At 72.6% G+C, this 54812-nt stretch carries 59 protein-coding genes (2 of these 59 cut by a window edge); 25 read left to right on the plus strand and 34 right to left on the minus strand.

Translation table 11 applies throughout. The features are described from left to right. The 3 genes from Q1B24_RS07905 to Q1B24_RS07915 all read right to left on the minus strand — a co-directional run. Positions 1 to 188 carry the 5' portion of an ATP-binding protein gene (locus tag Q1B24_RS07905; RefSeq protein ID WP_299925921.1) on the minus strand. The gene continues 3148 nt to the left of window position 1, outside the view, so the window shows 188 of its 3336 coding nt (coding positions 1-188); it begins with the start codon at positions 186 to 188; its stop codon lies beyond the left edge, outside the window. Positions 189 to 410: 222 nt separating this feature from the next. Continuing rightward, entirely contained in the window at positions 411 to 623 is a 213-nt protein-coding gene (locus tag Q1B24_RS07910) for a DUF2945 domain-containing protein (protein ID WP_211730544.1), read from the minus strand. A gap of 40 nt (positions 624 to 663) precedes the next feature. After that, a complete protein-coding gene (locus Q1B24_RS07915; RefSeq protein WP_299925928.1) occupies positions 664 to 1224 on the minus strand; it encodes a helix-turn-helix domain-containing protein in 561 nt (186 codons plus the stop codon). A gap of 66 nt (positions 1225 to 1290) precedes the next feature. On the opposite strand from Q1B24_RS07915, the gene Q1B24_RS07920 reads away from it, so the two are divergent. After that, a complete protein-coding gene (locus Q1B24_RS07920) occupies positions 1291 to 2865 on the plus strand; it encodes a methyltransferase domain-containing protein (protein WP_299925931.1) in 1575 nt (524 codons plus the stop codon). A 10-nt stretch (positions 2866 to 2875) separates the two neighbouring features. Here Q1B24_RS07920 and Q1B24_RS07925 read toward each other — a convergent pair whose 3' ends face one another. Both Q1B24_RS07925 and Q1B24_RS07930 read right to left on the minus strand, forming a co-directional pair. Then, positions 2876 to 3409, minus strand: coding sequence for a gluconokinase (locus Q1B24_RS07925; protein WP_299925934.1), 534 nt, complete (start codon positions 3407 to 3409; stop codon positions 2876 to 2878). After that, positions 3410 to 4777, minus strand: coding sequence for a GntP family permease (locus Q1B24_RS07930; protein ID WP_299926424.1), 1368 nt, complete (start codon positions 4775 to 4777; stop codon positions 3410 to 3412). Between the two features lie 166 nt (positions 4778 to 4943). Here Q1B24_RS07930 and Q1B24_RS07935 point away from each other — a divergent pair, with 166 nt between their 5' ends. From Q1B24_RS07935 to Q1B24_RS07945, 3 genes are all read left to right on the plus strand, one after another. Continuing rightward, entirely contained in the window at positions 4944 to 5264 is a 321-nt protein-coding gene (locus Q1B24_RS07935; protein ID WP_299925937.1) for a hypothetical protein, read from the plus strand. Between the two features lie 85 nt (positions 5265 to 5349). Further along, positions 5350 to 5679 (plus strand): WXG100 family type VII secretion target, encoded by a 330-nt coding sequence (locus Q1B24_RS07940; RefSeq protein WP_299925940.1) that lies wholly within the window; start codon positions 5350 to 5352, stop codon positions 5677 to 5679. Continuing rightward, a complete protein-coding gene (locus Q1B24_RS07945; protein ID WP_299925943.1) occupies positions 5676 to 5975 on the plus strand; it encodes a WXG100 family type VII secretion target in 300 nt (99 codons plus the stop codon). The genes Q1B24_RS07940 and Q1B24_RS07945 overlap by 4 nt, the downstream gene beginning before the upstream one ends. Here Q1B24_RS07945 and Q1B24_RS07950 read toward each other — a convergent pair. Continuing rightward, positions 5965 to 6723, minus strand: a complete 759-nt coding sequence (locus Q1B24_RS07950; RefSeq protein ID WP_299925946.1) for an MOSC domain-containing protein — start codon at positions 6721 to 6723, stop codon at positions 5965 to 5967. The genes Q1B24_RS07945 and Q1B24_RS07950 overlap by 11 nt on opposite strands. Positions 6724 to 6759: 36 nt before the next feature. Beyond that, on the minus strand, positions 6760 to 7269 hold the full coding sequence (locus Q1B24_RS07955) for a hypothetical protein (protein WP_299925949.1): 510 nt from the start codon (positions 7267 to 7269) through the stop codon (positions 6760 to 6762). A 162-nt stretch (positions 7270 to 7431) separates the two neighbouring features. Between Q1B24_RS07955 and Q1B24_RS07960 the strand changes: the two genes are divergently transcribed. From Q1B24_RS07960 to Q1B24_RS07975, 4 genes are all read left to right on the plus strand, one after another. Then, complete coding sequence (locus Q1B24_RS07960; protein ID WP_299925952.1) at positions 7432 to 8730, plus strand: hypothetical protein; 1299 nt, start codon at positions 7432 to 7434, stop codon at positions 8728 to 8730. Next, entirely contained in the window at positions 8727 to 9098 is a 372-nt protein-coding gene (locus tag Q1B24_RS07965) for a hypothetical protein (RefSeq protein ID WP_299925955.1), read from the plus strand. Before Q1B24_RS07960 ends, Q1B24_RS07965 begins: the two co-directional genes overlap by 4 nt. 76 nt (positions 9099 to 9174) lie before the next feature. Beyond that, complete coding sequence (locus Q1B24_RS07970; RefSeq protein ID WP_299925958.1) at positions 9175 to 9465, plus strand: contact-dependent growth inhibition system immunity protein; 291 nt, start codon at positions 9175 to 9177, stop codon at positions 9463 to 9465. 173 nt (positions 9466 to 9638) lie between these two features. Further along, on the plus strand, positions 9639 to 10370 hold the full coding sequence (locus Q1B24_RS07975; protein WP_299925961.1) for a matrixin family metalloprotease: 732 nt from the start codon (positions 9639 to 9641) through the stop codon (positions 10368 to 10370). A 59-nt stretch (positions 10371 to 10429) separates the two neighbouring features. On the opposite strand, the gene Q1B24_RS07980 is transcribed toward Q1B24_RS07975, so the two are convergent. From Q1B24_RS07980 to Q1B24_RS08010, 7 genes are all read right to left on the minus strand, one after another. Beyond that, positions 10430 to 11914 carry a cryptochrome/photolyase family protein gene (locus Q1B24_RS07980; RefSeq protein WP_299925963.1) on the minus strand — a complete coding sequence of 495 codons (1485 nt, stop codon included), beginning with the start codon at positions 11912 to 11914 and terminating at the stop codon, positions 10430 to 10432. A gap of 40 nt (positions 11915 to 11954) precedes the next feature. Further along, positions 11955 to 12176, minus strand: coding sequence for a hypothetical protein (locus tag Q1B24_RS07985; protein WP_299925965.1), 222 nt, complete (start codon positions 12174 to 12176; stop codon positions 11955 to 11957). 84 nt (positions 12177 to 12260) lie between these two features. Further along, entirely contained in the window at positions 12261 to 12770 is a 510-nt protein-coding gene (locus Q1B24_RS07990; RefSeq protein WP_299925968.1) for a DUF664 domain-containing protein, read from the minus strand. A gap of 4 nt (positions 12771 to 12774) precedes the next feature. Continuing rightward, positions 12775 to 13014: a hypothetical protein gene (locus tag Q1B24_RS07995; protein WP_299925971.1), complete on the minus strand. Its 240-nt coding sequence runs from the start codon at positions 13012 to 13014 to the stop codon at positions 12775 to 12777. A 66-nt stretch (positions 13015 to 13080) separates the two neighbouring features. Beyond that, a complete protein-coding gene (locus Q1B24_RS08000; RefSeq protein ID WP_299925974.1) occupies positions 13081 to 14244 on the minus strand; it encodes an ABC transporter permease in 1164 nt (387 codons plus the stop codon). Beyond that, positions 14241 to 15416 carry an ABC transporter permease gene (locus Q1B24_RS08005; RefSeq protein WP_299925977.1) on the minus strand — a complete coding sequence of 392 codons (1176 nt, stop codon included), beginning with the start codon at positions 15414 to 15416 and terminating at the stop codon, positions 14241 to 14243. Before Q1B24_RS08005 ends, Q1B24_RS08000 begins: the two co-directional genes overlap by 4 nt. A 7-nt stretch (positions 15417 to 15423) precedes the next feature. Then, positions 15424 to 16365 carry an ABC transporter ATP-binding protein gene (locus Q1B24_RS08010; RefSeq protein ID WP_299925980.1) on the minus strand — a complete coding sequence of 314 codons (942 nt, stop codon included), beginning with the start codon at positions 16363 to 16365 and terminating at the stop codon, positions 15424 to 15426. A 140-nt stretch (positions 16366 to 16505) separates the two neighbouring features. Here Q1B24_RS08010 and Q1B24_RS08015 point away from each other — a divergent pair, with 140 nt between their 5' ends. Then, on the plus strand, positions 16506 to 17333 hold the full coding sequence (locus Q1B24_RS08015; RefSeq protein WP_299925983.1) for an oxidoreductase: 828 nt from the start codon (positions 16506 to 16508) through the stop codon (positions 17331 to 17333). 90 nt (positions 17334 to 17423) lie between these two features. Here the strand turns inward: Q1B24_RS08015 and Q1B24_RS08020 are convergent, their stop codons facing one another. Continuing rightward, on the minus strand, positions 17424 to 18593 hold the full coding sequence (locus Q1B24_RS08020) for a hypothetical protein (protein WP_299925986.1): 1170 nt from the start codon (positions 18591 to 18593) through the stop codon (positions 17424 to 17426). Between the two features lie 120 nt (positions 18594 to 18713). Between Q1B24_RS08020 and Q1B24_RS08025 the strand changes: the two genes are divergently transcribed. Both Q1B24_RS08025 and Q1B24_RS08030 read left to right on the plus strand, forming a co-directional pair. Next, positions 18714 to 19121 carry a hypothetical protein gene (locus tag Q1B24_RS08025; protein WP_299925988.1) on the plus strand — a complete coding sequence of 136 codons (408 nt, stop codon included), beginning with the start codon at positions 18714 to 18716 and terminating at the stop codon, positions 19119 to 19121. Positions 19122 to 19180: 59 nt separating this feature from the next. After that, complete coding sequence (locus Q1B24_RS08030) at positions 19181 to 19828, plus strand: nucleoside/nucleotide kinase family protein (protein ID WP_299925991.1); 648 nt, start codon at positions 19181 to 19183, stop codon at positions 19826 to 19828. Between the two features lie 26 nt (positions 19829 to 19854). Here the strand turns inward: Q1B24_RS08030 and Q1B24_RS08035 are convergent, their stop codons facing one another. Next, positions 19855 to 20823 (minus strand): histone-like nucleoid-structuring protein Lsr2, encoded by a 969-nt coding sequence (locus Q1B24_RS08035; protein WP_299925994.1) that lies wholly within the window; start codon positions 20821 to 20823, stop codon positions 19855 to 19857. Positions 20824 to 20984: 161 nt separating this feature from the next. Here Q1B24_RS08035 and Q1B24_RS08040 point away from each other — a divergent pair, with 161 nt between their 5' ends. Continuing rightward, entirely contained in the window at positions 20985 to 21578 is a 594-nt protein-coding gene (locus Q1B24_RS08040; RefSeq protein ID WP_299925997.1) for a hypothetical protein, read from the plus strand. Between the two features lie 48 nt (positions 21579 to 21626). On the opposite strand, the gene Q1B24_RS08045 is transcribed toward Q1B24_RS08040, so the two are convergent. Continuing rightward, positions 21627 to 21872 carry a hypothetical protein gene (locus Q1B24_RS08045; RefSeq protein WP_299926000.1) on the minus strand — a complete coding sequence of 82 codons (246 nt, stop codon included), beginning with the start codon at positions 21870 to 21872 and terminating at the stop codon, positions 21627 to 21629. Between the two features lie 11 nt (positions 21873 to 21883). Continuing rightward, positions 21884 to 22876, minus strand: coding sequence for an SPFH domain-containing protein (locus Q1B24_RS08050; protein WP_299926003.1), 993 nt, complete (start codon positions 22874 to 22876; stop codon positions 21884 to 21886). A gap of 133 nt (positions 22877 to 23009) precedes the next feature. Between Q1B24_RS08050 and Q1B24_RS08055 the strand changes: the two genes are divergently transcribed. The 4 genes from Q1B24_RS08055 (at position 23010) to Q1B24_RS08070 (ending at position 26071) form a co-directional block, all read left to right on the plus strand. Continuing rightward, positions 23010 to 23948 (plus strand): acyl-ACP desaturase, encoded by a 939-nt coding sequence (locus tag Q1B24_RS08055; protein ID WP_299926006.1) that lies wholly within the window; start codon positions 23010 to 23012, stop codon positions 23946 to 23948. 47 nt (positions 23949 to 23995) lie between these two features. After that, positions 23996 to 24385, plus strand: a complete 390-nt coding sequence (locus tag Q1B24_RS08060; protein ID WP_299926009.1) for a DUF2237 domain-containing protein — start codon at positions 23996 to 23998, stop codon at positions 24383 to 24385. Positions 24386 to 24459: 74 nt separating this feature from the next. Beyond that, entirely contained in the window at positions 24460 to 24642 is a 183-nt protein-coding gene (locus Q1B24_RS08065; protein WP_299926012.1) for a hypothetical protein, read from the plus strand. A 115-nt stretch (positions 24643 to 24757) separates the two neighbouring features. Next, on the plus strand, positions 24758 to 26071 hold the full coding sequence (locus Q1B24_RS08070; protein ID WP_299926015.1) for a plasmid pRiA4b ORF-3 family protein: 1314 nt from the start codon (positions 24758 to 24760) through the stop codon (positions 26069 to 26071). 17 nt (positions 26072 to 26088) lie between these two features. Here Q1B24_RS08070 and Q1B24_RS08075 read toward each other — a convergent pair whose 3' ends face one another. From Q1B24_RS08075 to Q1B24_RS08105, 7 genes are all read right to left on the minus strand, one after another. After that, positions 26089 to 27387: an HNH endonuclease signature motif containing protein gene (locus tag Q1B24_RS08075; protein WP_299926018.1), complete on the minus strand. Its 1299-nt coding sequence runs from the start codon at positions 27385 to 27387 to the stop codon at positions 26089 to 26091. A gap of 286 nt (positions 27388 to 27673) precedes the next feature. Beyond that, positions 27674 to 28051, minus strand: coding sequence for a hypothetical protein (locus tag Q1B24_RS08080; RefSeq protein ID WP_299926021.1), 378 nt, complete (start codon positions 28049 to 28051; stop codon positions 27674 to 27676). Further along, a complete protein-coding gene (locus Q1B24_RS08085; protein WP_299926024.1) occupies positions 28048 to 28284 on the minus strand; it encodes a hypothetical protein in 237 nt (78 codons plus the stop codon). Before Q1B24_RS08085 ends, Q1B24_RS08080 begins: the two co-directional genes overlap by 4 nt. Positions 28285 to 28310: 26 nt before the next feature. Next, on the minus strand, positions 28311 to 29429 hold the full coding sequence (locus Q1B24_RS08090; RefSeq protein ID WP_299926027.1) for a hypothetical protein: 1119 nt from the start codon (positions 29427 to 29429) through the stop codon (positions 28311 to 28313). Between the two features lie 245 nt (positions 29430 to 29674). Beyond that, entirely contained in the window at positions 29675 to 31042 is a 1368-nt protein-coding gene (locus Q1B24_RS08095) for an FAD-binding oxidoreductase (protein ID WP_299926030.1), read from the minus strand. Between the two features lie 90 nt (positions 31043 to 31132). After that, entirely contained in the window at positions 31133 to 32491 is a 1359-nt protein-coding gene (locus tag Q1B24_RS08100; RefSeq protein ID WP_299926033.1) for an FAD-binding protein, read from the minus strand. A 10-nt stretch (positions 32492 to 32501) separates the two neighbouring features. Next, positions 32502 to 34373: a BTAD domain-containing putative transcriptional regulator gene (locus Q1B24_RS08105; RefSeq protein ID WP_299926036.1), complete on the minus strand. Its 1872-nt coding sequence runs from the start codon at positions 34371 to 34373 to the stop codon at positions 32502 to 32504. A gap of 173 nt (positions 34374 to 34546) precedes the next feature. Here Q1B24_RS08105 and Q1B24_RS08110 point away from each other — a divergent pair, with 173 nt between their 5' ends. Further along, positions 34547 to 35659 (plus strand): NAD(P)/FAD-dependent oxidoreductase, encoded by a 1113-nt coding sequence (locus tag Q1B24_RS08110; RefSeq protein ID WP_299926041.1) that lies wholly within the window; start codon positions 34547 to 34549, stop codon positions 35657 to 35659. Further along, positions 35656 to 37311 (plus strand): LuxR family transcriptional regulator, encoded by a 1656-nt coding sequence (locus tag Q1B24_RS08115; protein ID WP_299926044.1) that lies wholly within the window; start codon positions 35656 to 35658, stop codon positions 37309 to 37311. The genes Q1B24_RS08110 and Q1B24_RS08115 overlap by 4 nt, the downstream gene beginning before the upstream one ends. Before the next feature lie 22 nt (positions 37312 to 37333). On the opposite strand, the gene Q1B24_RS08120 is transcribed toward Q1B24_RS08115, so the two are convergent. From Q1B24_RS08120 to Q1B24_RS08130, 3 genes are read right to left on the minus strand one after another with little or no spacing between them, the layout of a single operon-like run. Continuing rightward, the gene (locus Q1B24_RS08120) at positions 37334 to 39982 is read right to left on the minus strand and encodes a multicopper oxidase domain-containing protein (RefSeq protein WP_299926047.1); all 2649 of its coding nucleotides are present in this window, start codon (positions 39980 to 39982) and stop codon (positions 37334 to 37336) included. Then, on the minus strand, positions 39979 to 41103 hold the full coding sequence (locus Q1B24_RS08125; RefSeq protein ID WP_299926050.1) for a hypothetical protein: 1125 nt from the start codon (positions 41101 to 41103) through the stop codon (positions 39979 to 39981). The genes Q1B24_RS08120 and Q1B24_RS08125 overlap by 4 nt, the downstream gene beginning before the upstream one ends. Beyond that, on the minus strand, positions 41100 to 41738 hold the full coding sequence (locus Q1B24_RS08130; protein ID WP_299926053.1) for a helix-turn-helix domain-containing protein: 639 nt from the start codon (positions 41736 to 41738) through the stop codon (positions 41100 to 41102). Before Q1B24_RS08130 ends, Q1B24_RS08125 begins: the two co-directional genes overlap by 4 nt. 51 nt (positions 41739 to 41789) lie before the next feature. Here Q1B24_RS08130 and Q1B24_RS08135 point away from each other — a divergent pair, with 51 nt between their 5' ends. Both Q1B24_RS08135 and Q1B24_RS08140 read left to right on the plus strand, forming a co-directional pair. Continuing rightward, positions 41790 to 42578, plus strand: a complete 789-nt coding sequence (locus tag Q1B24_RS08135; protein ID WP_299926055.1) for a DUF2249 domain-containing protein — start codon at positions 41790 to 41792, stop codon at positions 42576 to 42578. 50 nt (positions 42579 to 42628) lie between these two features. Then, positions 42629 to 42997, plus strand: a complete 369-nt coding sequence (locus Q1B24_RS08140; protein WP_299926058.1) for a hypothetical protein — start codon at positions 42629 to 42631, stop codon at positions 42995 to 42997. Between the two features lie 160 nt (positions 42998 to 43157). On the opposite strand, the gene Q1B24_RS08145 is transcribed toward Q1B24_RS08140, so the two are convergent. From Q1B24_RS08145 to Q1B24_RS08155, 3 genes are read right to left on the minus strand one after another with little or no spacing between them, the layout of a single operon-like run. Further along, positions 43158 to 43538 (minus strand): hypothetical protein, encoded by a 381-nt coding sequence (locus Q1B24_RS08145; protein ID WP_299926061.1) that lies wholly within the window; start codon positions 43536 to 43538, stop codon positions 43158 to 43160. Beyond that, positions 43535 to 43774 (minus strand): hypothetical protein, encoded by a 240-nt coding sequence (locus Q1B24_RS08150; RefSeq protein ID WP_299926066.1) that lies wholly within the window; start codon positions 43772 to 43774, stop codon positions 43535 to 43537. The genes Q1B24_RS08145 and Q1B24_RS08150 overlap by 4 nt, the downstream gene beginning before the upstream one ends. Before the next feature lie 7 nt (positions 43775 to 43781). After that, entirely contained in the window at positions 43782 to 44393 is a 612-nt protein-coding gene (locus Q1B24_RS08155) for a hypothetical protein (RefSeq protein ID WP_299926069.1), read from the minus strand. Positions 44394 to 44517: 124 nt separating this feature from the next. Here Q1B24_RS08155 and Q1B24_RS08160 point away from each other — a divergent pair, with 124 nt between their 5' ends. The 4 genes from Q1B24_RS08160 to Q1B24_RS08175 are packed head-to-tail and all read left to right on the plus strand — an operon-like array spanning position 44518 to position 49063. Further along, on the plus strand, positions 44518 to 44967 hold the full coding sequence (locus Q1B24_RS08160; RefSeq protein WP_299926072.1) for a hypothetical protein: 450 nt from the start codon (positions 44518 to 44520) through the stop codon (positions 44965 to 44967). 33 nt (positions 44968 to 45000) lie between these two features. Then, entirely contained in the window at positions 45001 to 45555 is a 555-nt protein-coding gene (locus Q1B24_RS08165; protein ID WP_299926075.1) for a hypothetical protein, read from the plus strand. Between the two features lie 43 nt (positions 45556 to 45598). Then, a complete protein-coding gene (locus Q1B24_RS08170; protein WP_299926078.1) occupies positions 45599 to 46252 on the plus strand; it encodes an endonuclease/exonuclease/phosphatase family protein in 654 nt (217 codons plus the stop codon). A gap of 3 nt (positions 46253 to 46255) precedes the next feature. Then, positions 46256 to 49063: a DEAD/DEAH box helicase family protein gene (locus tag Q1B24_RS08175; protein WP_299926081.1), complete on the plus strand. Its 2808-nt coding sequence runs from the start codon at positions 46256 to 46258 to the stop codon at positions 49061 to 49063. Between the two features lie 23 nt (positions 49064 to 49086). On the opposite strand, the gene Q1B24_RS08180 is transcribed toward Q1B24_RS08175, so the two are convergent. After that, positions 49087 to 50334, minus strand: a complete 1248-nt coding sequence (locus tag Q1B24_RS08180) for a DUF2786 domain-containing protein (protein ID WP_299926084.1) — start codon at positions 50332 to 50334, stop codon at positions 49087 to 49089. 371 nt (positions 50335 to 50705) lie between these two features. Here Q1B24_RS08180 and Q1B24_RS08185 point away from each other — a divergent pair, with 371 nt between their 5' ends. Next, positions 50706 to 52112, plus strand: a complete 1407-nt coding sequence (locus tag Q1B24_RS08185) for a serine hydrolase domain-containing protein (RefSeq protein ID WP_299926087.1) — start codon at positions 50706 to 50708, stop codon at positions 52110 to 52112. A gap of 7 nt (positions 52113 to 52119) precedes the next feature. On the opposite strand, the gene Q1B24_RS08190 is transcribed toward Q1B24_RS08185, so the two are convergent. After that, positions 52120 to 53766 (minus strand): NERD domain-containing protein, encoded by a 1647-nt coding sequence (locus tag Q1B24_RS08190; protein ID WP_299926090.1) that lies wholly within the window; start codon positions 53764 to 53766, stop codon positions 52120 to 52122. A 46-nt stretch (positions 53767 to 53812) separates the two neighbouring features. Beyond that, on the minus strand, positions 53813 to 54812 hold the 3' portion of the coding sequence (locus tag Q1B24_RS08195) for a YbjN domain-containing protein (protein ID WP_299926093.1). The gene runs 275 nt beyond the window's last position; 1000 of the gene's 1275 nt are visible here — the last part of the coding sequence; its start codon lies beyond the right edge, outside the window; the stop codon is at positions 53813 to 53815.

Below are 54812 nucleotides of genomic sequence, written 5' to 3' on the forward strand. Positions count from 1 at the left end.
ATCGTGACCTGCTGGGCGCTCCGGGCAGCCTGCCGGGAGTCGCCGTAGTCGCCGGCCACGCGCAGTCCACCGAGGACGGCCGCGAGCAGCAGCGGGATCGCCAGGGCCAGTGCCATCTTCCGGCCCAGTGGCCAGCCGGCGACCGAGAGACCAGTGCCCTTGCTGGCCCGGGCTGCATCCTGAGTCATGTGTGCCTCGCGTTTGGTGAGCGACTACGTCGAAGTCAGACCGCACCGGTGGGGACCGGCGCAGGCTCAACCTAAGGAGTTCGGCGACATTCCGTGGCGTTTTCACAGAACTCGGGTCAAGGCGGTGTAAAGAGCATCAGGAGGCGCGGAGCCCTCCGTACGACGCGGTCTGGACCGCCTGGAAGACACCGCCCGAGCCCGGGGGCTCCACTGTCGGTCAGGTCAGGCGCGCTCGACCTCGCTCTGGAGCTTGAGGACCGTGGTGCCGTCCTCCTGCTCGATGACGTACGCCGGGTCGTCGTCGCTCCCCTTGCGGGTCACCTTCTCGCCCTTGGTCGTGCGGGAGACCTCGTCGTGGTGGACCTCCTTCACGGTGCCCTCGGCCCACGAGGAGCCCCACTTCCACTTCACGCTCGTGCCGGTGCGGATCGCCATGGGTCCACCGTGCCACCGCGCGCCGGCGCCCGGGCCACCCTCAGGAGCGGACGTGCATCCGCTCGCCCTGGGGGCCGAAGATCGCCAGCACCTCCGCCGGCGTGGGCCCGGGGTTGCCGATCCAGTGCGGCGTACGGGTGTCGAACTCGGCGACCTCGCCGGGCTCGAGGACCAGGTCGCGGGTGCCCAGGACGAGGCGGACCCGGCCGCTGAGGATGTAGAGCCACTCGTAGCCCTCGTGGGTCTGCAGCGTCGGGAGCGGGTCGTCCTCGACCGGCATGACCATCTTGAAGGACTGCAGCCCGCCGGGGCGGCGGGTCAGGGAGATGAAGGTGCGCCCGTGCCGCACGACGGGCTTGGACCGGATCCGCGGGTCACCCGTCTCCGGGGCGTCGACCAGCTCGTCGAGGGCGACGCGGTGGGCCCGGGCCAGGGGCAGCAGCAGCTCGAGGGTGGGCTTGCGCTGGCCCGACTCCAGCCGCGACAGGGTGCTTACCGAGATGCCCGTCTCCTCGGCGAGGTCGGTCAGCGTGGCCTCGCGCTCCAGCCTCAGCTGACGCAGTCGGGGTCCGACCGCGCGCAGCACTCCCTCGTCGTCCATGCCCGCAGTTTGCCACTCCGGCAAGAATGTTTGTCAATCGCGCATCCCTGGTTGCATCCTCGTCCCATGAGCGAGAACGAGACGTACGACGTGGTGGTCATCGGTGGCGGCGTGGCCGGGCTGAGCGGCGCGATGGCGCTGGGCAGGTCGAGACGGAGCGTCCTGGTGGTCGACGCCGGCGAGCCCCGCAACGCCCCCGCCGACCACGCCCACAACTACCTGGGCCGCGAGGGCGCGCCCCCGCTGGAGCTGCTGGCGGACGGCCGCGCCGAGGTGGCGGCGTACGACGTCGAGGTCGTCACCGACCGCGTCGTCGGGCTGTCCGGCGAGGTGGACGGCTTCCTGGTCACGACCGAGGGTGGCCGGAGGTACGGCGCCCGCCGGGTGCTGGTCACCGGCGGCGTGGTCGACGAGCTGCCCGACGTGCCAGGACTGGCCGAGCGGTGGGGCATCGACGTGCTGCACTGCCCCTACTGCCACGGCTGGGAGGTGCGCGACCAGGCGCTCGCGATCCTCGCGACCACGCCGATGGCCGCCCACCAGGGCCTGCTGTTCAGCCAGCTGTCCGACGATGTCGTGATGGTCGTGCACGACGGCGTCGAGCTGCCCGACGAGGAGCTCGAGAAGCTGGGGGCGATCGGCGTCCGGGTCGTGCACGGCACGCCGCAGGAGGTCGTCGCCAAGGACGACGGCGACGCGCTCGTCGGGCTCCGGCTCGCCGACGGGTCGATCCTCGAGCGGCAGGCGATCGTCGTGGCGTCGAGGCCCCACGTGCGCGCCGACTACCTCGGCCCGCTCGGCATCGAGCCGCAGCCCTTTGAGATGGGTGGCGCCGTGCTCGGGTCCGTCATCGCGGTCGAGCCCACCGGCGCCACCTCGGTCCCCGGCGTCTTCGCCGCGGGCAACGCGACCGACATCTCGATGACGTTGATGGCCTCGGCCGCCCACGGCAACCGGGTCGGCGCCTGGATCAACGCCGAGCTCGCCTCCGCCGACGCCGACAGCGCCGTCCGGGCCCGTCGGGACGGGTTCTTCGAGCAGCCCGCGTGGGAGGAGCGCTACTCCGGCGACCGCGTGTGGAGCGGCCGGGTCAACGTCCAGCTCGCCGCGGAGGCGCCGTCACTGACACCCGGCCGCGCCCTCGACATCGGATGCGGTGAGGGCGGTGACGCGATCTGGCTCGCCTCGCAGGGCTGGGAGGTCACGGCCGTCGACTTCGCCGAGGCGGCGCTGGCGCGCACGACCGAGCACGCCCGGGAGGCCGGGGTCGAGGACCGGGTCCACACCCGCCAGGTCGACGTACGCACCTTCGAGCCGACCGGCGAGACGTGGGACCTCGTGACGTCGCACTTCTTCCACCTGCCCGACGGCGGCATGCCCGATGTCGTACGACGACTCGCCGCCGCGGTCGCGCCGGGTGGCACGCTGCTGGTGGTCGGGCACCACCCCGAGGACCTCACCACCGGGTTGCGGCACGGGCACACCTCGTTCATGTTCACCTCCGACGAGCTGGTGCCCGCCGTGCCGCCCGACTTCGTGGTCGAGGTGTCCGAGGCGCGCCCGCGCACGCAGGCGCACCCGGAGACCGGTGAGGAGATCGCCGTGGCCGACGCGGTGCTCCGCGCACGGCGGACCAGCTGAGGCGCCGGTCTCAGGGCAGGCCGAGCCGCGCCAGCACCATCGCGGCGAGCCGGTCGACCGGCAGCGCCGGGTCGACGTCCATCCCGAGCTCGTCGGGCTGGAGCGGCTCGAGGGTGTCGAGCTGCGACTCGAGCAGGCTCGGCGGCATGAAGTGGTCGCGGGCGTTCATCCGGTCGAGGAGCATGTGCTTGTCGCCGGTGCAGTGCACGAAGAACGTGCCCTCGCCGCCGCGCCGCAGCACGTCGCGGTAGGACCGGCGCAGGGCGCTGCACGCGATGAGCGTCGGCTCGCCGCGCGCGTCACGCTCGGCCGTCCACTCCGCCAGCGACTCCAGCCAGCCCCACCGGTCGGCGTCGGTCAGCGGGGTGCCCTCCCTCATCTTCTGGACGTTCTCCGGCGGGTGGAAGTCGTCGCCCTCGGCGAGCTCCCAGCCCAGTCGCTCCTGCACCGCGCGCGCCACGGTCGACTTCCCCGACCCGGAGACTCCCATGAAGACCAGGTGGAGGGGCGTCGCCGTCTCGGCGGTGCTCGTCGTCGGGTCCATTCATCCCACCGCCCAGATGCCGAGGGCGAGCACGAAGATGCTGACGCCGAGCGTGGTCTCCATGACGGTCCAGGTCTTCAGCGTGGTCTTGACGTCCATCCCGAAGAACCGGCCGACCAGCCAGAAGCCCGAGTCGTTGACGTGCGAGAGCACGGTCGCACCCGCCGCGATCGCGAGCACCAGCGCCACGAGCTGCAGGCTCGAGGGGTCGGCGTCGGCGACACCGGCCGAGATGAGGCCGGCCGTAGTGGTCAGCGCGACGGTGGCGGAGCCCTGTGCGACGCGGAGGATGGTGGCGATGACGAAGGCCGACACGATCAGCGGCAGGCCGAGGTCGGCGAGCGAGTCCGACAGCGCGGCGCCGATCCCGCTGTAGCGGAGCACGCCACCGAACATGCCGCCGGCACCGGTGATGAGGATGATCGCGCAGATCGGGCCGAGCGAGTCGTTGAGGAGCGACTCGGTCTCGGCGAGCGAGTAGCGGCGGACGGCCAGGGTGTAGGTCGCCACGAGCAACGCGATCAGCAGCGCCACCGGGGTCTGGCCGACGAAGATGAGGAGATCGGCCCAGGTGCCCTCCTCGGCGACCGTGCCGTTGGCCCGCAGGGTCGTGAGGACCGTGTTGGTGCCGATGAGCACGAGCGGGAGGAGCAGGATGGCGAGCACGTGCCCGAAGGCCGGCGGGTTCTCCGTGTCGGCCTCGCGGCCACCGGTGAGCACCGTGTCGTCGACCGGGACGTAGACCTTGCCGAGCCACCCGACGGTGACGACGTACACGCCGACGAACCACGCGAGGACCGCCACGACGACGCCGACGAGCAGGGTCAGGCCGATGCTGGCGCCGATCTCGGTGGCCGCCGTGACGGGCCCCGGGTGCGGCGGCACGATCGCGTGCATGGCGGCGAATGCGCCCGCGGCCGGGAGGGCGTACATCAGGACGGACCCGCCGAAGCGCTTGGCGACGGAGAAGATGATCGGCAGGAACACCACGAGGCCGGCGTCGAAGAAGATCGGCAGGCCGAACAGCAGGGCCGCGACGCCCAGCGCCAGGGGCGCCCGCTTCTCCCCGAAGCGGCCGACGAGGGTGTCGGCGAGCACCTGCGCTCCCCCGGTCACCTCCAGCAGGCGCCCGATCATCACGCCGAGCCCGACGAGCAGCGCGACGGTGCCGAGCGTGCTGCCGAAGGCGGCTATCGCGATGCCCGGCACCTCCGCGACGGGTACGCCGGCGGCGACGGCGGTGAGGAAGCTGACGAGCACCAGCGCCACGAAGGCGTGCATGCGCAGCACGATGATCAGGACGAGGAGCACAGCGACGGCGATCGCGGCGATGAGCAGCAGCGTTCCCGAGCTGTAGACGGGGGTCATGGTGTCCACGTGGGGGCCTCCGAGATGGGCGGGAGTGGTCGCCCCACCCTAGGTCCTCGGTCGCGCTGCCTGCGCCGCCTCCCCGTGGGCCAAGGCGCAGTCTCGATTGTCTCCAGATCTCTTCAAGCACGTGTAGAGGCGGTGGGGTCGCGGGTAGTGGCCGTTCATGATCATCTCCGGCCACCTCCACCACGACCGCCCGGCTCGCGCCGCGGTCTCTTCGTCGACGGCGGCTCGCATCGCCGAGGTCGACGCCCGCCGACGCGCCGCCGCAGCCAGCATCGACGCCCTCGTCGTGGCCTGGCAGGGAGGGGCCGCCCTCCACCAGGGCTCGGGCTGGCAGCAGTGGGACGACGCCGCGCACGACGCCATCGACTCCCTCGCCGCGTTGCTCGCCTCGCTCGACCTCGCCCGCCGGGAGATGGCCGACCTCGAGCAGCGGCCGACGGTGCCGCGCCAGCTCGACCGGCGCGAGGTCAACTGCTGAGGTCACCGCTTCTCCGCTGATCGCTTCTCCACAGATCGGCGCGGAGGGGTGTCGCCGGGCCGGTGCGGGCGGCCACGATCGGAGCATGATCATCTCGGGAACCCTCCAGCTCGACCCGGCAGCCCACGCGGCGGCCACCTCCTCGTTCGGCGACCGGCTGTCCGACCTCGACGCGCGCCGGCGGGCCGCCGAGTCCGCGGTCGACGGCCTGCTGGCCACCTGGCGCGGCGATGCGGCCTCCGCCTTCCTCGAGCAGTGGGAGGTGTGGAGCCGCGCGGCGGCCGGGGTCGTCGACGACCTCGGCGCGGCGGTCGACGCACTGCCGGCGGCCGCCGCCGACGTCGTGGGGGCCGACGAGCACCGCGGCGTTGCGAGCGACCACCTGCGGGGGCGCCTCGGCGGGAGGCTGCCGTGAGGTCCTACGACGTCGACCTCGCCGAGGTCCGGCTCGCCGTGGCCCAGCTCGCGGCCTGCCAGCGCGACCTCCTCGGCCTCGCGGTCGACATCGACCACGCGCACGACCGGCTGCAGGCCGACTGGCTCGGCCGGGCGAGCGACGCGCAGTCGTCGTCGTACGACTCCTGGCGCGACGGGTGTGCCGACATGGTCACCGCGCTCGCCGCGCTGCGCGGCATCGTCGCCGCGGCCGACGACCACTACTCCTCGGCGGTCGAGACCAACGTGGCGTTGTGGCAGCAGGTCAGCGGCTGACGGTGACCCGCCCCGGCACCACGCACGTCGCGTAGACGCCGAACATCGGCTCGCCGGCCCGGTTGGTCGGCCGCTCGAGCGCCAGCGCCGCCAGCAGCCGCACGTCCTTCACCCCGGCCTCCGGGTGGTGGTCGATCACGGCGCACCGCGGGACCGGGCCACCGAACCGCACCACGGCGTCCCCGAGCACCACCTCCCGACCCGCCCACGAGTCCTCGATGTGGGGCTCGTCGGTCTCGACGACGAGCGTCGCGCGGAAGCGGCCGGACTGGGCGGTGAGCTCGTCGTGCCCCGTACGACGGGCGAGCTCGCGCAGCGACGCCGTGCCGACGACGGTCAGCGGGTCGCCGAACACCACGCCACCGCGCGGCGCCGCGGCCACCCGCACGCGTCGGCCCAGCCAGTCGGAGACGAGCTCGGCGTGCGGGCCGTCGACGAGGTCGAGGGCGACGTCGCGACCCCAGTAGTCGCAGGTGATGGTCCGGTCGGTCCTCACGGCCGTCGCCCGGGTGGCGTCCCCGGTCGGGAGGGTCAGGTCGAGGACGTCTCCGTCGACTCGTGCCACGACACCGATGAGCGCGGGGTGCTGCACGGTCCGGAGCACCCGCGCCGCGTCGACGTCGACCAGGCAGTACGCCCGGTCGCCGACCGCGCCCTGCTCGTCGAGGTCGACCCCGTCGAGCGCGAGGTGGCGCATCCCCTTGACCGCGGCGAGACCGGCCCGGCGTGCGACGAGCTCGTCCGGCATGCGCCCATGGTTCCACGCGCTCGCGACCCGGCCCCGTCATGCGCGGCGCGGCCGGAACTCGATGACGTTGTCGAACCGCCCCCCCTGGGACCGCGCCGGCTGGTAGGTCGCCGACACCTCCTCACACGGTGCCGGCACCACCGAGCCGGTCACCACGTTGGCCTCGACCGTGATCAGCCTCGTGGTGGGATCGCCGAGCCCGCGCCCCACGACGACACCGGACGCCCGGTGGTCGAACGTGAAGCCGGCCAGCCTCGGGTGGCCCTCCCCCTTCGCCCCGGGCCGCAGCAGGTGGTCCACGACGAACCGCAACGACTCGACCATCCACTTCGGGTCCTCGAGGTAGGGGTTCCACTGCAGGCAGCACCCCTCCGGGCACGGCTCCCACGCGAGCCTGGCGAACGGCACGTCCTGGTCACCCCGGCCCGTCGGCGTGCCCCGCAGCGTGCCGTCGGAGTCGAGGACGTCGAGGAGGAAGTCGCACTCCGCGTCGTTGAGCGCCGGCTGGATGCGGATGCAGCCGGTGAAGCGTGACTCGGGCGTCATGCGTCCTCCTCGTCGGGTCGGGGTCCTCGGAGTCCGTGCCCGCCCACCGCGACCGGAAACCCGCGACCCGGAGTCTGTGGAGAACAACTCAGGCGTCTCCGTTGTCCACAGATCGCCGCGCCGGTCTGGCGACGCCACGTCAGCCTCGGCAAGGGTCGAGCCATGCGGATCACCGTGGAGTGCAGCGGGTTCACCCGGGCTGCTGACGCCTGCCTCACGGCCAACCACGTCGCCGCCCTGCTGACCCGGTCGCTCGGCTCGCGGCTGGCCGCCACTGCGGGGATGGCGGGCGACGACGCGACGAGCACCGACTTCGCGACGGCGTACGACGCCGGGGCCACCGAGGCGCTGGCCGCCCTCACCGACCTCACCCACGCGTTCACCGGAGCAGGCCGGCTGCTCGCCGCGACGGGCGACAACCACGAGCGGGCGGAGAGCGCGGCGGCGCAGGTCCCCTACGACGGGAGCGCCGCCCTCGACGACGGCGCCTTCGCCGTCGTCGAGCCACCGTCGCCGCCGTCCACGTTGGGCGCGCAGGAGCCGTCGTTGGGCGCCATCGACCGGTGGATCCTCGACCACGTCGAGGGCTTCGTCTGGCCGGGAGCCGATGTCGACGCACTGGCCGACGCGACGTCGACGTGGCGGCACGCCGCTTCCACGACGTCCCGGCTCGCGGACCACGTCGACGTCGCCATCAGCCTGCTCGAGGCCCAACGTTCGCCCGAGGTCCCGCTCGCCGTCGACGCCCTAACGGAGCTCACCACCCTGATCGGCGACACCGCCTGGCAGCTGTCGACCCTCGCCACGGCCTGCGAGGAGTACGCCGCTGCGGTGGAGGCCGCCCGCGAGCGCACCCGCGCCCTGCTGGCCGAGGTCGCGCAGATGATCGTCGAGGGGGCCGCCATCTCGGTGATCATCACCGGCCTCACCGGCGGGCTCGGCGGCGGCGCAGCCGCGGTCGCGGCCGCAGCGCGGGTGCGGTCCGCCGCGCCACGCTTCTACGCGCTGCTCGTGTCCTTGCGCTCCGTCGTCGCCACCTCTGCGACACGGCTCGAGCGGGCGCGCGCCGACCTCTCGGACGTCCGGACCAACCTCGAGAAGTTCGTCCGGGTCCAGGCCCGCGACGAGGCCGGGACGATCAAGCACCCGGGTGGGTGGGTGCCGAGGCGCCCGGGTAGACCGAAGCCGGAGGTCGACGACCCCAAGCTGTCGAACTACGTGGACCAGCTGTTCAAGGGCGTGAGACAGCCCAACAGGTCTGGCGACGGCACCACCATGGATGCGATCCGTCATGAGCTGGCCTCGGGCGACCTGGTGCACGGCAAGGATCACGTGCGCAAGGGACAGGACATCCTGAGAGGGTTGGAGCGCTGGCTCCGCACTCGAGGCGATGCGAGTCCCCAAGACCGGGAGACGGCACAAGCGCTCGCCGATGAGTTGAAGGAGCTGTTGCAGCCATGAATGAAGAGGCCGACTTCACGAATCGACTCGTCACGGCTGCTCCCGAGCTGGGCTCGTTGCTGGACGAGCACCTCTCGGACCAAGAGGGTGAATTGCTCGCCTACGTACTGATGTCGGACGTCGCCCGATGGCTGACCGCACAGTGCTCGTCATCGCCTCGGCGAGTGCAGGAGATCCTGTCGTGGCTCGAGACCGAATACATCGACGGCAACTTCGACGTCCGCAACCTCATCGATGTCGGGATCGTCGAGATGCTTCCGACCATGCCGGATGGTGCGTCGATACTGGACATGCTCGGTCCCGCTCTACGGGCACGCGCGGAGGTTGCGGGACTTCTATTGGACGAGGCAGACGGGTCGACCACGTGAGACACCACCTCGTGGACCGCATCCGCGTTGACCCCGACGACAGCCCCGGAAGGCAGGCGGTCAGGGGCAGATGAGCGTGGACGACCTCACGTACCTCTTCAGCGCCTACTTCTACGAAGCATGGGACGAGTACGAGTACGGCTCGTGGCAAGACGCCGTCGACGACTTCGCGTGCCGGTCACCCGACCGGGTCGCGGGAGTCGTGGCGGCCCTCCGCGCAATGCTCGACGAGCCGCTCACGGACGATCAGCTGGACAGTAATCTTCGCGCGCAGGGCTGCACGTTCGTCTCGGAGAACGGCGACCGCACGTGGCTCGTCCAGGTCATCGAACGATTGCAAGCGAGCCCGCGGGCGCACCGCCTCTGAGCGTGCGCCGGCTGACCGGATCTTGCCCCCCTTCGCGGCGACGCCGAAGAGCTCAACCCCGAACTTGATTGGCCTCAAGTCAGAATGTTGTCGCCCTGCCCGTGATCCGAGCGGTTGGCCCTTCTGCCCGCATGTCCGCCTCACGCCCGAGGTCGCTCCCGCACACTGTCCCCGTGCCCCGCTCGAAGACGACCATCACGCTCGCCGCGACCGCGGCGATGCTGGCTGCGATCGTGGTGTGGCACCCGGCCGAGCAGCTCGACCCGGTGCGGCGCGCAGTCGGGCTGGGGCCCGAGCGGCCGCTGCCGGCGCCCAGCGTCGTACAGCGGGGAGGGACGTTCACCTGGGCGATGACCCAGCCAGGCAGCGACGACCCGGTCGGCTGGGACCCGTGCCGGAACATCCGCTACCGGGTCAACCCTGCCGGCGGGCCTCCCGGCGGAGGTGAGCTGATCCGGCGAGCGATCGACCGGGCAAGCGCGGCGACGGGGCTGGCGTTCGACGACGAGGGCGAGACCGACGACCGGCCGTTCCCGGGCGGCGTGAAGCTCTTCGGGCGCCCGGAACCGGTCGTGATCGGTTGGGCCGACGCCGGTGAGTACGCCGACCTCGGCGGGCAGGTCGCCGGCGTGGGCGGCGCCGTGGCGGAGCGCGACACCGGCGGACGGCTCCGGTTCGTCAGCGGGGGCGTCGTGCTCGACGTCGAGGCCTTCACCGCCACCACCGTCGCGCAGCAGCCGCGCGTGATGGAGGCGATCGTGCTGCACGAGGTCGCGCACGTCGTCGGGCTCGGGCACGTCAGCGAGCCGATGGAGCTGATGTACGCCGACAACACCGGACAGGTCGAGCTCGGGCCGGGCGACCGCGAGGGCCTCGCCCGCCTCGGCTCGCTCCCCTGCCGCTGACCCAGGCAGGGAACGCGCACGTGCGGCCGATTGCGTGCACCATGAAGGCAGTTCGCACCTCACGGCGCCCGGTTGCCCCGCGCGTCCTCCTGCTCGACGAGCTCGGCGAGGTCCTTGAGCCGGTCGAGCCCGCGCACCGCGCGCGACATCCGGTGGTTGCCCTCGAAGGTCTCGCGGTGCCGGTCGAGGAACCACCAGTAGCCCGCGCTGAACGGGCACGCGTCCTCCCCCACCCGCACCTTGGGGTCGAAGCGGCACGACCCGCAGTGGTCGCTCATCGTGTTGATGTAGGCGCCGCCCGACGTGTAGGGCTTCGTCATCATCTGCCCGCCGTCGGCGTGCTGCGACATCCCGACGATGTTGGGCACCATCACCCAGTCGTAGCCGTCGACGAAGGCCCGGTGGAACCAGTCCGTGACCTGGGTCGGCGCCCAGCCGCGCTGCAGGGCGTACGACCCGAGCAGCATCAGCCGCGGGATGTGGTGCACCCAGCCGTGCTCCGCGACCTGGTCGAGGGTGTGGGACAGGCAGCGCGCGTCGGTCGCGCTGCCGTCGAGCTCGGCGAACCACTGCGGGATGCGCTCGGTGGCCCGCAGCCCGTTGGAGCGGCGGTAGCCGTCGCCCATGTGCCAGTAGACGTGCCACACGTAGTCGCGCCACCCGATGACCTGCCGGACGAAGCCCTCGACGCTCGCGATCGGCGCCCCGCCGCTCCGGTACGCCTCCTCCGCCCGCTCGACGACCTCGAGCGGGTCGAGGAGCCCGAGGTTCATCGGCGCGCTGATCAGGCTGTGCGCCATCCACGGGTCGCCCTCGAGGATCGCGTCCTCGTGCGCGCCGAACTCCGGCAGTCGGTGCTCGACGAAGTGGTCCAGCGCCGCCAGCGCCTGGCGTCGCGTCGCGGGGAAGATCCGCGGCGCGTCGCGCCCGATGTACGACACGTCGCCATCCCGCTCCCAGCGGTCGAGGTCCTCACGCACCTGCGCATCGATGTCGTCCTCGACCGGCCACCACGGCTCCGCGACGCCCAGCGTCGACGCGCCCTTCGGCGGGGGCTGGCGGTTGTCGTGGTCGAAGTTCCACTGCCCGCCGGCCGGCTCGCCACCGTCGAGCAGCACGCCGTGCGCCTGCCGCGCGCGGCGGTAGAAGTCCTCCATCAGCAGCCGCTTGCCGCGGCGACCCTCGGCCCAGCGCTCGAAGTCCTCGCGCGGGGTCGCGAAGCCGCGCGGCGGCAGCACGGTGCAGCCGAGCCGCTCGACCAGCCCGAGGGCGGCGTACGACGTCGGGTGCACGACCTCGACGTCGCCCGCCTCGGAGGCGTGCTGGCGCACCACCTCGGCGTACGTCTCCGCCTGCACGTAGGTCAGCCGGTCCCCGAGCTCGGCGGCGCGGTGCCGCATCGCGCTCAGCACCAGGTGCGCCTTGGCGCGGTGGAACCGCCGGCGCCGGAAGACGCCGGTCGACTCGACCATCAGCAGCGGACCGCGGTGGTCGTCGACGAAGTGGGGTCCGAGCTGGTCGCCGAAGAGCCACCGGGTCGTCATGCGACCACCCTAGGGAGCCGCCCACGCGGGCGGCAGCGCCTCAGAGGTGGTGCAGCTTGGGGTAGGGGTGCGCGATCCGCACGGACTTCGACCCGAAGTCGGCGGTCACCGCCTGGGTGTCGACGTGGGTGACCTGCCCGAGGCCGTAGAGGTCGTGGGTCACGCGGTCACCGACCTCGAACACCTCGACCACCGGCTCCACGGCGGGCTTGAACGGACTGCTGGCGAGGTGCTTCGGCCGTCGGCCGCTCGGAGTGGTCATCACCCCTGAGTATGTGCCCCCGGAGCCGTCCGTGGGGCATCCGGGGCGGAATTGTGACCTGACAGGCACCAATCACCGGGTCCGTCAGGACGTCTGTGCCCCGAGAAGACCCTTCACGTAGGCGGCCTGGCCCAGGTGCTGCAGGCAGTCGCCCTGGATGCTTACCAGCCGCATGCCGGCGGTGACCGGCGGGTCCCACCGCTGGTCGACCTCCCGCTCGAGCTCTGCCTCGTCGACGGTCTGCAGGTAGCGCGCGGTCGCGAGCGTCACTTCGTGGTGGTACTCGCCCAGCAGCGCCGGGTCCTCGATCCGCAGGGCGTCGACCTGCTCGCTGGTGTGCCCGTAGCCGATGTCGTCGGTGCCGTTCGGCAGGCCGAAGCGGTCCTGGAACCGTTCCCAGACCTGCGGCTGCCCGGCGAGGTCGGCGACGTGGTCGTCCTGCACCCGCGCGAGGTGCCACAGCAGCCACCCGATCGGGTTGCCGGTGCCGCCCGGGCGGTCGTGGAGGGTCGCCTCGTCGAGGTCCTCCACCATGCCGGCGTACAGCTCGGTGATGCGGCCGAAGCCTTCGGTCAGGAGTCCGCGCACGTCCATGGCGTCACTCCACCGGTGCCGCGGACCTGACCTGCGGCGCCGACGACTTCTCGTCCTTCATGCCGTCGATCTCCGCCAGGATGCGGGTGCGCTCGTCGTCGCTCACCGATACCTGCGCCTTCGCCAGGCCCTTGTCGAGCTGGTCGGCGATGGTGCTGTCCTCGGCGCTGTACTGCCAGGAGGAGACCTCGTCGACCACTCGCTGTGCGGCCTCGATCGCTGCCTGCTTCACCTCGTCAGTCATGCAACCCACGGTAGTGAGCCGGTCCTCGGGGACAACCGTCCAACGGGGTGTGCTGCCGCCGCCGACCTACATCGCCCGCGCCAGGCTGCGCCGCAATGACCAGCTGCCGAGCGCGACGAGCAGCGCGGCCATCGCAGCGAGCACGCCGAGCTCGGGCAGCACCTCGACGAGACCGGCGCCGCGGCGCTGCACGTCGGCCAGTGCCTCGTAGGCCCAGGCGTGCGGGGTGAAGCGCGAGATCGTGCGCATCGTGTCGGGGAAGAGCTCCAGCGGGAACATCGACCCGCCGAGCGCGGCGAGGACCAGGCCGAAGCCGATCCCCGCGCCGGCGGCCGCGCCCTCGTTCTCGAGGAGGGTGCCGAGCAGGATCGCGGCGCCCGCCGCGACAAGGCTGAACAGCAGCAGCACGAGCAGCGCGAGCGGCAGGCTGCCCCACTCGACGCCGAAGAGGACGCTGGTCGCGACCATCAGGTAGCCGCCCTGGAAGAGCGCGATCGCCCACCGGCCGAGGACCTGGCCGGCGACCAGCTCCTCCGCGGTCACCGGACCGGCCAGCATCCGGGACACCACGCCGAGCCGCCGTGCCTGGATGAGGGTCGCCGCGCCGCCGAGGCAGGCGAGGAAGGTGAACAGCAGCAGCTGCCCCGAGGCGCCGAACTCGAACTGCCCCATCCCCTCGAACTCCTGGCTGAGCCGGTCGACGCTCGTCACCTCCAGCCGGGGCGCGCTCACCTCGCCCTCGGCCGCGGCCAGGGCCGCCTCGGCGCGGTCGGACGGCACGCCGTTGGCCTCCAGAGCCAGGATCCGGCTGCGCGCGGACCGCAGCGCGTCGACGCCCACGCCGACCTGCTGCTCGACGACCTGGGCGTTGCCCGAGGAGCCGCGCACCACCTCGAGCGTCACCGCCTCGCCCGCGTCGTACGCCGTCGCTGCCGCACCGTCGACGCGCACCGCGACGTCGAGCCGGCCGCGCGCGAGCAGCGCCAGGGCGTCGTCCCACGACGGGTCGCTGACCACGACGTCGCCGTCCTCGAGCCGCTCGACCAGGCCGGTCTGCAGGGCGGACCCGGCACCGCTCACGGCGACCCGGCCCGAGCTGGCGCCCTCGCCGAACTGCAGGCCGATCATCAGCACCAGCATCAGCGGGAAGACAAAGACGAAGAAGAGGTTGGAGCGGTCGCGCAGGAAGAGCCGCAGCTCGGCACCGGCGATGGTGAGCGCGTTCCTCACGACAGCACCCCCCGGTCGGGGACCAGCCGCGAGGCGAGGAGCATCACGACGGCGAAGCCGAGCATGATCGCGACGGGGATGCCGATGTCCGCGAGGCCGCCGCCGCCCGAGGTGGTGCCGAGCCCGCGCAGCAGCGCGGCGACCGGGTTGAGGTCGAGCACGCCCGACAGGGCGCCGGCCGCGCTGACCGGGAAGAACGCACCGCCGCCGATGCCCAGCACCAGCGCCACGATCGACGTGACGATGCCGGCCTGCTCGCTGGTGCTGGCGACGCGCACGACCAGGAACATCACCGACGTACCGGCGGCCGCCGCGCACAGCACGAGGAGCGCCACGGCCGGCACGGAGCCGAAGTCGGCGTCGAAGAGGTAGCCGCCGACCGCGAGCAGCACCCCGGTCGCGACGGCGCCGAGGACGAAGCTCACCAGCGCCTTGGCGGCCACGATCACCCAGCCGGGGATCGGCATCGAACGCAGTCGCGCGAGCGTGCCGGACTCGCGGTCGACGAGCAGCCCGGTGACGCCGAAGCTGACGGTGAACAGCAGGAACAGTCCCGCCTGCCCCGCGACCAGCGCCGCGCCTGCGCTGAGCTGCTCGTCGGAGGCCTGCCCGCTCTCGACGTCGTACGCCGGCCCGCCGGACGTGGCCTGCTCGACGAGCGGCCCGACGTCGGCCGGCGCCACTCCCTCCGCCAGCGCGGCCCGGGCGGTGACCGTGCCGGACGCGACCTGGTCCAGGACGCCGTCAACCACCGACAGCACGATCTCGGCGCCGAGGCCCGCCTCGTCGCCGCGGACGGCCTCGACAGTGACCGGCTCGCCCGCGCGCGCCGCCTCGCCGAAGCCGACCGGCACGACCAGCGCGAGGGGCGTGTCGCCGTCCTCGACCTGCCGACGAGCACCTGCCTCGTCGGTCTCGACGACCGTGACGTCGAGCTCGTCGGCGTCGTCGAGCGACCGGACGACGCCGGTGAGCATCGGCGCCAGGTCGTCGTCCGCGGGCGCGCTGATCGCGACCGTTACGGGGTCGATCTCGAGGTCGTCGGCGGCGCCGAAGACGAGGTTGAAGACGGTCATCAGCGCCAACGGGACGAGCAGCGCGAAGATGAGCACCGACTTGTCGCGCATCCGCTGCAGCAGGTCGGAGCCGGTGAGGGCGAGGAGCTGACGCATCGGGGCCCTAGTCCCTCAGGCCCTTGCCGGTCAGGTGCAGGAAGACCGACTCGAGGTCGGGTCGCGTGATCTCCACGTCGGCGAGGGTGACCCCGCAGTCCGCCGCCGTCCCGACGACCTGCGCCACCAGTGCGGGCGCGTCCTTGACGGTCAGGGTCGCGGACCGGCGTTCGGCATCGACCCGCTCCACACCGGGGATGAGGCGCAGCTCCTCGGCCGCTGCGGCCAGGTCACCGCTGCCGCCGAGCCGGATGGTGTCGACGCCGCCGGTCAACCGGATCAGGTCGTCACGGGTGCCCTCGGCCTGCAGGCGGCCGGAGTCGATGATGCCGATGCGGTCACAGAGCCGCTCGGCCTCCTCCATGTAGTGCGTCGTGTAGAGCACCGCCATCCCCTCGCCCGACAGCGCCTCGACGGACTCCAGGATCGCGTTGCGCGACTGCGGGTCGACCCCGACGGTCGGCTCGTCGAGGATCAGCAGGGTGGGGCGGTTGAGCAGGCCGATGCCGATGTTGAGCCGGCGCTTCATCCCGCCGCTGTACTCCTTGCTGCGGTCCTTCGCGCGGTCCGCGAGCCCGATCAGGGCCAGGACCTCGTCGACCCGGACCTTCAGCTCCGAGCCGCGCAGCCCCTGCAGCCTGCCGAACAGGGTGAGGTTCTCGCGCCCCGTCAGGTCGGGGTAGATCGCGAGCTCCTGCGGCACCAGGCCAAGGTGGCGCTTCGGCTCGATCGCCCGCGGCGTCATCGGCTCGCCCGCGACCGTCACCGTCCCCGCATCGGCCGCGATGAGCCCCGCGACCATCGAGATCGTCGTCGTCTTGCCCGCCCCGTTGGGTCCGAGCAGTCCGTACGTCTCTCCCGGCGCGATGCGGAACGACACCTCGTCCACCGCGGTCAGGTCCCCGAACCGGCGGACCAGCGAGTCCACCACCAGCACGTCGTGCGTCATCTGCATCCCCTCCGGGTCTCACGCTAGGGAGCAAGCGCCCGGGTGGTGAGGGACAAACGTCATGGATGCCGTGGTCCGTGTGTCACCTCGTCGCCGCCCAGGTCCAGAACGTCCCAGGGCCGGGAGCCTACGCTCGCCCCATGGCCTCCCCCGTCGCCCTCGTCACCGGTGGTTCGTCCGGCATCGGCGAGAGCACCGCCCGCGCCCTGCTCGCCCGCGGCTTCACCGTGTACGCCGTCGCCCGCCGCGTCGAGCGCATGGCCGGCCTCCAGGCCGAGGGCGTGCACGCGTTCGCGATGGACGTCACCGACGACGCCTCGATGGTCGCCGGCATCGACCGGATCGTCGCCGAGCAGGGGCGCATCGACGTGCTCGTCAACAACGCCGGCTACGGATCGTACGGCGCCGTCGAGGACGTGCCGATCGACGAGGCGCGGCGGCAGTTCGAGGTCAACGTCTTCGGTCTCGCCCGCCTCGTCCAGCTCGTCACGCCGCACATGCGCGCGCAGAGGTCCGGGCGGATCATCAACATCTCCTCGATCGGCGGCAAGTTCTACGAGCCGTTCGGTGCGTGGTACCACGCCACGAAGTTCGCCGTGGAGGGCTTCAGCGACAGCCTGCGCATGGAGCTGCGGCCGTTCGGCATCCAGGTCGTCCTCATCGAGCCCGGCCCGATCCGCACCGAGTGGAACGAGATCGCCCGCGACTCGCTGCTCGAACGCTCCGGCGACGGCGCCTACGCGTCGTACGCCCGGCAGGCGCACGACGTGATGGAGCGCTTCGACGAGCCGTCGCGCGCGTCGACCCCCGAGGAGGTCGCCGACAAGATCGTGAAGGCGGCGCTGGCGAAGCGGCCGGCCGCGCGCTACCCGGTGGGCCGCGGCGCCCGGACGATCACCACCTCACGCGACCTGCTGCCGGACCGGGTCTTCGACGAGGTCGTGAGCCGCACCTACGGGACGCGCTGAGGTCGCGTGTACGTTGTCGATGCGGAGCTCGCGTCGGCTGATCGACCTCACGCGACCCAACGTGGCGCTCTGTAGCACCAGCATCCCGGATCATCCGGCCGCCCGAGAGGCCTCGGCGAGGTCGAGGAGCAGGCCCCGCGCGGGCGGGTGCACGAGGGACGCCCACCGCGCCCAGACGTCGTACTGACCCTCGCGGACGAGCATCCGCCGCGCGTCGACCCTCGCGCCCGGCTGCAGGACCGCCGCCGCGACGTGGGGCGCGTCGGAGTCCGGCATGCCACCGTCGACGGCTCGCCGCAGGATCCGGAAGGCCGCCCGTGGGATCTCGTCGCGACCCGAGCGCAGCTGCGCGGTGACCCGCTCGAGGTCCGCGGGCGCCGTGCCGATGCTGAGCAGCTCGAGGCCGAGCACGTCGGTCACCAGCTCGTAGTCGGGTCGCATGAAGTCGCGATCCACGAGGTCGCCGGCGTCGAGGGCCTCCTTGATGCGCGTCCACGGCTGCGGGGCCGCGGCCACGTCGCGCGCGACGGGCTCCGGTACGGCGACGGGCGGGCTGTCGAACATCATGAGCTTGCCGACGCCGCTGGGCACCAGCCTCCCGAGCACCCATCCCCCGTCGCCGGCGTTGGCACGCGCACCGAGGTCGAGCACCTCGGCCCAGGAGCCGGCAGCGAGGTCCTCGACGCACAGCCGGCCGCCGGGCAGGCTCGGCCCGACCAGGAACCCGCTCAGGCGTGCCCCGGCCCACGACCGGGCCAGCGCGCTGTGCTGGGCGAGTCGACCCGTGGCGACCTCGTCCACGAATCGCCCCAGCCCGCCCATCTCGTGCACCAGCACCTGGTGGAACAGCCACGACTCCCCCAGCACCCGGGAGACGACCCTGACCGGGTCGCCGCCGTCGGCGTGGCAGTCGGCGAGCTGGTCGTCGTGGAAGGTCTCCATGGCGTACTTCAGCGCGAGCCGCTGCATCGTCCCGGTCTCGGTGTCCGGGTCCTCGCAACGGGCGGCCTGGTAGGCGATCCAGCGCGCCCACACCCAGTCGGGGAGCTCGTCGCCGAGCGAGGCGAGCTGGGTCAGGAGCACGTGGTGACGGCTCCGCAGGTTGAGCGCCGGCACCGATGCGTGCAGCTCGAGCGCGCGGGCGGCGTCGCCGGACCGCTCGGCGGCGAGGGACTGGGCCACGAGGTCGAAGTGGGCGGCGGTCATCCGGTCGGCGACGCGTGGCAACCGGCGAAAACCGGGAGTGAGGTTCCGAGACATGCCTCCACCCAAGGCCTGCTGGGACTGCCGCCACAAGCCGCTCCAGCGGATCTGTGGACAGCGGGCGGGGCTGTGGAGAGCCGTTCGCCACGAGGCCCGTCGCGGGGCAGGCTCGGCCCCATGTACGAACCAGTCCTCACCACCCAGGTGCAGCTCGAGCGCGCATGGCGCGAGCTCATGGGGCCGTGGAGCTTCGGCCGCCACAGCATCTGGATGATGCTCATCGTCGACGACCGCCCACTGCCGCAGCTGACCGAGATCGACGACGCGGTCCACCCGCCCGACGCCGAGCACCTGGACGGTCTCGCCGAGCTCCTGCTCATGCTCGACCGGGAGGTGGCGCCGGGCCTGCGCGTCGCGTTCCTGCGATCGCGACCTGGCAAGGACACCGTGACCGACACCGACCGCGCCTGGGCGACCAGCCTGTACGCCGCTGCCCGTCGCGCCGCCGTACCGTGCGAGGTCGTCCACCTCGCCACCCGCGGCGCCATCCGCCCCATCCCCGCCGACGTGGTCGGGATCCGGTAGCCGGCTCTATGGTCGGGCGATGAGCTCCCCCCTCGTCGGCCGCCGGTGAGCAGCACCCCGTGACGAGCTTCCTGTCAGCGCTGGTCGACCGCGCCGCATCGCTGATCGACCAGCCGACCCGCACGGTCCTCGGCATCACCGGTCCTCCGGGTGCCGGGAAGTCGACCGTCACCGAGGAGCTGCTGGCGCGCCTCCGCGCCGACCTCGGCCCCGATGCCGTCGGCCACCTGCCGATGGACGGCTTCCACCTCGCCGACGTCACGCTCGACCGCCTCGGCCGTCGCGACCGCAAGGGCGCGCCCGACACGTTCGACGTCGACGGCTACGTCGCGGCCCTGCGACGCCTGCACGAGGAGCCCGACCGCACCCTCTACGCCCCGGGCTTCGAGCGCGACCTCGAGCAGCCGATAGCGGCTGCCATCGCGATCCCGCCCTCGGCCCGCCTCGTCATCACGGAGGGCAACTACCTCCTCCTGCCCGACGGCGGCTGGGAGCGCGTACGCCCGCTGCTGGCCGAGGGTTGGTACGTCGACGCGGAGGCCGACGTACGCCGTGAGCGGCTGGTCCGCCGGCACGTCCAGTTCGGCAAGTCCCCCGACGCTGCGCGCGCCTGGGTCGAGCGCGTGGACGAGCCCCACGCCGCGCTCGTCGCGACGACCCGCACCCGGGCCGATGTCGTCATCGACGTCCACGCGCTCGACGGATGAGGCACGCGCCGCCGGCGCATCCCGAGTCAGTCGTCGCGGTCGTCGAGGTACGCCGCCACGAGCCGGGCCGGCACGCGGCCGCGGTCGGAGACCTCGAGCCCCTGGCTGACCGCCCAGGCACGGACCTCGGCGGGCGTCGGCGGCGCCGGGGCGAGCGGGGGCGGGTGCGCGAGGTCCGCGATCACGCGTGCGGACAGATGCTCCTCCGACGCGGCGACGGAGGCCGCGGCCAGGAACCGGTAGGTCCACTCCTGGGCGAGCTTGCGGGTGTCGCAGAAGACGATCGGGACCGCCGGCCACCGCACCTGGCACTCGGCGAGGCCGTCCGCGACGACGGCGGGGCGCACCCGGTCGAGCTTGAACACGGCCGCGTACCTGTCCTCGACCACCAGTGCCGCCCGCGGGAGTGACGCCAGCTCGGCCAGCTGGTAGCCGAGCTTTCCGGACGTCAACGACGACACGAGGTCCGCCAGGCTCTTCCGCTCGACGCTCGCCAGCAGGCTTCCGTGGCGCACCAGGCCGTAGTCGCCTGCATCGAGCCGGGCGCGCGAGATGCTCACTGGCCGATCGGTGAACGTGTAGCCGTAGCGCTCACGCGAGTCCACGACGATCTCGAGATCCGGTAGCCCACTCGCGCGCGCTGTGGGTGTGCGGACACCGGGTCGCGCCTGCTTGGCGGTCCGCGCACTCTGCCAGAAGATCACCTGCCGGCCACGCGCTTGCGTCATGATCAGCTGCGAGCGGTTCTCCCGGCCGCGATCGAGCACCAGGTCGATCGCGGCGCCGCGGCGTACACAGCTGCGGGTCGGCACGCGCTCGACCACCTCGGCCTCGTCCGGCCACTCGTCGACGCGGTGGCAGTAGACCTTCGACGTGCGCGGCCAGGTCTCCCTCGCCTTCAGCACGATGCCGTCGGCGCCCAACGGGATGCGCAGCACGTAGGGCAGTGTCGAGTCGCCGTCCGGGTTGCGCGCGATCACGAAGTCGTCGGGCACGCACCCACGCTAGCGGCACTCGCACCGCGGATCGTGTCGCTCGGGCCCAGCCAGCCGGTCTAGCACGCCTGTCACCGACCGATCCGTCGGCGTAGATTCGAGGACTGCCCTCCCACCCCCCGACCCCCGAGAGGTGGGTGACGACACCGAGGAGGGGCAGCGTGTTCATCCAGATCATCCAAGGAAAGTGCAGTCGCCAGCAGGAGCTCCACGAGCACCTGGACACATGGCGCAACGAGCTCGGCTCCGGAGCACCGGGCTGGCTCGGAGGGACCTACGGGTTCACCGACGACGACATGTTCATGGGCGTCGTCCGATTCGATTCGCGGGACTCCGCGATGGCCAACTCCGGCCGGCCCGAGCAGGACGCCTGGGCCGCGCGCATGATGGAGCTCTTCGACGGACCCGTCGAGTTCCACGATTGCGACGACGTCACCCTCCTGATGGACGGTGGCTCCGACACCGCTGGCTTCGTCCAGGTCATCCGGGGCAAGGTCGACGACGTCGAACGGCTCAGGTCGATGATGACCACCGACACGGACTCGCTGCACCAGATGCGGCCCGAGATCATCGGCGGCACCCTCGCCATCGAGCCGGACGGCACCTTCACCGAGACGGTCGCCTTCACCAGCGAGGACGCAGCGCGGCAGGGGGAGCAGATGGAGCCGCCACCCGAGGTGCGGTCCGACCTCGAGTACGCCATGGCGGACGCCCAGTTCTACGACCTGCACCGCCCCTGGTTCGCCTCCCGCTGAGACGTCCCGAGGGTGCACCGGGGCGCTCGGGAGCCCCGGGCAGGTCGGTCAGTCGCGGTCCTTCGGGGGCCGCCCCCGCCTCGGCACCGGACCTGCGTCGGACGGCGTACGACCGGCGTCGCGCAGCGCGTCGCGCAGCAGCAGCTCGATCTGGGCGTTGACGCTGCGCAGGTCGTCGGCCGCCCATCGCTGCAGGGCGGAGTGGACGGCAGGGTCGAGGCGCAGCAGCACGGACTTGCGCTCCGCTCCCCGTCGGGGGGCCGACTCCCCCGGCTCCCCCGCCTCCTCGCCCATGCCCGACCCGATCAGGTGTAGAGCGAGCCGGTGTTGACGACGGGGGTCGTCCCTCGCTCCGAGCACAGCACGACCAGCAGGTTGGACACCATCGCCGCCCTGCGCTCGGGGTCGAGGTCGACGATGTCCTTCTCCTCGAGCTGGCCGAGCGCGCTCTCGACCATCCCGACCGCGCCCTCGACGATCTTCTCCCGGGCAGCGATCACGGCCGAGGCCTGCTGGCGCTGCAGCATCGCCTGGGCGATCTCGGGGGCGTAGGCGAGGGCCGAGATGCGCACCTCGATGACCTCGAGACCGGCCAGTGCGATGCGGGCCGCCACCTCGGCGGCGAGCTCGGCCGAGATGACCTCCGTGTCCCCGCGGAGGGTCACCTCGGTGGCGGCATTGTCGTAGGGGTGGCTCATCGCGACGTGGCGCAGCGCGGACTCGGCCTGCACGGCCACGAAGTCCTCGTAGTCCTCGACCGCGAAGGTCGCCCGCGCCGTGTCGGCGACCTGCCAGACGACGATCGCGGCGATGTTGATCGGGTTGCCGTCGGCGTCGTTGACCTTGAGCTCGTTGGTCTCGAAGTTGTGCACGCGCACGGAGACGTTGCGCCTCGTGGTCAGTGGGACGAGCATCCGCAGACCCGGCCGGCGGACCGTGCCGACGTAGCGGCCGAAGAACTGCACGACGCGCGTCTGGCCCGGAGCCACGATCGCCAGCGACGCGGCCAGCAGCAGCCCGAGGAGACCGAGGACCGAGCCCCCGACGATCTGACCGGCGCCACCGCGACCGGCGTCGGCATCGATCACGCCGAGCACGAAGAGCCAGCCCCCGAGGCCCATCAGCGCCAACGAGATCGCCAGGCCGGCGAAGCCGTCGATCGACCACGCCATGCGCTCGGTGACGTCGACGCGTGTCCCCTCGTGACCGACGGGGCGACCCGCGGGCGCCCCACCCTCCGACTCGTCGGTCGACCCGTCGGTTGGTCCATCGGGCCTCGGCTGCGTGTCCCCGTTCATGCAAATCCCCCTCGTTCAGATTGTGATGGCAAATTGATATCACATTTCCCGAGGCCTATCCACCGACCCTCCCGCGGGTGTAGGCAAGGAGGGCGAGGGCGTCGCCCCCGCGCCCGCCGGACGAGGAGATGGCATGGCCGCACTCGAGACCACCCAGCTGCTGACCGAGCTCGAGCCGGTGGTGGAGGACAACCTCAACCGCCACCTGTCGATGGCCGACGAGTGGATGCCCCACGAGTACGTCCCGTGGAGCCTGGGGCGCGACTTCGCGGACCTCGGTGGCGATCCGTGGGAGGTGGCGCAGTCGCAGCTCTCGCCCATCGCGCGCACGGCGCTCGAGGTCAATCTCCTCACCGAGGACAACCTGCCGAGCTACCACCGCGAGATCGACCGCGCCTTCGGCCGCGACAGCGCGTGGGGCACGTGGGTGAACCGGTGGACCGCCGAGGAGGGCCGGCACGCCTTCTGCATCCGCGACTACCTCCTCGTCACCCGCGGCGTCGATCCCGTCGAGCTCGAGCGCGCGCGGATGGAGACGATGGAGACCGGCTACGAGGCGATGGACAAGTCGCTGCTCAACGTCTGCGCCTACGTGTCGTTCCAGGAGCTCGCCACCCGCGTCTCGCACCGCAACACCGGCCGCTACACCGAGGAGCCGATCGCCGACAAGCTGCTCGCCCGCGTGGCCAAGGACGAGAACCTCCACATGATCTTCTACCGCAACATCGTCACCGCGGCCCTCGAGCTCTCACCCAGCCAGACCATGCGCGCGATCACCGAGGAGGTCGTCGGCTTCGAGATGCCCGGCAGCGTCATCCCCGGCTTCTCGCGCAAGGCGGTGCAGATGGCCAAGGCCGGCATCTACGACCTCCGCATCCACCACGACGACATCGTCGCGCCGCTGCTGCGGCAGTGGGGCGTGTGGGAGCTGACCGGCCTCGACGCCGACGGCGAGGCGGCCCGCGACGAGCTGGCCGCCGCTGTCGCCGCGCTCGACGGCGAGGCGACGCGGTTCGTCGAGCGGCGTGACGAGGCGGCGGCCAAGAAGGCAGCACGTTCCACCGCTGGTTGAGGAGGGACGAAGTCCCGTCACGAAACCGAACCAGTCATGATCTCCCCATGACGGAGCGCAACGTCCTCGGCGGCGAGCTGGACCAGTGCGGCACCGACCCGCTGACCGGCTTCCACCGCGACGGCACCTGCACCGTCGGCCCGCAGGACGTCGGCCTGCACGCGGTCTGCGCGGTGATGACCGAGGAGTTCCTGGCCCACCAGGCCTCGGTGGGCAACGACCTGTCCACCCCGCGCCCCGAGTGGCACTTCCCCGGCCTCGCGCCCGGCGACCGCTGGTGCGTGATCGCCGTCCGTTGGCTCCAGGCGTACGACGCCGGGGTGGCCGCCCCGGTCGTGCTGGCGGCCACGTCCGAGCGCGCGCTCGACGTCGTACCCCTCGAGCTGCTGCAGGCGAACGCCGTCGACGTACCGCCCGACCTCAGCGCGCTGGACTGACCGAAAGCCGGGCCGAAGGACCCTGCCTGTCGAGCCCTCGCCCGTCCTAGCGTGGACGGGGAAGGGAGCACCCCATGGCCACGAGCAGTGCTACCAATCAGGCGGGCAACGCCATCTACGGCCTCGGCATCTTCGGGGCGTGGGTCTACTTCTGGGTCCAGGCCGACGGGTTCTGGGAGTACGTCCTCGCCGTTCTCGAGGGCTTCGTCTGGCCGGCCTTCGCCGTCTACTACGGCCTCGACGCGCTCGGCGCGTGAACGACGAGTCGTCGCCTAGCGTGAGGTCATGCCTGCCGGAAACGTGATCCCGTTGCGCCCTGGCGACGGTCCCATCAGCACTGCGACGGGTCTGGCGCCCCGGCGTGTCCGCCCCGTGACGTACGTCGTCCACGTGTCGCTCGTCGAAAGTGAGCAGCCGATCTGGCGACGGCTCGAGCTCGACAGCCGTCTCGACCTACGCACCGTGCACCGCGTCCTGCAGGCCGTCATCGGCTGGTCGGACTCGCACCTGCACGAGTTCACGACGTCCCGCTCGCGCAGCCGGTTGCTCGCAGACAGCGAGGTCGAGGAGGGAATGGACGGCACGCCCGAGCGTGACGTGCGCCTGGACGAGGTGCTGGCGGACGTCGGTGACGCCGTCGGCTATCTCTACGACTTCGGGGACGCATGGGACCACGACCTCCGGTTGGAGGTGGTCCGCGACGTCGAGCCCGCCCAGGCCGTGCGTGTGGTCGACGGGGCAGCGGCATGCCCCCTGGAGGACGCCGGTGGCATCGGAGCCTGGAACGCGTTCGTGCGGTGGCTGGTCGACGGCGACTCCGACGACCTCGACGACGACCACCTCCGCCACCTGGCGGAGCGGGTGCCCGTCGACTTCGACGCCACGTACTTCGATGTCGCGGAAGCCCAGGCGTCAGCGTCGGCTGCCGCGCTGACCACCGAGCAGCTGTCCGCTCGGCTGCCTCCGCACCCGGACGTCACCGCACTCGTGGCAGCGCTCCCGGAGGAGGGCGTCCGGCTGCTGGCGGGGTTGTGCCTGGCAGCACCGGGGCCCACGGTCGATCGCGCTGCTGCGCTGCTCCCGTTGCTCACCCTGCTCGATCTCGCACGCGACGGTGTCGACCTCACCCCGACCGGACTGATGAAGCAGGCCTCGGTGCGTGTGCTCCTCGACCGGCTCGGCTGGGGCGGAGACTGGGTCTTCGGCAAGACCCTGCGCGAGGACAACCTGCCTCCCGTCCGGTGGGTGCGTCGCGGAGCGCAGACGCTCGGACTCGTACGCCGCCATGCCGGCCGCCTCGTGCTCACCCCCGCGGGACGCGAGGTCGTCGGCGATGCCGAGGGCCTGTGGCAGCACCTCGTCGCCAACCTTCCACAAGGCGACAGCCCCGAGGAACGGACGGCTGGTGCCATCTGGCTGCTCACCCTGCGTCCCGGTCGCTCGTCCTACGGGCTCTACGACCGGCACGCCGGCGTCCTGTTCGACATGGTCGCCTGGCAGACGGGTGGCCATCCACCCGGCGAGCACCAGGTGCACGCCTGGCACCTGCCCACCCTCAGGCTCCTGCTCGTGCTGCAGCACGACCACCCGTCGCTCGGGGCTCGCCCCGAACAGGTCGCCGCAGCACTGGACGCGCTGTGGCGCCCGACGCCGGCGCTTCACGAGGCTGACGACCCCCGCACGTAGTCGGTACGGCATCGGCGCTATCTGCGCCGATGGAAGCGGAGCTCCCCGTGGGGAAGGCGTTCGACGAGATATCCCGCGTCGTGGACACGGTGGTGGTGATGACTGCAGAGCAGGGCACCGTCGTCAATGTCGGTGCGCCCGCCGTGCTCCCACGGACGGAGGTGGTGGGCCTCGCACCAGTTGGCGGGCACATCGCACCCGTCGGCGCGGCACGTCTGGTCGCGTACGGCCATCGCCAGGCGCTGGGTGGGGGTGAACAGCCGGCGCGACCGACCGAGGTCGAGGGGGACGCTGCGGCCGCCCAGGACCGCCGGGACGATGTTCGCGGTGCACGCCAGACGGCGGGCCTGCGAGGCGGAGATGCGGTCCCCGGCGAGGTCGTCGCCGGGGACGAGTCCCGCCCCGACGATGCCGGCACCGGCGAGCTCGGCCTGCAGGGCTGCGAGTGGGATGGTGACGACCACCGTGGTGGCGCTGCCGCCGTGGATGGGTAGCTGGCTGGCGTCGACCGTCTCGAGGAACGCGACGAACGCCTCACCCATCCGGCGCGGGTAGGCGAGCCGTGCCACCGGATCGTGAGCCGTCGCCGTGACGTCACCTGGGGAATCGTCCTTGCCGGTGGTGGCGCCGGCGTGAGCGCGGCGCGGGTTGGCGTGCGCCTCGAGGTAGGTCGCGAACCTCGTCGCGGCCGCATCGGGGACGACCGAGGAGATCCGAGTCGTGCCGTCGCCCAACCGGCGCATGGTCAGGCGGGTGACGTCGCGCGCGCGAGCCTCGAGTTCTGCCAGCCGCGCACCCTCGGCAGCCTCGGCGATCTCAGGAGCGACGACGTCGAGGATGCGTCGGCCGATCCGCCCGAGCTCCTTCGGCCCGAACTCCCGCGCGCGCTCGACCAGGTGCTCCTCCGCATCGGCGACTGTCTGCGGAGGTAGCGTCGGAGGCAGGGCGTTGAGGGCGCGGTCGATCACCTGTACCTGGGCCAGGGTGGCGCTGCCCTCACGCATGGCTGCCACGAGCCGCGGGCGGTCCCGGTCGAGTGCCGCGGCGAGTCGGAGCTCCGCTCGGGCGTCGGCGTACCTGGTGCGCGTGTGGTGCGCCAGCCAACCGGCGGCGTCCTGTGCTGCGGTCTCAGCGGCGAGGTCGCCGGCGTCCGCGAGGATCCGCAGCCGCAGCTCGGCCAGCTGACCCTCGGCAGCGACCAGGTCCTGCAGTGCTGTCGCCTTCTCCTCGACCGTCATGAAGATCGGGTTGGCGTCGGCGACCGCCTTCAGCGACGAGCGGATGTCTGAGGCAGCGGTGATGATCGGGTGGGTCACGATCGGTCTCCTCACGACGACGGGTCCGCCACGCACGCGCGCAGCTGATCAACGGTCGTCGCTCCTGGAGGCCCCCAGCTGGGGAGGCAATTACATGACCCTCGCAACTCGTCCCACGAGCCAGGGTTTGGCGCACTGGTGACTTGTCCTGGTGGCCCTGATCTGGCGGAACGTGGTTCGATCCTAGTCCAGAGCAACTACTATTCGCAAGTGTTTTCGACTAGCTGATGCTTGCTCGTCCGATCCGCCACGACCCCGATCCGCCCTACCGAACGCCGAACGGCGTTCAGACCGACACGAGCGGGAGCGAGGGGTCGATGGCTCGCATGTCCTCCGGGTCGGACGTGACGACGAGGTGGCCGCGACTGCGGGCATGCCAGACGACATGCACATCGACGACGTCGTGACGACCTGAGGCGCCGCAGAGTCGTCCCACCTCGCGAGCGGCGTGCACGTCGTACTCCGGCGTCGTCACGCCTCGAGCCGAGAGGAACGCACCGAGCCGCGCCTGCCGCGGTCCGCCGCGCCACACCTGGGCGACGACCTCAGGAACCACGTGCACCTCCAGCCCACGGTCTGCTGCCTGTCGCAGCAGCGCCCGGACGTCGGGGTCTCCTCGTTCGATGGCGATCAGTGCCCCCGCGTCGAGGCTGATCCCACTCACTGGGCGTCAAGGGCCTCGACGACGCGGACCGCCCGAGCCACGGCGGCGGCATCGGGGGCACCCAGCTCGGCATCCATCTCGTCCAGCACCTCCGACAGTGCGCGGCGCCTCGACTTCTCGGCGAGCGCTTCGGCCACGTAGGCGGACACCGATGCAACGCGACCCCCGGCGACCGCGGCGCGCGCCTCCTCGACCAAGTGGTCGGGCAGGCTCACAGCGATCTTGGCGGTCATACCACGATCATACTGCGGGCGAGTCCTCACGCCGCGCCAGACAGCCGGTCGCGGATCTGCCGGCAGAACACATCAGCGGGCGGCACGAGGGCGTCTGCCAACCGCGAGACCGCCGAGGCGTCCGAGGCCAGGAGGAGTCTCTCGACGGCCCCGCGGGTCTCCGGCTCCAGCAGCGCGGCAGAGACGAGCGGTGCGAGAGGCCGGGCGGCATCGGCGTCTGTGCCGGCATGGTCGGCATCGTCGCCCATGAGCGGCAGCTCGCCGCCCAGGGCGGCGAGCACCAGCGCCACGTCGTAGTCCACTCCGTTGCCCCCGGTGCCCACGTTGTCGGAGCGCAGGTCCGGGTCGACCGGTTCGAGGAGATGCCGACGCAGGCGTGGGGAGAGGTCGAAGAGGAGGTCGAAGTCGTAGGCCTTGGCGACCAGATCCATCAGCACGGAGCCTGCTTCATCCCGGCACCCCCGGCTGAGGGCGTCCATCCAGTCCGCCGGACAGGCAGCTACGTCGTGCGCCACGTCGAGCGGGACACATAGCGGGGCGCTCTCGAACAGCGCCACCTCACCTGCGTGCACCACCCGACCGACGGCCGCCTCCCCGAGCGCCATCAAGGATGCCCCTCCGAGATTGAGCGTCTCGACGGTCGCCCCGGTGCCGAGATCGCGCCACACGATGCGGTCGGCCCGCTCCGAGACCAGCTCGTAAGCGCCCATGGGAACCCCGACCCAGGAGTGGACGTCGCCGGCCAGGCCGAGGAGGCGCGGCGCGGCGACGCGGCGCAGGAAGTGATGCAATCCCCTGCGCTCGTGCAGGATCAGCTGACGGAAGACCCAGTCGTGGTCGATGACCTTGGCCAGAGCATCGGCCGGGTCCATGCCCCACAGCGTGCTCCGTCCACCCCGGATCTCGACGGCGACGTCCGCGGCGTCCGTGTCACGGCCGGGCCTGGGCTGTGCCGCTTGGGCGATCACCCAGCGCGCCCAGACCCAAGCCGGCGCGGCGTCCCCGAGGGCCACCAGTTGGCGGAGCCTGCGCACGCGCTGGGGCCGCCACCACGGCCTGCCGTCCGGCCCATGGGGCATCTCCTCCACCAGGGCGAGCGCCTTGGCGGGATCGCCGGCGGCTTCGGCTGCGTCGACGGCGAGCATCCGCTGGAGCCAGGGCATCTGGGCCTCGATGTCGAAGTCGGGCGGCGATGCGTGGGGCCAGGCCCGTGACGAGTGCGACGTGCGGGTGCGTCCCTTGCGGCGGTGACGTGATCGAGGCATGCCCACCACTGAACGGCCCCACCCCGGCGCGGCGCCAGACGCTCCCGCGCATCTGTGGAGAACCATCGTTGGAGAAGCACGCGAACGACTCGTGGCCCCCAAGGAGGGCCACGAGTCGCCGAGGCTCAGCCGAGCACGCCGCCGATCATCAGCACGCCGTCCGGGTCGTACGTACGCCGCGCCCGCCGCAGCCGCGCGAGGGTCACCTCGTCGTAGGCGTCGACGTACTCCTCCGGCGTGAAGGTGAAGTTCGGCAACCGGTGGCTGCCCACCCACGGCGCCATCGCGTCGAGGATCGCGGCGGCGTGGTCCTCGACCCCCGGGACCTCGGCGATGCCGACGACGAGCAGCGAGTACGCCGCGTCGCGCGAGGCGAAGGCAGCCGGGTGCTCACCCGGCCGGGCGTAGGCCCCGCCCAGCTGGCGTACCTCCACCAGGATCTGCGGCGACGGGACTCCCGGTCCGATGAGCGCCAGCAGCGCGTCCGCCGTCTCCGCCGAGAAGTCGGTGAGCACGTGGCCCGCCTCGTGGGCCGGGGTCGGGTCGAGCGGGTCGGTGTGGACCGAGTCGATCGCCGTGTAGGGCTTGTCGGCCACGTCGTCGAGGATCACCGGAGCGGCCGCCCGCATCGCGGCGAACCAGCGCTCCCCCTCCTCGGTCGAGCCCGTCCACACGTAGCGCACCGACAGCGTGAGCCGGCCGGCGAGCATCGGCGGGACGCCCTCCATCTCGGGCAGCTGGAAGAGCGCGAACGACGTCGTCCCCTCCTCCGGCAGCTCGGCCGACCAGGCGCGCCAGGCGTCGATGACGGCGGGGGCGTCCGCGCCGTCGAACCACAGCGAGCCGCCGTAGAAGCTCGGCTGGTCGACCAGGTCGAACTCGATCGCCGTGATGATGCCGAGCATCCCCTTCGCGCCGCGCAGGGCGAAGAAGAGCTCGGGGTGCTCGGTCGGCGTGACCCGCCGCAGCACGCCGTCGCCGGTGACGACCTCGATGGCGCGCACCTTGTCGATGGCCAGGCCGTAGGTGCGGGCCATCGGCCCGAGCCCGCCGCCGGTCGTGTAGCCGACGATCCCGACGTCGGTGATCGATCCCGAGAGCGGCGCCAGTCCGTAGGGCGCGGCGGCCTCCACGACGGCGAGCCACTTCACGCCGGCTCCGGCGCGGGCCCAGCCCTCCTCGGGGTGGATGACGACCTCGTCGAGCTCCTTGGTGGTGACCAGCAGCTCGGTGGTCAGGTCGGCCATCGGGCCGTGGCCGGTGGCCTGCGGGGTGACCCGGAGGCCGTGGCGGGCCGCGAACTGCACGGCCTCGACGACGTCCTGGGCGTCGAACGCCGCGAGCACACCGGCCGGTCGGACCGGGACGGCGACGTTCCACGGCGAGACGAGGGCGTCGTACGCCGTGTCGCCGGGCACCGCGACGGTGCCGATGGTGAGTGCGTCCAGCTCCGCGAACGGTACGGCTGCGGGGCTGGTCTGTGCGATGGTCATGCTTCCTCCGTGTGTGTCGTGGTTGACCAGACGAAGGTGCACCCGGACGCTTGCGGGCGACTTGAACCCGACTTGAGCCCGACCGCGGAATCAGTCGTTCGACGCCGCCTGGGGGCCCACGAACAGGCCGTCGGGGTCGGCAGACCGTCGGATCCGCAGCAACCGGTCGTACGACGCCGGCGACCAGCCGCGCCGGGCGGCGGCCTCGTAGGCCATCGAGAGGTAGGCCGCGCTCGACGTCCACGGGGCCAGCGAGTCGAGGATCCGCAGGGCGTCCTGCCGCACGGCGCTCCACCCCGTGCCCACGTCGAGTCCCACGCCGAGGACCAGGAACGACCCGTCGAGGTGGTCCATCGCGCCAGCCCGCGGGGCAGGCCGCGCGAGTGCGCCGCCGAGCTGGCGCAGCTCGACGAAGAGCAGGTTGCTGCCCGACCCGGGGCCGGCCACGTCGACCAGGGCGTCGACCGCGTCCGCCGGCAGGCCGTGGACGAGCACGCTGTTGGCGTAGACCGCGGTGGGCTCCTGGGGGTCGAGCTGGAGGTGCACGATGTCGGCGGCGGGCACCTGGGCGAACGTGTCGACCTCGGGCCGCAGCGCGCGCAGGCCGGCGATGGAGCGGGCACCCGCCTCGGCGTCACCGAGGGCGACCGCGTCGATCATGACCAGCTTCCGCCCGCGCAGCTGGTCGGGCAGCCACTCGATGTCGGGGACCTGGAAGATCCGCGCGACGCTCGTCACCGCCTCGGGCGCGTCCGCGCTCCACTCGCCCCACGCGGTGAGCACGCGGCGGGCGTGCTGCCAGTCCCACGCGAGCATGCCGGCGTACGCCGTCCGGACCGGCAGCAGGTCGAACTCCAGCGCGGTGACCACGCCGAAGCCACCGCTCCCCCCGCGTGCGGCCCAGAGCAGGTCGGGGTCAGTGTCCTCGGTGGCGCGCACGAAGGTCCCGTCGGCGAGCACCAGCTCGACGGCCGTGATCGCGCTGCACTGCAAACCGTGCTGGCGGGAGTACCAGCTCACCCCGCCGCCGAGCGACGAGCCGACCACGCCGACGCCCGGGCTGGACATGTGCTGCCCGGCCAGCCCGACGCGGCCGGCCCGGGCGACGACGTCCCCCCACAGCACGCCGGCCTCCGCGCGCGCCGTACGAGTCGCAACGTCGACGCTCAGCCCGGTCATCGCGGACGTGCGCAGCAGCACGGCGTCGCCCAGCCGGCCCGCGAGCGGCGGGGCGCCGTGACCGGTGCCCTGCGGCGCGACCCGGAGGCCGGCTGCCGCGGCGGCCTTGACGATCCGGGCGACCTCCTGGGGGTCGGCGGGGTAGGCGACCGCGGCCGGGTGCTCGTCGACCTGGAGGTTCCACGGCATCCGCGCCTCGTCGTAGAGGGGGTCGCCGGGCAGGTGGACGGCACCACCGGCCAGCCCGCGCAACGCCTCAGCCTGCTGCATCGTCACCACCTCACGATCCGGGCACCCCAGCATCGCCGGGGTGACTTGAGGACGACTTGAGCCGACGGTTCATCCGCTCGTGGAGCAGCGCGCGCTCGCCGGTCGGGATGTCGGCGTGGATGGCGTCGCGCACGAGCGGGTTGACGAAGTCGAGCGGGTGCCCGTCGCGCAGGATCTCGCTGCGCGCGAGCACGTCGAGAGCTGCCGCGACGTCCTCCTCCGGGTGCTGCGCCAGGTCGGCCACCGCCATCAGGTCGGCCTCCGGGCCCAGTACGGCGACGGCCCGCGCGACCGTCGTCACGGCCGCCGGCATCCGGCGCAGGCGGAGCGTCACGAGCGAGGCGACCGCCCGCGACCCCACCGCCCGGACCGTGTCGACGTGGGCGGCGTCCGGCGGCACGCCCTGGTCGGCCAGCGCGCGCAGCAGCTGGCGCAGGAGCAGCGGGTTGCCCGAGCTCATCCGGTGGCAGGCGGCCACGAACGGGTCGGCGCCGCGGCCGAGCCGGTCGGTCACCAGCGCGGCCGTGCCCTGCTCCGACAGTGGCGCCGGGCGCACCACCGTCACCGACTCGTCCGCGGCGAGCTCGGCCAGCAGCTCGTCGGCCTCGTGCGGCTCGCCGGTGCGCAGCGCCAGCACCATCAGCACGGGCAGCCCGTCGAGGCGTCTGACCAGGTAGGCGAGGAGCTGCAGCGACGCCTCGTCGCACCACTGGACGTCGTCGACGCACAGGACGAACGGGGCCTCCTCCGCGAGGCCGGTCGTCAGCTCGCACAGCTCGCGGAGCGCGGCGAAGCGGTCGTCGCGACCGATCGCGTCGTCGACCCCGGCGCCGAAGAGCTGCCGGACCACTCCCCACTCGAAGCCGTGCTCCGAGGGGCTGCTCCTCGCCGACCGCACCCACACGCCGGCGGCGACGGCGAACCGGCGGAGCTCGTCGAGCAGCCGGGTCTTGCCGATGCCGGCCGAGCCCTCGACGAGCACGCAGCCCGACGTCCCGTCGGTCAGCTCGTCGAGCCTGGACCTCAGCAGCGCCATCTCCCGGTCGCGGTCGACGAGGCCGTCGGGCGTGCGGGGGCGCGGGATGCTCACGCTCGCGCTCGGGGTCGTCACGCCGTCGAGGGTCGGTGACTGCGCGAGCACCTCGGCCTCGAGCGCGCGCAGGGCGGGGCCGGGGTCGACGCCGAGCTCGTCGGCGAGCACCTGGCGGGCGCGGCGCAGCGCCTCGAGCGCCGCGGCCTGGCGGTGCGCCCGGTAGAGCGCGAGGGCGAGCAGCCGCCAGCGCTCCTCGCGCAGCGGGTCCTCCTTGACCAGTGCCTCGAGGTCACCGATGACGAGCGGGGCCTCGCCCAGCTCGAGCCGGGTGGCGAGGAGCCGCTCGCGGGCGACCCCGCGCAGCTCGGTGAGCCGGGCGACCTCCGCCTCGGCCCACGCCTCCCCCGCGTAGTCGGCGTACGCGGGTCCGCGCCAGGTCCGCAGCGCCGTCTCGAGCGTGCACACCGCATCCCCCGGCGCCTGGCCGGCGGCCGCCTCGACCGCGGCCTCGAAAGCCCACGCGTCCACAGCATCGGGCGGAAGCCTGAGCACGTAACCCGGCCCGGCGCGGGCGATCACGCCCCCGCGGTGGCGGGCCGTCGCGTCCGGTTCGAGCGCCCGCCGGAGGTGGCTGACGTACGCCTGCAGCGCGCCGTTCGCGTTGGCGGGCGGGTGGTCGCCCCACACGCAGTCGACGAGGTGGTCCGCGGTCACGACCTGGTCGCGCTGCATCGCCAGCGCCGCCAGCACGGCGCGCTGACGTCGCCCGCCGAGGTCCACGACCGCGCCGTCCCGCGTGGCCGTGAGCTCGCCGAGCACGTGCAGGTTGAGTTCCGGCTGCCCGTCCACCCCACTTCCTCGCCTCGGCTCCGTCGAGCGTACGGCTGTCCCGGGGCTGCGGGCTGCCCCGATTTTGGGCACGCGCACCGCAGCGGATGGGTGCATCCACCCATCGGGGACGGCGTACGAGATGGGCATTCCACCCGACGCGGCGGGTGCCGTCGCGGAAATAGCGTCGAGCCATGGACACCACAGACATCGACACCGTCATCATCGGAGCCGGCCAGGCCGGACTGTCGACCGGCTACCACCTGCAGCGCCGCGGCGTGCCCTTCGTCATCCTCGACGCGGCCAGCCGCGTCGGCGACAACTGGCGACGGCAGTGGGACAGCCTCCGGCTCTACTCCGCCGCCCAGTTCGACGGCCTGCCCGGCCTGCCGTTCCCCGCACCGCGCTGGACCTTCCCGGGCAAGGACGCCGTCGGCGACTACCTGGAGACCTACGCCCGCACGTTCGAGCTGCCCGTGCGCCTCGAGACCCGGGTGCAGGCGCTCGACCCGCACGGCGAGGGCTACGTCGTGACGACGGACCGCGGCCGGTTCACCTGTCGCAACGTCGTCGTCGGGACCGGGACGTTCGGCCGGAGCCCACTGGTCCCCGACGTGGCGGCAGCACTCGACCCGAGCATCCTGCAGCTGCACTCCAGCGAGTACCGCCGGCCCAGCCAGGTCAACGACGGCGCCGTGCTGGTCGTCGGCGCGAGCCACTCCGGCACCGACATCGCCTACGAGCTGGCCGAGACGCACCCGGTGATCCTCGCCGGGCGGGACTGCGGCGAGATCCCGCCTCGGCTCGGCTCACCGGCCTTCCGCGTGGTCTTCCCGGTCCTGCTGTTCGCCTGGAGGCACGTCCTCACCCGGCGCAGCCCGATGCGCGCCAAGCTCAAGGACGAGCTGCGTCGCCACGGTGGCCCGATGCTCCGCGTCAAGCGGCGCGACCTCGCCGAGCGCGGCGTCGAGCGCGTCACCAGCCGGGTCGAGGAGTCGCGCGACGGGCGGCCCGTCGTCGACGGCACACCGCGTGACGTGTCCACCGTCGTGTGGGCCACCGGCTTCCGGCAGGTCTTCGACTGGATCCACCTCCCCGTCCTCGACGAGGACGGCTGGCCGAGGGAAGAGCGCGGCGTCGTCGCCGACGCACCGGGCCTGTTCTTCTGCGGCCTGGCCTTCCAGTACTCGTTCAGCTCGATGCTCATGGCCGGCGTCGGCCGGGACGCGGCGTACGTCGCCGACCGGGTCGCGAGCCGTTCCCGCAGTCCGGAGCCGGTGACCTCGAGCCACCCCGCGGCGGCGTGAGTGGTCGTACGCTCGAGGAGGAGGTGAGGGCGATGGCCGTGGCCGGCGACGTCGACCGCGCACGCCAGGCCTACGAGCGCGGCGACTGGCCCGAGGCGTACGACGTCTGGGCGCGCGCCGACCTCGCCGGGCTCCCGGCAGCCGACCTCGACGACCTCGCCACCGCGTCCGAGCTGCTCGGGCACCACGACACGACAGTGCTCGCGCTGCAGCAGGAGTTCCGGCTGCACGAGCAGGCGGATGACTCCCGAGGTGCCGTGCACACGGCCTTCCGGCTGGCGATGAGCTGTGCGACCCACGGGGAGCCGGCCCTCTTCTCCGGGTGGTCGGCGCGGGCGCAGGCGCTGCTCCCCGACGTCGGCGCGGACTCGGCAGAGGCGGGCTGGGTGGCCTTCCTGCGGATGTTCGGCCACCTCGACCGCGGCGAGATCCCGCAGGCGTCGCAGCAGGCCGACCTCGCCACCGAGGCGGGGCGCCGCAACCGTGATCCCGACCTCGTGGCGATGGGGCTCACCGGTCAGGGGCGGCTGCGGCTCTACACCGGCCGCATCCCCGACGGCCTCGCCTGCCTGGACGAGGCGATGGTGCGGGTGATCGCCGGCGAGTGCACCCCCATCATCGCCGGGCACGTCTACTGCACGGCGATCGAAGGCTGCCAGGAGATCAGCGACTTCGGTCGGGTCGCGGAGTGGGCCTCCGCCCTCGAGCGGTGGTGCTCCGCACAGCCCGGGCTGCTCCTCTTCACCGGCCAGTGCGCCCTGCACCGCGGCCAGCTGTTCCGGGTGCACGGCGACTGGGCGCAGGCGCTCGACGAGCTCGCGCTCGCCGCGCAGCGCTACGTCGATGTCGGGTCGCCGGACGCCATCGGCCTCACGGCGCGCGAGTCGGGCGACGTCCTGCGCCTGCGCGGCGACCTCGACGAGGCCGACCTCGCCTACCAGCGTGCGTCCGACCACGGCTGCGACCCCCAGCCCGGGCTCGCCCTGCTGTGGCTCGCCCGTGGGCAGGACGCTGCGGCGCTGGCTGCCGTCGAGCGCATGCTGGCCGAGGAGGTCGGTGCCGTGGCGCGCTGTCGCGTCCTGCCCGCCGCGGTCGAGGTCCTCCTCGCGTCCGGGCAGGTGGACCGCGCGCGGTCTGCTGCCGACGAGCTGTCGGCCCTGGCCTGCTCGGAGGCCCTCACGGCGATGGCCGCCGAGTGCTCCGGGGCGGTCGAGCTCGCTGCCGACGACCCGGCGGGAGCCCTGCCCTTCCTCCGCAAGGCCGGCCAGCTGTGGGCACGCGCGTCCGCACCGTACGACGCCTCGCGCGCCGGTGTCCTCCGCGGCCGGGCGCTCGCCCGGCTCGGCGACGACGCCGCCTCGCGCCGCGAGCTCGAGGCCGCGCGGGACTGCTTCCGCCGCCTGGGTGCCCGTCCTGCGGCAGACCTCGTCTCGGCGCTGCTCGCGCCGGTCGCGTCGCCGGCGGGCCTCACCCCCCGCGAGGTCGAGGTGCTCCGCCTCGTCGCCACCGGCCGCACCAACCCCCAGATCGCAGCCGAGCTGGTGCTCAGCGAGAAGACCGTCGCCCGCCACCTGTCCAACATCTTCACCAAGCTCGACGTCGCGTCGCGGACCGCTGCCGCGGCCTACGCGTACGAGCACGGGCTGATGTGACGGTGTCGCAGGATCCTGCCGCTCAGCCGTCCCCCCGGACCCGCAGCACCCCGCGAGCCCCGCGCTCGGCGTCGACCATGACGTGACTGACGAACGGGTAGTCGCCCGGCTCGTCCAGCACCAGCTCGACGAACCCGCCCTGGGCCGGCACCAGGGGCAGCACCTGCGCTCCCCCGTCGCGCGCCGGGCCCGATCGGCCGCCGAGCTGCCACGCGCCCTCGTTGAACACGGTGTCGAACTGTCCGCCGACGACGTGGAAGGAGGAGGCGCGACTCGGACCCGCGTCGAGCACCCAGAGCCGGACCCGCTCGCCGGTCCGGGCACGCAGCGGCTGGTGCGCGTACTGGTCGGGGTAGCCGTTGAACACCACGGCGTCCGCGTCCTCGCCCGCCACCTTGTCGAGGTCGGCGACCGCACCCTCGGCCCCGTGGTACTGCTCGGACTGGACGAGCACGTACTCGCGGTCGACACGGGGCAGGCCGGGCGGCTCGATGACGACGGCGCCGAAGAGACCGTTGGCGATGTGCGCGGTCATCGGCATCGTGGAGCAGTGGTACATCCACACCCCGGCCCGGGTCGCGGTGAAGCGGTAGGTCAGCGACTCCCCGGGTGGGATCGTGCGCATCACCTCGTCGGGCGCGCGCACCCCCGCGTGGAAGTCGATCGAGTGGCCCATCGTCCCGTCGTTGACGAGCGTGATGACGAACCGGTCGCCGACGCGCCCGCGGAGCACCGGGCCGGGCGCGGTGCCGTTGAAGGTCCACACCTCCTGGGTCACCCCGGGAGCCACCTCCGCCTGCTGCTCGGTGATCCGGAAGGTGCGCCGGTGGACCCGTCCCGGTGCCAGGGGCGGCAGGACCGGGTCGTACGCCGAGAAGTCCGGGCCCGGCTCGCCCGCGGAGCCGATCGGCGCCCCCGACGCGTCGTGGCCGTGGTCCTCGTGCCCGGCCGGCTCCGCCGGGTCGCCCACCGCGCCTTCGCCGGAAGCGTCCGGGTCCCCGCCGGCGACCTCCACCGCGAACGTCATCCCCATCTGGCGGTGCCCGACGACCGAGCACCAGCCATCGAGGTCGCGACCGACGACGCCGACGTCCAGCTCGGCCTCCTCCCCCGGCGCGATGCGACCGGTGTCGGCACCGGTCTCCAGGACCAGGTCGTGGACGTCGCCCGCGCTCTCGTTGCGCAACGTGATGACCAGCCGGTCACCGGCCGCCACCTCGACGCGGTCGGGGGTGAACCGCATCTCGCCGGCCACGACCTCGACCTCGACGGTTCGACCGGTGGGTGCGACACCGGCGTCCGCGGAGCCCGCCCGGCCCAGCGCGGCCGGGTCGACGGCACCGCCGACGGCCACGGCCAGCACGGCGAGCGCCACCCCGACAGCGGCCAGCCCGGTGTTCTGGCCACGAGGACGCACGGCGGCCGCCGGGGGTGCCTCGCCCCGGTGACGCAGGCGTACGGCTCGCAGCAGCAACGGGACGAAGCTCGCGAGCGCGCCGAGCACCAGCACCGACGCCACCACCCGTACGACGCTCGGCACCGGCAGCAGGCACCACACCAGGCCCACGTTGGCGAGGGCCACCCGCAGCGCCCCCGCCGAGTCGAGCGCGCGGTTGGCGGCGCGTACGGACGCCGGGCCGCCGCCGAGCACCACCGGCACGAGGTAGGAGAGGGCGCCGAGCAGCACCTGGGCGACGAACCCGGCGGCGAGGTAGGGCGCGGCGTCGTGCAGCGCCCGGGACACGTCGTCCCACTGCCCCCCGACCGCGACCCGCGCCGACACCCACGTCAGCATCGCGACCAGCCACAGCACGCCCGCGCCGACGGACCACGTGGGGAAGCTGCCGGGCGGCTTCACCTGCGCCGCGTCCACCATCGGGCGGGCCAGGACGAGGACGCCGCCGAGGTAGGTCACCAGGCCGACCGCGACGACGCGGGGCTGGTCCGCCCACGCGGCGGCCGCCACGAGGCCGATCCCCGCGGCCAGCACGGGCAGCGCGGCGCGGGACGCCTTCTCCGCACCCTCGGCCAGCCGGGTGCGCAGCATGGTCGGCCAGAGGGTGACGAGGGTCCCCAGCACGGTGAGGCCCACCCAGCCGAGCACGTTGATGCCGGCGTGGGCGATGCGCACCCGGGCGTCGAGTGGATCGGTCAGCCCGCGGGCGAGCCACACGCCCAGCGTCGCGCCGACGGGGAGCAGGGCACCCGCGGCGAGGTAGTAGTGGACCGTCGGTGCGAAGCGTGAGCGGAACCTGCCGCGCAGGCCCCGCGCCAGGGACGCCACGTGCCAGGTGACCGCCAGCGCCACGGCCACCGCGCCGGTCAGGACGAGGAGCCACCCGTCGAAGGCGACGCCGATCGCGACCGCGACGGCGCCGAGGTCGAAGGTCGCCAGGCGGATCGACTGCTCCCGCCGCGGCGTCGCCGGGCCGCGCAGGAGGGTGTCGGCGAAGTAGCGGCTCCACACGAGGATCGCGTGGCCGGCGGCGCCGAGCAGGAGCAGGTGCAGCAGGAGCCAGCGCGGCTCGGGAACCCACCGGTGCACGAGGGCCACGACCACGGCCGCCAGCAGCCAGCCCACGACCGGCAGGTCCCGGATCGGCCAGAAGCCGCGGGTGCCGGTCCTCGGCTCGTCGGCGCGGGTCCCGGAGGACGTCTGCAGTGTCGTCATCGCGCGACCTCGGGCTGGCGCTCGGTGGACACGGCAGCCCGCGGCTCGGGCGGACCGATCACCGTGCTGGCGGCCGCGACGCCGAAGAACAGCAGCAGTGCCACCGCGTTGCCGGCCCCGCCGACCTCGCGCGCCAGGTCGCTGCCGAGCGCGTCGCCTCCCCAGAGGCGGAGGACGAGGGAGACCTGGAGCAGCAGCCACGGAGCCCACATGGCGGGCCGGTACGGCAGTGGCACCCGCGTCACCGCCGGCAGGATCGAGGGAGCGTGCGCCATGATCATCGAGATCGTGAACCCGAGGAAGACCGCGTGCACCAGCGCGTCGTACGCCGCACCGTCCGCGGGCTGCCCGGCGACCAGCCAGATGCCGCCCGCGACGGCCAGCCACCCCTGGCCGGCCAGCATGCAGGCGGCCGCGAAGCGCGGGAGGCCGGTGGAGCGTACGGTCCGCCGCGCCACGTCGTACGCCGCGAGCCAGGCCGCCAGCAGCAGGACCACCAGCCCGAGCACACCTGCTCCGACACGTGGCCACATCGTCGCGGCCGGGACGCTCACCGTGACCGCGAGGCCCAGCAGCACCAGCGACGTCCCCGCCCCCGCCGGCATCGCCAGCCGAGCCAGCTCGAGCCGCTCGCCGGCGATGGTCAGCACGACGAAACCGGCCAGCCAGGGCAACGCGAGGGCCAGGTCGGCGCCGCCGAGGACGAGCACCGCGCCACCGAGCGCGAGGACCGCGCCGAGTGCGGAGACCAGGACCGCGTCGTCGCGCTGGCGCCGCCACAGCGGGACGTAGAGCGCGCACAACCCGGCCGCGCCGGCCACCAGGAGGAGGTGGCCCAGCCGGCCCACGCCCGGCACGAGCAGCGCCAGGGCGCCGGTTCCCAGGAGCGCGGGGGCTGCGTAGCCCCAGGAGGCACCGAGCGCCACGGCACGCTCGAGCGCGACGAGCGTGCCGACGAAGCCGAGCACCATGAGCAGCCCGTGGGCCTCGCCCAGGCGGCCCGAGGGCACCGGCGCCCACACGCCCAGCAGGGTGAGTCCGGCGTCGACGCCGACCACCATCGCGACGGCTGCCGGGACCGCCAGCAGCGCGCGCGGCGCGGGTGCCCGCCGCCCGTTCACGGGAGGCTCACCACGCAGCCGAGGGTCTCGGGGCGCGGGCGGAGCCCTGCTCCCTCAGCGCCGAGCACGCCCTCGACGAGGCCGAGGTGGACCGCGCACACGACGGCGGGGTGCGACCGCGCCGCCTCGAGGATGGGGCAGGCGTTCAGGGTGACCCGGTCGCCATCGGCCTCCGGGGCGAAGCCCGTGTGGGCGAGGGCCAGCAGCACGCGCTCGCGGCCGTCCTCGACCGCTCCGAGCTGGGACCGGAGCTGCTCGCCCCAGGCCCGGCCGCCGCGCACGGCCGCGGGGTCGAGGGTGCGTGCCTGGCCCTCGCCATCGCTGGTGTCGGAGTCGAGGTCCGAGTCCGTCGCCCGCCCCCGGTCCAGGCCGGAGGCGAGCGCCATCGCGAGGGCGGCGTACTCCGGCTCGCGGGCGAGGTAGCTCCACGCGGGGCGACCACGACCGCCGCTCCGGCTGGCGATACGGCTCGCGTTGCCTCCCGCCACGATCGCGTCGAGGTGGCCGCGCAGGGTGTTCGGGTGCAGGCCGGTGCGCTCCTGCAGCTCCCCCAGCGTCAGCGCACGGCCCGCGTCGCGGAGGGTGGCCAGCACGCGTGCCTGGGCGGCGGTGACGCCCTGCTCATTTATTTCCACGGGATTCATTGTAGGTTATTCCTGAACCCCATGCCCACCGAGGAGGCACCCATGTCCACCGTCACCATCGCCAGCAGCCACGCCGACGCCGAGGCCGCCGAGAAGGTCGAGCAGCACCACGCCGAGATGGCGGGCCGGCTCGCCGTTCTCACGGCCGGTGTCGTGCGATCGGCACGCACCGACCAGGCCCAATCCGCGCGGCAGGGCCTGCTGTCCTGGCTGCGCGACGAGCTCGTCCCGCACGCGACCGCGGAGGAGAAGACCCTCTACCCGGCCGCCGCGCAGATCGCCGAGGCGCGGCTGCTGGTCGAGGCCATGCTCGCCGAGCACGTCCTCATCCACCGGCTGGTGGGCGACCTCGAGGCTGCGGCTGACCCGGTCGAAGCCGCCGCGGTCGCCCGGTCCCTCGAGACGCTCTTCGGCAGCCACCTCGCCAAGGAGAACGACCAGCTCATCCCGGCCCTTGTCGCCTCACCCGACTACTCGGTGGCCGAGATGCTGACCGGCATGCACGAGCTCCTCGGCGGTCACGACGACCACGTCGAGGACGCCCCGAGCGCAGAGGCCGGCCACGGCGGGCACCAGTGCGGGTGCGGAGGCCACGACGAGGCGGGCCTGCCCGAGCTCGACGTGCGCACCATCCCGCACGCCATCCGTCACGCGACCATCTTCGGCGCGCTGGAGGGCCTGCGCCCCGGCGCCGGTCTCCTGCTGGCCGCCGACCACGACCCGTTGCCACTCCTGGCCCAGCTCGAGCAGCGCGCCCCCGGCGCCTACGCCGTGTCCTACCGCGACTCGGGTCCCGAGCTCTGGCGCCTGGAGCTGACCCGGAAGGCCTGACCGTCCCTCCGGGTGTGGCTGCCACGGTCATCGCGGCGCACGGTGGAGGCATGGCTGTGACGAGCTTCCAGGACCTGCCCCTCGCCGATCGCGACCACGACTGGGACGGTGACGCCGCCGAGAAGCGCGTGCGGAAGTGGGCCGGTGCGGAGGACGAGCCGAACGAGAAGTACCGCGACGCCCACGTCTGGTACGACGCGGACAAGAAGGACAACTTCACCGCCTACAAGCTGCTGGTCGCCGACGTCGTCGACGGCAGGCTGCGCGCGGTGCCGCGTGGCGTGATGGCCGCGGGCAACGTCATGGCCGGAGGGCGCGGCGGCGTGGACCTGCCTGCGAAGGACGTCGATCGCGTCAAGAGCCACCTCGCGAAGTACTACGCGAAGATGGGCGACGAGGCGCCCTGGGAGCGCGACTGATCCGAGCTCGGCCCGGCGCCAGTGGGACGGCGTCAGCCCGCCGACTCAGGCGACGTCGGCGACGGGCCCGCGTACGACCGGGGTAGCCGAGCGACTCCGCCATCCTGCTGTTCGGCCTCGTTCAGCGCCTGCGCGAGCCGGCGACCTGCGCCACCGGCACCTAGACCGTGACGATGGTCAGGGTGGGGTCCAGCCGCGCGATGTCGTCGGGGTCCGACGTCAGGACGGCCAGGTCGCTACGTCGCGCGTGCAGGGCGACGTGCCCGTCCACCACGTCGGCGACGCCGGCCGCTCCGCACAGCACTCCGACGGCGCGCGCCATCTCAGCATCGAGGCCGACCAGGACGACGTCGCTCGCGCCGAGCAGGCGCGAGAGCCGCGCCTGCCGCGACCCGTCGCGCCACACCTGGGCGATGACCGGAGTGGGGATCTCCAAGGCCCCACCGGCGGCGATCACCCGGTCGAGCAGGTGGACCACCCGCGACTGTCCGCGATCGAGGGCGATGAGGGCGCCAGCGTCCAGGCAGAAGCCGCGGGTCACGGCTCGAGCTGCGCGCTGGCGAGCGCGTCCTGCACCCAGGTCTCGTCCGCGGTCGTGAGGGGCCCGGCCTCGGCGCGCCACTCAGCCAGCACCTCGGCCACGGACTCGCGTTCGGCCTTCTCCCGCATCGCAGTCGCGACGTACGCCGACACCGAGGTCGCGCGCCCGGCAGCCACCGCGGCGGCTGCGGACGCGACGAGGTCGTCCGGCAGGCTGACGGTGATGCGGGCGCTCATACTTTGATCATACTTGCCGGCGGGCAAGCGGGGCCACCGTCGAGGACTCCCCCGGCAGGGATCGACGGCGGCGACGGCGCCTGTCGCCGTCCTGACGGTCGATCTCGACCTCGTAGGGCAGCGGCGGGTAGTCGACGTACCTCGGATCGGCCCGCACCATGACCTCCCGGCTGACCTCGTTGTCCTCCACCCGGATGGCGAACAGCTCCTTGTTGTCACGACGGCAGCCGACGACCGTCCCCGACAGGACGTGGTCGAAGGTGAAGTCGTCGAATCGCGGGTCCGAGGCCGCGTGGGCTCCCGTCTTCAAGAAGTGATCGATGACGTACCGCAGCCACGGCTCCATCGAGTACGACTTCTCCTTGCCGCTCCACGAGATGCAGCACCCGTCCCAGCAGACCTCCCAGTCACACCAGAGGTTCGGCTGCCCCGGGCCCGGACGGTTGTACCGGTCACCCACACCGTCGCTGGACTCAGCGCGCGGGTTGCCGGGCACCTCGTACGGGTCTCCTCGGTCGAAGCGCCGCGACGCGCTGAATGCGGATAGATAGGCGATCTCTGAGTCGTTCAAAGACGGTTCGATGTCGATGTGACCGACGAAGTCGGTGCTGAAACCCATGTGTCCTCCAGTGTCCTCGGGATCGACTTCCACCCTCACCGCGCAGCAACGCCGACACCAGACCGGACGTGCCGCCTGTGGATGACGCCAGCGCGCCAGCGGGCGATCGGGGCATCGTGACGACATGGACGAACTGAAGCCGTACGAGCTCCGCGATCCGGCGGCGCTGATTCGCGAGGTGGCCGAGGCCGTGACCCTCGTCGAGGACACTGCGTGGCTGGCCCTCATCCACCACCCGTCGACGCACCAGACGTTGGTCCGCGTCGACCCGCTGCCCGTTCCGGCCCTGCTCGACGATGACGACGACATCTCCGAGCACCTGCGCGCAGCAACGGAGGCGTTCGGACTCTCCTGGAGCAAGAACGGGAAGGGGCCCGACCACAAGGCCGTGACCATCGTCGTGCGACCCGGCTTCGCGGTCTTCGGGCCCAACGAGGGCGTCTGGTGCCGAGGCTGGCGCTATGCCAACCACTTCCAGGACGTCTACACGGGCGAGCTCATCCTGGTCACCGAGCACGGCTGGGTGGACTTCATGACCGACGCCTGCGGCCACGAGCCCCGCATGGTGGCCTGACGGCTCCGCAGCAGGTGCTGCGAGGCTGTGCCCATGACCGAGGACGAGCTGTTCGACCTGCTGACCGCGATCGAGGAGCGGGTCCCGCTCGAGGAGAAGCCCGCGTGGTTCGAGCGTGAGGCGAACGACCTCGAGCCCGGCGAGCACGGACGCGCGTCGCTGTTGATCGCGGCGGGCGAGCACTGGCAGATGAGGAAGGAGTACGACGAAGCGCGGCGCTGCTTCCGGCTCGCGATGCGCGACGGCGGCGAGTCGGGCTCCGACCCGATCGCGAACCTGTTGTCGCTGGCCCTCGACGAGGGCGACGCGGGGTCGGTCACGGAGTTCGACAAGACGTTGCGCGGCTTGGCGCGCGACGACGAGGTCAGCCCGACCACCTGCCACCTCGTGGCCGAGGCGTACGAGATCCACGACCAGCTGCGGCAGGCGCTGCGCTGGTACAACATCCCGTTCACCCACGGCTATCCGGACGGTGAGCCCGGCGACGCGATGTTGCTCCACGGACGCCGGCGCGTCCGGACCGCGCTCGGGCTCGCTCCCGACCAGCTCGACGTCATGGCCGAGGAGCTCCGCCAGAACGAGCAGTAGACCGCAGGCGGCGAGCTCCCGATCCGTCCGGCAGGATGCGGCCGTGCGTATCGGGACGTGGAACCTCGCCGGCCGGTGGTCGGACGATCACCGAAACCTCCTGCTCGAGGCTGACTGCGACGTCTGGCTGCTGACGGAGGTCAGCGAGCGGACGAGCCTGCCCGGCTTCGCGACGCACCTGTCGGACGCACGGATGGCACCTCGCCGTCGCTGGGCTGCGGTCGCCAGCCGGCTGCCGATGGCTTCGAGCCCCGACCCGCACCCGGCCAGCGCTGCAGCGCAGATCGGCGCGACGACGTACGTCAGCTCGGTGCTGCCGTGGCGAGCTGCCCGATCGGGTCCGGTGTGGGTCGGCGAGCGTCACGCTGACCGGACGCAGAACGCAGTCGACGACCTGCTCCTGCGGCTGCGCGCCTCCCCGTCCCTGGTGTGGGGCGGCGACTGGAACCACGCGCTGACGGGCAAGGAGTACGCCGGCTCAAAGGTCGGTCGTGACGCGATCGCGAGCGCTCTTGACGAGCTCGGCCTGGTCGTCCCGACGACCGACCTACCCCACGCCATCGAGGGCCTGCTCAGCATCGACCACGTCGCCGTACCTGCGGGGCTGGCCGCGACCGCGCGGCGCGTCGTGGCGGAGTGCGACGGCAAGCGCCTCTCGGACCACGACGCGTACGTCGTCGACGTACAGGAGGCGTAGCCCGTGCCCGACCCGGACACGTCCGCTGTACCGCCACTGCGCATCCACCAGCGTGAAGCACTCGAGGTACTCGCTCGTGCGTGGGACGACGCCGACCACCCGCGGGCCTGGGTCGTCCTCCCGCCCGGCGCGGGCAAGACCCGCGTTGGCCTCGAGGCCGTGGCCGGCGAGCTCCGGGCACACGCCGACACGCGCGCCGTCGTGCTTGCCCCCAACACCGCCATCCAGTCCCAGTGGATCGCGGAGGCGCGGACGATGGGGCTCGAGGCGAGCGACGACAAGTCCCTTAGCAGCCCGCTGACCTGCCTGACCTACCAGTCCCTGGCGGTCTTCGACTCAGAAGCAGCGGACGACGACGACTCCACGACGACGGTCGTCGACCGGCTCCACCCCAACGGCGTCGCCCTCTTCGACCGGATCCGCGCGCAGCCACGCCTGGTGCTCGTCCTCGACGAGTGCCACCACCTGCTCGAGGTGTGGGGGCGGCTGCTCGCCGAGCTGCTGGACGCCGTCGGCCGTGCCCACGTCCTGGCGCTCACCGCGACCCCGCCCGAGAGCCTCGCCGGCGAGCAGCGCGCCCTCGTCGACCAGCTCTTCGGGAGCATCCGCTACCGCGTCTCGGTGCCGGCGGTGGTGAAGGAGGGCCACCTCGCGCCGTTCGACGAGCTCGTCTGGCTGACCACCCCCACGCCCACCGAGGAGGTCTGGCTCACCAGCGAGGCGCTGCGCTTCACCGAGCTCACCACCCTGCTCACCACCCCCGGCTTCGGGTCGGTCGGGTTCTACGCGTGGCTCACCACGCGGTTCGTCGAGCCCGTCCCCGCCACGACCACCTGGGCGGCGCTCGCCGACCGCGAGCCCGACCTGTGCGACGCCGCGCTGCGCATGCACCACGCGGGCCTGCTCGCCCTGCCCGTCGGAGCGCGCCTGCGTGAGGAGCACCGGCACGCCCCGTCGGCCGAGGACTGGGTCCGGCTCCTCGGAGACTGGCTGCTCCACCACGTCGCCGAGTCCGACGACGCAGCCGATGCCGAGGTGCTCGCGGTGGTGAAGGCCGCGCTGCCGTCGGTGGGCTACCAGTGGACGCGTCGCGGCGTACGTCGCGGGCGCTCCACCGTCGACCGCGTGCTGGCCAGGTCGTACGCCAAGCCCGGCGCAGCCGCCCTGATCATCACTGCCGAGCACGCCGCGATCGGGGAGCGGGCACGCGTGTTGGTGCTGTGCGACCACGAACGTGCGTCCGCGACCGTGCCGGTCACCCTCGACGGGGTCCTCGATGCCGAGGCGGGATCGGCGATCGCGGCACTCGAGGCCCTGCTGGCGGACCCGAGCACCGCCCTCCTCCACCCGATGCTGGTGACCGGGTCCGTCGTCGCCGCCTCCGCGTCGACGCTGCGGGACCTCGTCGCCTTCGTCGCCGGCCGCGACCCCGACCTGGCGTCGCGGCTCCGCGTCGAGACCAGCGCGGGCGCCGTCGCGACGTGCACGTCCGGATGGACCTCGCGCACCTGGGTCACCCACGTCACCGCGTTCTTCGAGTCCGGCCGGACCCAGGTCCTCGTCGGCACCCGCGGCCTCCTCGGCGAGGGGTGGAACGCCCGCGGCGTCTCCACCCTCATCGACCTGACCACCGCGACCACCCTGACGGCCGTCGTCCAGACGAGGGGCCGGGCGCTGCGTACCGACCCGACCTGGTCGGACAAGGTCGCCACCAACTGGACCGTCGTGTGCGTGTCGGAGGCGCACCCCAAGGGCGACAACGACTGGTCCCGGCTGGTGCGCAAGCACCAGGGGTTCCACGGGGTCGACGCCGACGGTGACATCGTCGACGGGGTCGCCCACATCGACGCGTCCTTCTCCCCCTTCGCTCCCCCGCCGGTCAAGTCCTTCGACGCCCTCAACGCCCGGATGCTGGTCGCTGCCGCCGACCGTGACGCCATCCGCGAGGCATGGGAGGTGGGTGAGCCCTACCAGGACGTCACGCTCGCGTCGTTGCGCGTACGCCGCCCCGCCTCGGACGTCGCGCCGCTCGACGAGGTCGTCACGCTCACGCCTGTGCCACCGACGTGGCGGCTGACCTCGGACGGCATGACGACCGGCGCTCCCGTGCCCGAGACCAGTTGGCGTACGTCGTTCGCGCTGGCCGCGGCGTCTGCCGGTGCTGGCGCAGCGTCCCTCGCTGTCGGCGAGTGGGCGCTCGTGGCCGGTGCCGTGGGCGGGCTCGCGACCCTCGGCCAGAGCGCGGTGACGGGTCGTTCGCACGCGGACGACCTCACCTCGTGGGTGCGAGAGCAGCTCGCGCTGACGTCGGCCGTCCCGCCGCTGGAGGCGGTCGCGGCGGCGGTCGCGGACGGCCTTGCCGCTGCCAGGCTGACGAGCGTCGGCGCGTCGGCGCTCGCGGTCGACGTCCACCCGGGCGGGGAGTACCGCTTCCGCCTCGTCGGCACCGAGGGCGACGCCGAGGTGTTCGCCACCGCGTTCGACGAGGCGATCGGACCGGTCGGGGTTCCGCGCTACCTGGTGTCGCGCTACACCGACGCGCAGCTGCCGGACCGCCTGATCCGTACGCGCCGGGGCGCGCGCTCGGCGCTGCTTGCCGCCCGCGCCACCGGCGAGGCGTGGCACCCCGTCCCGACCGTTCTCGGCCGCAACGCCACGAACGCCGGCCACTACCTCGACGCCTGGCGTAGGTGGGTCGGCGAGGGCCGCCTGCTCGCCGCTGCGAAGCCGGAGGGCGCCGGCACCGTGGCCGCGGTCTCGGGCGAGGACCCGTTCGCTGCGACCACCGTCATGCGGCGCCACTGGTCCTGACGTCGCGTCGCGGTGTCACAAAGTCACCCGGCGTGGTCGAGGCGTCCGTTGACCCCGAGCTGCGCCAGGTCGGCCGCCGCGAGACCGGCCGTCCAGCCCTCGCTGTTGCTCACGGTCGTGCTCCTGCCGACGCTGTGCGGCACCAGCCGGAGGAACTCCTCGGCGACCTTCGCCTCCTGCGACCGGAGCACGGGGAGCAGGTCGGCACCGGCAGCGCGGGCAGCCTCGGCGTTGGCCCGCTCCAGTCGGTCCGCGATGCGGAGGGCGTAGGCGGTGAGGAAGGCCTGGCGGAAGGACTTCGTCCGGGTCGTCCCGCTCGCGCTGGTGCGGCGACCGTGGCGCAACATCGCAGCATCCGCCTGCACCAGCAGGGAGGTCACCAGCAGCTCGACCGCGTCGAGGTCGGCCGCAGACCCGATCACCACGCTGAACCCGAGCTGGTCCGCACCCGCCGCACGGCACCGGTTGGCCGAGGCCACTGCCGAGACCAGCAGCGTCTTGGCCCGCACGTAGGGCCTGTCGAGCCAGAGGCGCCGCACCTGCAGGTCGCTGTGCCCGCGTGCCGGCCCGTCCTCGAGCAGCCGGTCCAGCGCGTAGCGGGAGATGAGCTCCTGCGCCTTGGCCGACAACATCTCGGCCTCCTCGTCGAACTCGGTGGACTCGGCCTTGGCGAGCAAGGCCCGCACCCGCGCGAGCTTCGGGTGCTCCGGTCCCGCCTGCGCGGCAGTGTCGGCGATCGCATCGGTCAGCCGGGGCGCGATGTTCAGGAGGGCGACCAGTCCGAGCAGCGCAGCGACGGGCTCAGCGGGACCCAGCGCGAGTGACGGCTCGTCGAGGGCGTCGACCGCGTCCCGCCATGCCTGAGCACGTGCGCTGCTGCGCTCGTGCTCGCGCAGGGCCGTCGCCAGCAGCGTGAGGTGCGCCGGGCCGAGGTTGCGCGCGACCAGCTCGCCGAGGTCCGACGGCGACCACCCGCCGTCCACCACGTGGCCGACCACCACCTGCGCCAGGTCGTGCAGCACGATCTCGACCACGTGCCTCGGGTGCGGCGCCGCCCTGGTGACGAGGTGCTCCGCGACTCGTGCGACCTCGTCGTCGCTCAGCTTCTTGCGGGTGAGCAGTCGCAGCGCGTGGTGCACGTGTGCCTCGACGACCGCGTAGGCCCTCGCAGCGTCCCAGCTCTCGCCGGCCCGCATCGGGCCCTCACCGGACTCGTCCCGCTCCTGCGTGCGCTGCCGCGCTGCCTTGCGCTTCCTGCTGTTGGCGCCCATCGCTCCCCCTTCGTGGTCCGCAGGACGCTACGACGTTCCACCGACAGGTGGCGCGCTTCCTCCACAGGCCCTTCAGGCGCCCAGCCCACCGACGGCGCGCGGCCGTCCGCGCCGACGCGCAGTGGACGGCGTACCCGGGCAGCACCAAGACGGCAGGACCGGTCGACCCGCATGAGCACGGTCGGGGCGGACTTGCTGTCGGCCCACCGAGCCCGCTGGCGACGGTCCTGCCGTCTCCACGACCACCCAACCAGCGCGCGCCGGCACCACCGCAGGGCCGAAAGGCCCTACCCGCCCGGGCCGCACGCCGGGCACGTGCGCTGTGCCCGCCGTACGCTTGCGACGTGCATCACCTCCCACGAGCCACGCCCATGAGCCAGGGTGTCGACCCGGCCGGAGTCCTGGCGTTCGTGGACGCGGTGGACGCTGACCCGAACGTCGAGCTCCACGGTCTGATGGTGCTCCGGCACGGGTACGTCGTCGCCGAGGGCTGGTGGGCCCCGCACACGGCAGAGCGGACGCGGCTGCTCTATTCGCTCAGCAAGAGCTTCACCTCGACTGCTCTGGCGTTCGCAGTGGACGAGGGCATGGTCGACCTCGACGACACGGTGCTGCAGCACTTCCCGGAGTACGCCGACGAGGTGGTCGATCCGCGCAGCCGGTCGCTCACCCTGCGGCACCTCATCTCGATGGCCAGCGGCCACGACCGGGAGATGTGGCCGGAGGCCGTGGCGCGGGACCGCGAGGATCCGGTTCGCGGGTTCCTGCTGACGCCACCGGAGGCGACCCCGGGCAGTGCCTTCGCCTACAGCCAGCCCTGCACCTACACCGTCGCAGCCGTGATCCAGCGCCGCGCCGGGCAGCGGCTGAGCGAGTACCTCGACCCGCGGCTCCTCGAGCCGCTCGGGATCGACCCGGTCGCCTGGTTCTCCATGCCGCCGGGACGCGAACAGGGCTTCAGCGGTCTATTCGCCCGCGCCGAGGACGTGGCGAAGCTCGGCCAGCTCTACCTCCAGGGCGGCCGCTGGGACGGGCAGCAGCTGATCCCCGAGTCGTACGTCGCCCAGGCGACGTCCCGGGCAGTGGCCACAGCGGAGCCAGGCAAGGTCGACTGGAGCCAGGGCTACGGCTACGGCTTCTGGATGGCCCGACACGGCTACCGCGGCGACGGCGCCTTCGGCCAGTTCTGCCTGGTGCTGCCGGAGCAGGACGCCGTGGTCGCCATCACCGGCGGCACCGAGGCGATGCAGACGGTCCTGGACCATGTCTGGGAGCACCTGCTCCCCAGCCTTGGTGGCGGGGCCGAGATCGTCGAGCACGCACACCCACTCCTGGTGGAGCGGCTCCGCGCGCTCCGCCTGCCGCCCTGCCCGGGTACGCCGTCGCCGGCGCGCCGGGAGGACTGGAGCGGTACGACGTTCTCGGTGGTGGGCTCCTCCGCAGGCGAGACTGCGTCCACGCTGTCGTCCGTCGCCGTGGAGACGGCGCACGGCAGGGTCGGGATCACGCTCCACGAGCCGGACAACGCCCTGACCTTCGCAGCGGGCACTGGCGACTGGCTCGTCTCCGAGCCGAGCGACGACTCAGGGGACGGCGTGCCCGTTGCGGCATCGGCCGGCTGGATCGACGACGACACCCTCCGCATCGAGGCGATCTTCCTCGAGACGCCTCATCGCCTGGACGTCGAGTGCTCCCTCTCGACCGGGACTGCGCGAGCCAGGTGGCGCGGTACGCCGCTGGACGGCGGCAGGCTGAAGAGACTGCACCGCCCGCGATAGCGGCCGCTCACACCCCGAGCCGGCGCGCCACTTCGTCGCCCGCCACGCGGCGTACGGTCCCGGGGTCCCCCACGACCACCAGCTCGTCGGTCGCGCGTGACATGCCGACGTAGAGCCGCTCGCGGGCACGGTCACGGGAGCCGTCCTCATTGAGGCAAAGCACGACGGCGCGACGTTCGAGGCCCTTGCACCCGAGGACGTGTCCGTAGAAGACGTCGTCGTCCCAGTAGGTGCGCCAGTAGCCGTCCTGGTCGTGGAAGTCGGTCCGCTCCACCTGGATCGGGTGCCGGTGGCCGGTGGTGAGCAGGGCGACGTGCTGTGGGTCCCAGCCGGCGTCGAGGAGCCGATCGACCTCGTCGTCGGCGACGTCGAGCGGGTCCGCGATACCGGTGTCGACGAACCGGACGGCAGGGCCCTCGCCCCCGCGGGAGTACATGCGGCTCGGCGCCAGCGGACCGAACGACTCGTGGATCTGCTTGGTGTTGCGGAGGTTGTGGTCGAGCACGAGCGGCACGAGTGCGACCGGCGGGCGGCCGAAACGCGCGAATATGCGCTGGTTCTCGTCGGAGTAGACGTAGAGCCCGCCCTCCTCCTCGTCGCGCAAGGCGCGCAGCACTGGCGTCCACCAGGAGTCGGCGAAGTCCTGCGCCTCGTCGACAATGACCGCGTCGTACTTCTTGCCGTCGGGAAGCCCGGCCGCCAGCTCGGCCATCTCGGCGGGCAGCCGTTCCTCCCAGAACTCACTGTCGGTGCGGTCGCCGTCGGCGGCACCCCACTGCCGTCCGAAGGCGTGGAACGTGCCGACGAACGCCGGTCGGTGCTTGCGGTCCCACGTGGCGACCTCGCGCTTGAGGTGCTCGGCGAGCCCGATGGAGTAGCAGAGCAGGGCCACCCGCTGGGTCTTGCGGTCCTGCCCTCCGCGGGTGAGCTCCTTGGCCTGCTGGAGCGCCAGAACGGTCTTGCCGCTGCCCGCGCCGCCACGCACCTCGACACGGTGGAGGAGCCGGGTGACCCGCAGGATCGTGGCCTGCTCGAGGGTGAGCCGATCGGCGACGTCTGCACGCTGGTCCGCCTCCGCGCGCACGTCGTACGTCGTGGGCAGCCGGCCGGTGAGGATCTCGGCGATCTCGTCCACGTCGTCGAGGGTCGCGACCCGCTGTCCGTGCGTCATCCGCTGGGCGTTCTGTCGGAGACGTCCGACCAAGTGCTCCTGGTCCTTCGTGTCGTGCAGCGACCAGCGCGGCAGGTCGGGCAGCGCGAAGTCGGCGCCGAACTCGGAGTACGGCGTGACGACTGCGTGCGCCCACGCCACACGGGTGCGGCTCCCCCACCGCTCGTCGCGCTCGACGTAAGCGCGCAGCGCGTATTTGCCGTCCCTGGCCTGGTCGACCGGGTGGATGGCCGCGTCACGTCCGCGGCGCTTGATGCGCCAGCCGTCGTCCCACCACACGCTGCCGCCCTTGACCTCGAGCGCGACGATGCCGATATCGGGCATGAGGACGACGAGGTCGACCTCATGGTCCTTGTGCTCGTCGGTGAGGCGCAGGTTCGTGATCAGCACGTCGTCGTCGCCGAGGCCGTCGCACAACCGCTCCCAGACCGCCTGCTCGGACTCGGTCGTGAAGGTCGGGTGCTCCGGGATCAGGCGCGGCATGCGGACACCCCATCACCGTCACCGGCGTCCCGTCCGGCGAACGCCCTCACCGACCGGTCCCTGCCTCGTCCTCGTCGAACAGCGCGAGCTGGTCGAGCTGCACCTTGCGGACCGGAGCGTCGACCATCAGCCGCAGCCCGGCGCGCATCCGCTGGGTGAGGTCGCGGAGGTAGTCGTGGCGCGCCCTAGCAGCCTTCTCGCGGGTCCGCTGCCCCTGTACTTGCGCCTCCCGGGCGCGCGTCCGGACCTCGCGGCGGCGCTTCTCGGTGATCCGGATCGCCTTGAGCAGCAGCCCGGTGTCGTTGCCGTAGATCCGCATCATCGCAGCGGGACCGACCGACCCGCGCTCCTCGCGTTCGAGCTCGGCCATCACGGCGTACGCCGTCTCGAACCGGCTGCCCGCCCGCTCGCCAGGGGGCTCCGGTGCCGTGCGTACGCGCTCTCCGAGGTCGTGCGCCCAGCCGTCGACCTGCGACAGCAGACGGTTGACCTCCCCTCGCACGGCCGCCGGCACCGCCACACCGAGGCCGAGCTCGCGCGTGACGCTGATGCGCTGCTCCGTCAGGAAGAAGGTCAGGCCGAACTCCGCGCGGTTGAGCCGGTTGACCTCGGCCAGCGCGGCCTGCTCGTCCGCCACGTCGTCGACGAGGAGGCAGGAGAGGAGTACTCGTGGCGCGTCCTTGTGGACAGTCACCCAGACCAGGCGGTCCTCGGTGGGCAGCGGCAGGTCGCCGTCGTCGTCCCACTCCGGCGCGTCGTCGTAGAGGTCCGCGACTGCCAGGTCGATGACGCCTCTCACCTCGTCGATGGTGGACGGCTGGACCGCCTCGTCGAGGTCGGGCTCGACGCGATGCGGCTTCGGCGGCAGGGGGCGTACGGCGCCCTCCGGCTCGAGGCCGCCAGCGTCGAGGTAGACCGGGTGCAGCACGCCGTAGACCTCGCGCAGCGCGCGCACGACCATCACGGCCGCCCGGTCCGCCTCCCGCTGCTCAAGGTCGGCCCAGAAGTTGGTCTCGCCCTCGGACCAGTCGTCGGCCTCCGGCCGC

Source organism: uncultured Nocardioides sp. (assembly GCF_947488025.1).
Classification (GTDB): Bacteria; Actinomycetota; Actinomycetes; order Propionibacteriales; family Nocardioidaceae; genus Nocardioides.

Bases quoted from the DNA above. Each gene is read 5' to 3' on its own strand.
- Q1B24_RS08055 (WP_299926006.1), top strand. From the start codon at position 23,010: ATGGCCGCACTCGAGACCACCCAGCTGCTGACCGAGCTCGAGCCGGTG.
- Q1B24_RS08095 (WP_299926030.1), bottom strand. From the start codon at position 31,042: ATGACCATCGCACAGACCAGCCCCGCAGCCGTACCGTTCGCGGAGCTG.
- Q1B24_RS07915 (WP_299925928.1), bottom strand. From the start codon at position 1,224: ATGGACGACGAGGGAGTGCTGCGCGCGGTCGGACCCCGACTGCGTCAG.
- Q1B24_RS07995 (WP_299925971.1), bottom strand. From the start codon at position 13,014: ATGACTGACGAGGTGAAGCAGGCAGCGATCGAGGCCGCACAGCGAGTG.
- Q1B24_RS07920 (WP_299925931.1), top strand. From the start codon at position 1,291: ATGAGCGAGAACGAGACGTACGACGTGGTGGTCATCGGTGGCGGCGTG.
- Q1B24_RS08005 (WP_299925977.1), bottom strand. From the start codon at position 15,416: ATGCGTCAGCTCCTCGCCCTCACCGGCTCCGACCTGCTGCAGCGGATG.
- Q1B24_RS07930 (WP_299926424.1), bottom strand. From the start codon at position 4,777: ATGACCCCCGTCTACAGCTCGGGAACGCTGCTGCTCATCGCCGCGATC.
- Q1B24_RS07935 (WP_299925937.1), top strand. From the start codon at position 4,944: ATGATCATCTCCGGCCACCTCCACCACGACCGCCCGGCTCGCGCCGCG.
- Q1B24_RS07965 (WP_299925955.1), top strand. From the start codon at position 8,727: ATGAATGAAGAGGCCGACTTCACGAATCGACTCGTCACGGCTGCTCCC.
- Q1B24_RS07910 (WP_211730544.1), bottom strand. From the start codon at position 623: ATGGCGATCCGCACCGGCACGAGCGTGAAGTGGAAGTGGGGCTCCTCG.
- Q1B24_RS08065 (WP_299926012.1), top strand. From the start codon at position 24,460: ATGGCCACGAGCAGTGCTACCAATCAGGCGGGCAACGCCATCTACGGC.
- Q1B24_RS08120 (WP_299926047.1), bottom strand. From the start codon at position 39,982: ATGACGACACTGCAGACGTCCTCCGGGACCCGCGCCGACGAGCCGAGG.
- Q1B24_RS08100 (WP_299926033.1), bottom strand. From the start codon at position 32,491: ATGCAGCAGGCTGAGGCGTTGCGCGGGCTGGCCGGTGGTGCCGTCCAC.
- Q1B24_RS08140 (WP_299926058.1), top strand. From the start codon at position 42,629: ATGGCTGTGACGAGCTTCCAGGACCTGCCCCTCGCCGATCGCGACCAC.
- Q1B24_RS07990 (WP_299925968.1), bottom strand. From the start codon at position 12,770: ATGGACGTGCGCGGACTCCTGACCGAAGGCTTCGGCCGCATCACCGAG.
- Q1B24_RS08185 (WP_299926087.1), top strand. From the start codon at position 50,706: ATGAGCCAGGGTGTCGACCCGGCCGGAGTCCTGGCGTTCGTGGACGCG.
- Q1B24_RS07980 (WP_299925963.1), bottom strand. From the start codon at position 11,914: ATGACGACCCGGTGGCTCTTCGGCGACCAGCTCGGACCCCACTTCGTC.
- Q1B24_RS08020 (WP_299925986.1), bottom strand. From the start codon at position 18,593: ATGTCTCGGAACCTCACTCCCGGTTTTCGCCGGTTGCCACGCGTCGCC.
- Q1B24_RS08160 (WP_299926072.1), top strand. From the start codon at position 44,518: ATGGACGAACTGAAGCCGTACGAGCTCCGCGATCCGGCGGCGCTGATT.
- Q1B24_RS08165 (WP_299926075.1), top strand. From the start codon at position 45,001: ATGACCGAGGACGAGCTGTTCGACCTGCTGACCGCGATCGAGGAGCGG.
- Q1B24_RS08180 (WP_299926084.1), bottom strand. From the start codon at position 50,334: ATGGGCGCCAACAGCAGGAAGCGCAAGGCAGCGCGGCAGCGCACGCAG.
- Q1B24_RS08015 (WP_299925983.1), top strand. From the start codon at position 16,506: ATGGCCTCCCCCGTCGCCCTCGTCACCGGTGGTTCGTCCGGCATCGGC.
- Q1B24_RS08050 (WP_299926003.1), bottom strand. From the start codon at position 22,876: ATGAACGGGGACACGCAGCCGAGGCCCGATGGACCAACCGACGGGTCG.
- Q1B24_RS07925 (WP_299925934.1), bottom strand. From the start codon at position 3,409: ATGGACCCGACGACGAGCACCGCCGAGACGGCGACGCCCCTCCACCTG.
- Q1B24_RS08135 (WP_299926055.1), top strand. From the start codon at position 41,790: ATGTCCACCGTCACCATCGCCAGCAGCCACGCCGACGCCGAGGCCGCC.
- Q1B24_RS07985 (WP_299925965.1), bottom strand. From the start codon at position 12,176: ATGACCACTCCGAGCGGCCGACGGCCGAAGCACCTCGCCAGCAGTCCG.
- Q1B24_RS08155 (WP_299926069.1), bottom strand. From the start codon at position 44,393: ATGGGTTTCAGCACCGACTTCGTCGGTCACATCGACATCGAACCGTCT.
- Q1B24_RS08045 (WP_299926000.1), bottom strand. From the start codon at position 21,872: ATGGGCGAGGAGGCGGGGGAGCCGGGGGAGTCGGCCCCCCGACGGGGA.
- Q1B24_RS08190 (WP_299926090.1), bottom strand. From the start codon at position 53,766: ATGCCGCGCCTGATCCCGGAGCACCCGACCTTCACGACCGAGTCCGAG.
- Q1B24_RS07940 (WP_299925940.1), top strand. From the start codon at position 5,350: ATGATCATCTCGGGAACCCTCCAGCTCGACCCGGCAGCCCACGCGGCG.
- Q1B24_RS07950 (WP_299925946.1), bottom strand. From the start codon at position 6,723: ATGCCGGACGAGCTCGTCGCACGCCGGGCCGGTCTCGCCGCGGTCAAG.
- Q1B24_RS08060 (WP_299926009.1), top strand. From the start codon at position 23,996: ATGACGGAGCGCAACGTCCTCGGCGGCGAGCTGGACCAGTGCGGCACC.
- Q1B24_RS08085 (WP_299926024.1), bottom strand. From the start codon at position 28,284: ATGACCGCCAAGATCGCTGTGAGCCTGCCCGACCACTTGGTCGAGGAG.
- Q1B24_RS08110 (WP_299926041.1), top strand. From the start codon at position 34,547: ATGGACACCACAGACATCGACACCGTCATCATCGGAGCCGGCCAGGCC.
- Q1B24_RS08090 (WP_299926027.1), bottom strand. From the start codon at position 29,429: ATGCTCGCCGTCGACGCAGCCGAAGCCGCCGGCGATCCCGCCAAGGCG.
- Q1B24_RS08150 (WP_299926066.1), bottom strand. From the start codon at position 43,774: ATGAGCGCCCGCATCACCGTCAGCCTGCCGGACGACCTCGTCGCGTCC.
- Q1B24_RS08025 (WP_299925988.1), top strand. From the start codon at position 18,714: ATGTACGAACCAGTCCTCACCACCCAGGTGCAGCTCGAGCGCGCATGG.
- Q1B24_RS08010 (WP_299925980.1), bottom strand. From the start codon at position 16,365: ATGACGCACGACGTGCTGGTGGTGGACTCGCTGGTCCGCCGGTTCGGG.
- Q1B24_RS07960 (WP_299925952.1), top strand. From the start codon at position 7,432: ATGCGGATCACCGTGGAGTGCAGCGGGTTCACCCGGGCTGCTGACGCC.
- Q1B24_RS07955 (WP_299925949.1), bottom strand. From the start codon at position 7,269: ATGACGCCCGAGTCACGCTTCACCGGCTGCATCCGCATCCAGCCGGCG.